At 51.1% G+C, this 50,956-nt stretch carries 61 protein-coding genes, 1 tRNA gene and 1 rRNA gene; 16 read left to right on the top strand and 47 right to left on the bottom strand.

What is annotated here, in order from left to right:
- Nucleotides 1–242, top strand: a 242-nt coding sequence (locus J6J34_RS12115; protein ID WP_301899100.1) for a hypothetical protein, incomplete at its 5' end; no start/stop codon positions are given.
- 130 nt (nucleotides 243–372) lie between these two features.
- Nucleotides 373–1,182, top strand: coding sequence for a hypothetical protein (locus J6J34_RS12110; protein ID WP_301722162.1), 810 nt, complete (start codon nucleotides 373–375; stop codon nucleotides 1,180–1,182).
- A 76-nt stretch (nucleotides 1,183–1,258) separates the two neighbouring features.
- Here the strand turns inward: J6J34_RS12110 and rplQ are convergent, their stop codons facing one another.
- The 17 genes from rplQ to rplN all read right to left on the bottom strand — a co-directional run bounded on the left by rplQ (nucleotide 1,259) and on the right by rplN (nucleotide 9,775).
- Nucleotides 1,259–1,660 (bottom strand): 50S ribosomal protein L17, encoded by a 402-nt coding sequence (rplQ, locus tag J6J34_RS12105; RefSeq protein WP_301722163.1) that lies wholly within the window; start codon nucleotides 1,658–1,660, stop codon nucleotides 1,259–1,261.
- 38 nt (nucleotides 1,661–1,698) lie between these two features.
- On the bottom strand, nucleotides 1,699–2,688 hold the full coding sequence (locus tag J6J34_RS12100) for a DNA-directed RNA polymerase subunit alpha (RefSeq protein ID WP_301722164.1): 990 nt from the start codon (nucleotides 2,686–2,688) through the stop codon (nucleotides 1,699–1,701).
- 25 nt (nucleotides 2,689–2,713) lie between these two features.
- Nucleotides 2,714–3,334, bottom strand: a complete 621-nt coding sequence (gene rpsD / locus J6J34_RS12095) for a 30S ribosomal protein S4 (RefSeq protein WP_301722165.1) — start codon at nucleotides 3,332–3,334, stop codon at nucleotides 2,714–2,716.
- A 30-nt stretch (nucleotides 3,335–3,364) separates the two neighbouring features.
- Nucleotides 3,365–3,754, bottom strand: a complete 390-nt coding sequence (gene rpsK / locus J6J34_RS12090) for a 30S ribosomal protein S11 (protein WP_034734070.1) — start codon at nucleotides 3,752–3,754, stop codon at nucleotides 3,365–3,367.
- 11 nt (nucleotides 3,755–3,765) lie between these two features.
- Nucleotides 3,766–4,122, bottom strand: a complete 357-nt coding sequence (gene rpsM, locus J6J34_RS12085; protein WP_173921348.1) for a 30S ribosomal protein S13 — start codon at nucleotides 4,120–4,122, stop codon at nucleotides 3,766–3,768.
- A 134-nt stretch (nucleotides 4,123–4,256) separates the two neighbouring features.
- Entirely contained in the window at nucleotides 4,257–4,370 is a 114-nt protein-coding gene (gene rpmJ, locus J6J34_RS12080; RefSeq protein ID WP_055439830.1) for a 50S ribosomal protein L36, read from the bottom strand.
- Between the two features lie 25 nt (nucleotides 4,371–4,395).
- The gene (gene secY / locus J6J34_RS12075; protein WP_301722166.1) at nucleotides 4,396–5,724 is read right to left on the bottom strand and encodes a preprotein translocase subunit SecY; all 1,329 of its coding nucleotides are present in this window, start codon (nucleotides 5,722–5,724) and stop codon (nucleotides 4,396–4,398) included.
- Between the two features lie 5 nt (nucleotides 5,725–5,729).
- On the bottom strand, nucleotides 5,730–6,164 hold the full coding sequence (rplO, locus tag J6J34_RS12070) for a 50S ribosomal protein L15 (RefSeq protein WP_301722167.1): 435 nt from the start codon (nucleotides 6,162–6,164) through the stop codon (nucleotides 5,730–5,732).
- Between the two features lie 4 nt (nucleotides 6,165–6,168).
- Nucleotides 6,169–6,351, bottom strand: coding sequence for a 50S ribosomal protein L30 (rpmD, locus tag J6J34_RS12065; RefSeq protein ID WP_126755500.1), 183 nt, complete (start codon nucleotides 6,349–6,351; stop codon nucleotides 6,169–6,171).
- Nucleotides 6,352–6,357: 6 nt separating this feature from the next.
- Complete coding sequence (gene rpsE, locus J6J34_RS12060) at nucleotides 6,358–6,864, bottom strand: 30S ribosomal protein S5 (RefSeq protein ID WP_301722168.1); 507 nt, start codon at nucleotides 6,862–6,864, stop codon at nucleotides 6,358–6,360.
- A gap of 9 nt (nucleotides 6,865–6,873) precedes the next feature.
- Nucleotides 6,874–7,227: a 50S ribosomal protein L18 gene (gene rplR / locus J6J34_RS12055; RefSeq protein ID WP_301722169.1), complete on the bottom strand. Its 354-nt coding sequence runs from the start codon at nucleotides 7,225–7,227 to the stop codon at nucleotides 6,874–6,876.
- 9 nt (nucleotides 7,228–7,236) lie between these two features.
- Complete coding sequence (gene rplF / locus J6J34_RS12050; protein WP_301722170.1) at nucleotides 7,237–7,770, bottom strand: 50S ribosomal protein L6; 534 nt, start codon at nucleotides 7,768–7,770, stop codon at nucleotides 7,237–7,239.
- Nucleotides 7,771–7,784: 14 nt separating this feature from the next.
- Nucleotides 7,785–8,177, bottom strand: coding sequence for a 30S ribosomal protein S8 (gene rpsH, locus J6J34_RS12045; RefSeq protein ID WP_301722171.1), 393 nt, complete (start codon nucleotides 8,175–8,177; stop codon nucleotides 7,785–7,787).
- A gap of 26 nt (nucleotides 8,178–8,203) precedes the next feature.
- On the bottom strand, nucleotides 8,204–8,509 hold the full coding sequence (gene rpsN, locus J6J34_RS12040) for a 30S ribosomal protein S14 (protein ID WP_301722172.1): 306 nt from the start codon (nucleotides 8,507–8,509) through the stop codon (nucleotides 8,204–8,206).
- 11 nt (nucleotides 8,510–8,520) lie between these two features.
- Nucleotides 8,521–9,060: a 50S ribosomal protein L5 gene (gene rplE, locus J6J34_RS12035; RefSeq protein ID WP_126764558.1), complete on the bottom strand. Its 540-nt coding sequence runs from the start codon at nucleotides 9,058–9,060 to the stop codon at nucleotides 8,521–8,523.
- A gap of 21 nt (nucleotides 9,061–9,081) precedes the next feature.
- Nucleotides 9,082–9,396 carry a 50S ribosomal protein L24 gene (gene rplX, locus J6J34_RS12030; protein WP_301722173.1) on the bottom strand — a complete coding sequence of 105 codons (315 nt, stop codon included), beginning with the start codon at nucleotides 9,394–9,396 and terminating at the stop codon, nucleotides 9,082–9,084.
- A 10-nt stretch (nucleotides 9,397–9,406) separates the two neighbouring features.
- Nucleotides 9,407–9,775 carry a 50S ribosomal protein L14 gene (gene rplN / locus J6J34_RS12025; RefSeq protein WP_126764556.1) on the bottom strand — a complete coding sequence of 123 codons (369 nt, stop codon included), beginning with the start codon at nucleotides 9,773–9,775 and terminating at the stop codon, nucleotides 9,407–9,409.
- Between the two features lie 440 nt (nucleotides 9,776–10,215).
- Here rplN and J6J34_RS12020 point away from each other — a divergent pair, with 440 nt between their 5' ends.
- From J6J34_RS12020 to J6J34_RS11995, 6 genes are read left to right on the top strand one after another with little or no spacing between them, the layout of a single operon-like run.
- The gene (locus J6J34_RS12020) at nucleotides 10,216–13,005 is read left to right on the top strand and encodes a monovalent cation/H+ antiporter subunit A (protein WP_301899099.1); all 2,790 of its coding nucleotides are present in this window, start codon (nucleotides 10,216–10,218) and stop codon (nucleotides 13,003–13,005) included.
- On the top strand, nucleotides 13,005–13,349 hold the full coding sequence (locus tag J6J34_RS12015) for a Na+/H+ antiporter subunit C (protein WP_301722175.1): 345 nt from the start codon (nucleotides 13,005–13,007) through the stop codon (nucleotides 13,347–13,349). The genes J6J34_RS12020 and J6J34_RS12015 overlap by 1 nt, the downstream gene beginning before the upstream one ends.
- A complete protein-coding gene (locus J6J34_RS12010) occupies nucleotides 13,349–14,866 on the top strand; it encodes a monovalent cation/H+ antiporter subunit D (protein WP_301722176.1) in 1,518 nt (505 codons plus the stop codon). The genes J6J34_RS12015 and J6J34_RS12010 overlap by 1 nt, the downstream gene beginning before the upstream one ends.
- Nucleotides 14,859–15,347, top strand: a complete 489-nt coding sequence (locus J6J34_RS12005; RefSeq protein ID WP_301722177.1) for a Na+/H+ antiporter subunit E — start codon at nucleotides 14,859–14,861, stop codon at nucleotides 15,345–15,347. The genes J6J34_RS12010 and J6J34_RS12005 overlap by 8 nt, the downstream gene beginning before the upstream one ends.
- Nucleotides 15,341–15,610 (top strand): K+/H+ antiporter subunit F, encoded by a 270-nt coding sequence (locus J6J34_RS12000; RefSeq protein WP_301722178.1) that lies wholly within the window; start codon nucleotides 15,341–15,343, stop codon nucleotides 15,608–15,610. Before J6J34_RS12005 ends, J6J34_RS12000 begins: the two co-directional genes overlap by 7 nt.
- A 13-nt stretch (nucleotides 15,611–15,623) precedes the next feature.
- Nucleotides 15,624–15,986, top strand: a complete 363-nt coding sequence (locus J6J34_RS11995) for a Na+/H+ antiporter subunit G (protein WP_301722179.1) — start codon at nucleotides 15,624–15,626, stop codon at nucleotides 15,984–15,986.
- Here J6J34_RS11995 and J6J34_RS11990 read toward each other — a convergent pair.
- From J6J34_RS11990 to queE, 13 genes are all read right to left on the bottom strand, one after another.
- Complete coding sequence (locus J6J34_RS11990) at nucleotides 15,983–16,726, bottom strand: hypothetical protein (protein ID WP_301899098.1); 744 nt, start codon at nucleotides 16,724–16,726, stop codon at nucleotides 15,983–15,985. The genes J6J34_RS11995 and J6J34_RS11990 overlap by 4 nt on opposite strands.
- Nucleotides 16,723–17,205: a hypothetical protein gene (locus J6J34_RS11985; protein WP_301899097.1), complete on the bottom strand. Its 483-nt coding sequence runs from the start codon at nucleotides 17,203–17,205 to the stop codon at nucleotides 16,723–16,725. Before J6J34_RS11985 ends, J6J34_RS11990 begins: the two co-directional genes overlap by 4 nt.
- On the bottom strand, nucleotides 17,192–17,566 hold the full coding sequence (locus J6J34_RS11980; RefSeq protein WP_301722182.1) for a DUF192 domain-containing protein: 375 nt from the start codon (nucleotides 17,564–17,566) through the stop codon (nucleotides 17,192–17,194). Before J6J34_RS11980 ends, J6J34_RS11985 begins: the two co-directional genes overlap by 14 nt.
- A gap of 9 nt (nucleotides 17,567–17,575) precedes the next feature.
- Nucleotides 17,576–18,367, bottom strand: a complete 792-nt coding sequence (locus J6J34_RS11975; protein ID WP_301899096.1) for a type II secretion system F family protein — start codon at nucleotides 18,365–18,367, stop codon at nucleotides 17,576–17,578.
- The gene (locus J6J34_RS11970; protein ID WP_301722184.1) at nucleotides 18,354–19,217 is read right to left on the bottom strand and encodes a type II secretion system F family protein; all 864 of its coding nucleotides are present in this window, start codon (nucleotides 19,215–19,217) and stop codon (nucleotides 18,354–18,356) included. The genes J6J34_RS11975 and J6J34_RS11970 overlap by 14 nt, the downstream gene beginning before the upstream one ends.
- Nucleotides 19,207–20,394: a TadA family conjugal transfer-associated ATPase gene (locus J6J34_RS11965; protein WP_301722185.1), complete on the bottom strand. Its 1,188-nt coding sequence runs from the start codon at nucleotides 20,392–20,394 to the stop codon at nucleotides 19,207–19,209. Before J6J34_RS11965 ends, J6J34_RS11970 begins: the two co-directional genes overlap by 11 nt.
- Nucleotides 20,391–21,602 carry a type II and III secretion system protein family protein gene (locus tag J6J34_RS11960; RefSeq protein ID WP_301775132.1) on the bottom strand — a complete coding sequence of 404 codons (1,212 nt, stop codon included), beginning with the start codon at nucleotides 21,600–21,602 and terminating at the stop codon, nucleotides 20,391–20,393. Before J6J34_RS11960 ends, J6J34_RS11965 begins: the two co-directional genes overlap by 4 nt.
- Nucleotides 21,599–22,336, bottom strand: a complete 738-nt coding sequence (locus J6J34_RS11955; protein WP_301722187.1) for a CpaB family protein — start codon at nucleotides 22,334–22,336, stop codon at nucleotides 21,599–21,601. Before J6J34_RS11955 ends, J6J34_RS11960 begins: the two co-directional genes overlap by 4 nt.
- 163 nt (nucleotides 22,337–22,499) lie before the next feature.
- Nucleotides 22,500–23,021 (bottom strand): hypothetical protein, encoded by a 522-nt coding sequence (locus J6J34_RS11950; protein ID WP_301722188.1) that lies wholly within the window; start codon nucleotides 23,019–23,021, stop codon nucleotides 22,500–22,502.
- Nucleotides 22,994–23,530 carry a hypothetical protein gene (locus tag J6J34_RS11945; protein WP_301899095.1) on the bottom strand — a complete coding sequence of 179 codons (537 nt, stop codon included), beginning with the start codon at nucleotides 23,528–23,530 and terminating at the stop codon, nucleotides 22,994–22,996. The genes J6J34_RS11950 and J6J34_RS11945 overlap by 28 nt, the downstream gene beginning before the upstream one ends.
- Nucleotides 23,520–24,719: a hypothetical protein gene (locus J6J34_RS11940; RefSeq protein WP_301899094.1), complete on the bottom strand. Its 1,200-nt coding sequence runs from the start codon at nucleotides 24,717–24,719 to the stop codon at nucleotides 23,520–23,522. The genes J6J34_RS11945 and J6J34_RS11940 overlap by 11 nt, the downstream gene beginning before the upstream one ends.
- On the bottom strand, nucleotides 24,719–24,997 hold the full coding sequence (locus J6J34_RS11935) for a Flp family type IVb pilin (protein WP_301722191.1): 279 nt from the start codon (nucleotides 24,995–24,997) through the stop codon (nucleotides 24,719–24,721). Before J6J34_RS11935 ends, J6J34_RS11940 begins: the two co-directional genes overlap by 1 nt.
- 94 nt (nucleotides 24,998–25,091) lie before the next feature.
- Entirely contained in the window at nucleotides 25,092–25,778 is a 687-nt protein-coding gene (gene queE / locus J6J34_RS11930) for a 7-carboxy-7-deazaguanine synthase QueE (protein WP_301899093.1), read from the bottom strand.
- Nucleotides 25,779–25,855: 77 nt separating this feature from the next.
- On the opposite strand from queE, the gene queC reads away from it, so the two are divergent.
- Nucleotides 25,856–26,515 (top strand): 7-cyano-7-deazaguanine synthase QueC, encoded by a 660-nt coding sequence (gene queC / locus J6J34_RS11925; protein WP_301722193.1) that lies wholly within the window; start codon nucleotides 25,856–25,858, stop codon nucleotides 26,513–26,515.
- On the opposite strand, the gene nagZ is transcribed toward queC, so the two are convergent.
- Nucleotides 26,512–27,534: a beta-N-acetylhexosaminidase gene (nagZ, locus tag J6J34_RS11920; RefSeq protein WP_301899092.1), complete on the bottom strand. Its 1,023-nt coding sequence runs from the start codon at nucleotides 27,532–27,534 to the stop codon at nucleotides 26,512–26,514. The genes queC and nagZ overlap by 4 nt on opposite strands.
- 191 nt (nucleotides 27,535–27,725) lie before the next feature.
- Here nagZ and J6J34_RS11915 point away from each other — a divergent pair, with 191 nt between their 5' ends.
- Nucleotides 27,726–29,009, top strand: coding sequence for a S41 family peptidase (locus J6J34_RS11915; protein ID WP_301899091.1), 1,284 nt, complete (start codon nucleotides 27,726–27,728; stop codon nucleotides 29,007–29,009).
- A gap of 36 nt (nucleotides 29,010–29,045) precedes the next feature.
- On the opposite strand, the gene J6J34_RS11910 is transcribed toward J6J34_RS11915, so the two are convergent.
- Genes J6J34_RS11910 through serB form a run of 5 tightly spaced genes read right to left on the bottom strand, consistent with a single transcriptional unit; the run spans nucleotide 29,046 to nucleotide 33,539 of the window.
- Nucleotides 29,046–29,786: an ABC transporter ATP-binding protein gene (locus tag J6J34_RS11910; RefSeq protein ID WP_301899090.1), complete on the bottom strand. Its 741-nt coding sequence runs from the start codon at nucleotides 29,784–29,786 to the stop codon at nucleotides 29,046–29,048.
- Nucleotides 29,783–30,736: a FecCD family ABC transporter permease gene (locus J6J34_RS11905; protein ID WP_301775129.1), complete on the bottom strand. Its 954-nt coding sequence runs from the start codon at nucleotides 30,734–30,736 to the stop codon at nucleotides 29,783–29,785. Before J6J34_RS11905 ends, J6J34_RS11910 begins: the two co-directional genes overlap by 4 nt.
- Entirely contained in the window at nucleotides 30,723–31,505 is a 783-nt protein-coding gene (locus tag J6J34_RS11900) for a substrate-binding domain-containing protein (RefSeq protein ID WP_301899089.1), read from the bottom strand. The genes J6J34_RS11905 and J6J34_RS11900 overlap by 14 nt, the downstream gene beginning before the upstream one ends.
- On the bottom strand, nucleotides 31,505–32,866 hold the full coding sequence (gene radA / locus J6J34_RS11895) for a DNA repair protein RadA (protein ID WP_301722199.1): 1,362 nt from the start codon (nucleotides 32,864–32,866) through the stop codon (nucleotides 31,505–31,507). The genes J6J34_RS11900 and radA overlap by 1 nt, the downstream gene beginning before the upstream one ends.
- 1 nt (nucleotide 32,867) lies before the next feature.
- A complete protein-coding gene (gene serB / locus J6J34_RS11890) occupies nucleotides 32,868–33,539 on the bottom strand; it encodes a phosphoserine phosphatase SerB (RefSeq protein ID WP_301899088.1) in 672 nt (223 codons plus the stop codon).
- 41 nt (nucleotides 33,540–33,580) lie between these two features.
- Here serB and J6J34_RS11885 point away from each other — a divergent pair, with 41 nt between their 5' ends.
- Complete coding sequence (locus J6J34_RS11885) at nucleotides 33,581–34,156, top strand: hypothetical protein (protein WP_301722201.1); 576 nt, start codon at nucleotides 33,581–33,583, stop codon at nucleotides 34,154–34,156.
- Here J6J34_RS11885 and J6J34_RS11880 read toward each other — a convergent pair.
- Together J6J34_RS11880 and prfC are read right to left on the bottom strand one after the other, a co-directional pair.
- Entirely contained in the window at nucleotides 34,116–34,913 is a 798-nt protein-coding gene (locus J6J34_RS11880; protein ID WP_301722202.1) for a TatD family hydrolase, read from the bottom strand. The two genes, J6J34_RS11885 and J6J34_RS11880, sit on opposite strands and share 41 nt — an antisense overlap.
- Before the next feature lie 15 nt (nucleotides 34,914–34,928).
- On the bottom strand, nucleotides 34,929–36,518 hold the full coding sequence (gene prfC, locus J6J34_RS11875) for a peptide chain release factor 3 (protein ID WP_301722203.1): 1,590 nt from the start codon (nucleotides 36,516–36,518) through the stop codon (nucleotides 34,929–34,931).
- A 171-nt stretch (nucleotides 36,519–36,689) separates the two neighbouring features.
- On the opposite strand from prfC, the gene J6J34_RS11870 reads away from it, so the two are divergent.
- Nucleotides 36,690–39,152, top strand: coding sequence for a S8 family serine peptidase (locus J6J34_RS11870; protein WP_301899087.1), 2,463 nt, complete (start codon nucleotides 36,690–36,692; stop codon nucleotides 39,150–39,152).
- A 20-nt stretch (nucleotides 39,153–39,172) separates the two neighbouring features.
- On the opposite strand, the gene deoD is transcribed toward J6J34_RS11870, so the two are convergent.
- The 5 genes from deoD to J6J34_RS11845 are packed head-to-tail and all read right to left on the bottom strand — an operon-like array spanning nucleotide 39,173 to nucleotide 43,669.
- Complete coding sequence (deoD, locus tag J6J34_RS11865) at nucleotides 39,173–39,880, bottom strand: purine-nucleoside phosphorylase (RefSeq protein WP_301722205.1); 708 nt, start codon at nucleotides 39,878–39,880, stop codon at nucleotides 39,173–39,175.
- Between the two features lie 16 nt (nucleotides 39,881–39,896).
- On the bottom strand, nucleotides 39,897–41,123 hold the full coding sequence (locus J6J34_RS11860; protein ID WP_301722206.1) for a phosphopentomutase: 1,227 nt from the start codon (nucleotides 41,121–41,123) through the stop codon (nucleotides 39,897–39,899).
- Nucleotide 41,124: 1 nt separating this feature from the next.
- Nucleotides 41,125–42,465, bottom strand: a complete 1,341-nt coding sequence (deoA, locus tag J6J34_RS11855; RefSeq protein ID WP_301899086.1) for a thymidine phosphorylase — start codon at nucleotides 42,463–42,465, stop codon at nucleotides 41,125–41,127.
- Nucleotides 42,465–43,241, bottom strand: coding sequence for a deoxyribose-phosphate aldolase (deoC, locus tag J6J34_RS11850; RefSeq protein ID WP_301899085.1), 777 nt, complete (start codon nucleotides 43,239–43,241; stop codon nucleotides 42,465–42,467). Before deoC ends, deoA begins: the two co-directional genes overlap by 1 nt.
- A complete protein-coding gene (locus J6J34_RS11845; protein ID WP_301899084.1) occupies nucleotides 43,241–43,669 on the bottom strand; it encodes a cytidine deaminase in 429 nt (142 codons plus the stop codon). Before J6J34_RS11845 ends, deoC begins: the two co-directional genes overlap by 1 nt.
- Before the next feature lie 179 nt (nucleotides 43,670–43,848).
- On the opposite strand from J6J34_RS11845, the gene J6J34_RS11840 reads away from it, so the two are divergent.
- Together J6J34_RS11840 and J6J34_RS11835 are read left to right on the top strand one after the other, a co-directional pair.
- A complete protein-coding gene (locus J6J34_RS11840; protein WP_301722211.1) occupies nucleotides 43,849–44,058 on the top strand; it encodes a YgaP family membrane protein in 210 nt (69 codons plus the stop codon).
- 16 nt (nucleotides 44,059–44,074) lie between these two features.
- Nucleotides 44,075–44,386, top strand: coding sequence for an ArsR/SmtB family transcription factor (locus J6J34_RS11835; protein WP_301722212.1), 312 nt, complete (start codon nucleotides 44,075–44,077; stop codon nucleotides 44,384–44,386).
- A gap of 6 nt (nucleotides 44,387–44,392) precedes the next feature.
- On the opposite strand, the gene rimI is transcribed toward J6J34_RS11835, so the two are convergent.
- From rimI to J6J34_RS11820, 3 genes are all read right to left on the bottom strand, one after another.
- Nucleotides 44,393–44,830, bottom strand: a complete 438-nt coding sequence (gene rimI, locus J6J34_RS11830; RefSeq protein ID WP_301899083.1) for a ribosomal protein S18-alanine N-acetyltransferase — start codon at nucleotides 44,828–44,830, stop codon at nucleotides 44,393–44,395.
- Nucleotides 44,823–45,215 carry a hypothetical protein gene (locus J6J34_RS11825; protein WP_301722214.1) on the bottom strand — a complete coding sequence of 131 codons (393 nt, stop codon included), beginning with the start codon at nucleotides 45,213–45,215 and terminating at the stop codon, nucleotides 44,823–44,825. The genes rimI and J6J34_RS11825 overlap by 8 nt, the downstream gene beginning before the upstream one ends.
- Nucleotides 45,216–45,252: 37 nt before the next feature.
- Nucleotides 45,253–45,329: transfer RNA gene (locus J6J34_RS11820), tRNA-Trp, on the bottom strand.
- 156 nt (nucleotides 45,330–45,485) lie between these two features.
- Here J6J34_RS11820 and J6J34_RS11815 point away from each other — a divergent pair.
- Nucleotides 45,486–47,261 (top strand): autotransporter assembly complex protein TamA, encoded by a 1,776-nt coding sequence (locus tag J6J34_RS11815; RefSeq protein ID WP_301775110.1) that lies wholly within the window; start codon nucleotides 45,486–45,488, stop codon nucleotides 47,259–47,261.
- Nucleotides 47,258–50,752 (top strand): translocation/assembly module TamB domain-containing protein, encoded by a 3,495-nt coding sequence (locus J6J34_RS11810; protein ID WP_301899082.1) that lies wholly within the window; start codon nucleotides 47,258–47,260, stop codon nucleotides 50,750–50,752. Before J6J34_RS11815 ends, J6J34_RS11810 begins: the two co-directional genes overlap by 4 nt.
- A 126-nt stretch (nucleotides 50,753–50,878) precedes the next feature.
- Here the strand turns inward: J6J34_RS11810 and rrf are convergent.
- Nucleotides 50,879–50,956, bottom strand: a 5S ribosomal RNA gene (gene rrf, locus J6J34_RS12535); the annotation flags it as partial.

The following is a 50,956-nucleotide window of genomic DNA, read 5'->3' as shown; positions in this document are numbered from 1 at the left end:
CTTGGTATATTGTTAAAGAGCGACGCTTCAGTCCCTTGGGGAACTCTGAAGCGGGATGCGTATTTTACGCTTTCCGGGGCCAGCGTCAAGATCCTTTCGGATCTTTTTTTTGCAAGCGCTTCGCGCTGCTGGCTCGTGTCACTGCGGCTTATGCCTCGGTGACAACGGCGGCGAATTATAAGGATCATCGCCGCCCGTGCAAGATCTTTTTTCAATTTATTGTTCAATTGCTTTTTTTTTAATCAGATTGAACATTCTTTAACTATCTATTGTCTATAAACATTGCTAATGTTCTAACGCTAGCCGTTTGCAAGAACAACTATAAACATCGGCAATTAGCTAAAAATAAATAATTGAAAAGGTGCGCAACAGATGAGAACCACTACAGCGTTTATTCTCGCTACCAGCTTTATGCTCCCATTTAGCGCTTCAGCTTTGGACTTCGGTGATGGTATTACCCCAACTGAACCTGTTGGATATACGATGACAGAAGACAATAAGCGATTGGTAAATACTTATCTACGAATGTTTCGTTATTACACGAAACGCAACTTCTCGGTCACTCGTACTGTTCGGGTCCTGATGAGTAATTACCCCCAGCATGTTGAACCTATCTTGCACGCCGCCTTTGAACGCTACCCGAAGAAATACGAACACATTATAAAAGCAGCTATTAATGCGGAACCCGGTTTTACCCAGGATATCCTGTCCGTAGCCATGCATTTGAAAATCGCCCCACCAACGGAGCTGGTCCGCATCGCCGTCGAAGCAGAACCTGCTTACGCCGATGAGATCGTTGCTGAAGCAAGCCGTGTCGATCCTACTAATGTAGAAGAACTCGTACGCGTCGCCGTACGGGTTGAACCAGAGATGGCCGATAGCATTATGCAATCAGCCAGTGCGTCGCAACCCGAGCAGGTTGAAGGCATCGTCCATGCAACCCTGAGTGTGCTCCCCGCTTTAGGGGATTATCTGTTGACATCGTTAGACGATCTTATCTCACTGATGCGCGATTCAGATCCTGAAGTCACACCGGTAAAGACCAAGGGTGAAGCAATGTCTGTTATCAAAGGCGCTTACCGCGCCGGCATGAATTATGAAGAGCTGCAAACGCTAGCAGCGACTCACGGTATCAATGATGATGAGTTTGCCGCAGCAATTAAAAAAGCCCCACAAAACTAGATCAGCTATCGAACTTAAAATCGAGACAAAAAAAAGCCGCTCAATCGAGCGGCTTTTTTGATCTCACTAGGAGAACTTACTCTTCTACTGCAACTTCTTCAGCTTCAGTAGCTTCAACTTCTGGACGGTCAACTAGCTCAACATAAGCCATTGGCGCGTTGTCACCGGCGCGGAAGCCACACTTCATGATGCGAGTGTAACCACCTGCGCGTTCTTGATAACGCGGGCCCAATTCATTGAACAATTTACCAACCACATCTTTATCACGAGTGCGCGCGAACGCCAAACGACGGTTCGAAACGCTGTCTTGTTTCGCTAAAGTGATTAGTGGTTCAATCACACGACGAAGTTCTTTTGCTTTCGGAAGTGTCGTTTTGATCACTTCGTGACGGACAAGTGAGCTTGCCATGTTGCTGAACATCGCTTTGCGATGACTGCTGTTGCGGTTGAGTTGACGACCACTCTTACGATGGCGCATACCTATACCCTTCTCAGTAAATCTCTGTAAAAGATGTCTTAGTCGCGATCAGCAAGACTTGCTGGTGGCCAGTTTTCCAGGCGCATGCCCAGAGACAACCCACGTGATGCAAGTACGTCTTTGATCTCGGTCAGCGATTTCTTACCAAGGTTTGGAGTCTTCAATAACTCAACCTCGGTGCGCTGTACTAAGTCACCAATGTACTGAATAGCTTCTGCTTTCAAACAGTTCGCAGAACGCACAGTTAATTCCAAATCGTCTACCGGACGTAATAAAATCGGATCGAATTCCGGTTTCTCTTCTTTCTCTTCCGGTTCGCTCATGTCACGCAATTCAACAAAGGCTTCTAACTGCTCTGCCATAATTGTAGCTGCGCGGCGAATAGCTTCCTCTGGATCCAGAGTACCATTCGTTTCCATGTCGATAACCAGTTTGTCCAGGTCGGTACGTTGCTCAACACGAGCTGAGTCAACGTTGTACGCAATGCGCTCAACCGGACTGAAAGAAGCGTCAACAAGTAGAAGACCGATCGGACGCTCTTCATCGTCAGCAGACTGACGTGCCGAAGCTGGAACATAACCACGACCACGCTCTACTTTGATTGACATCTCAATCTCAGTGTCACCTGTTAAAGTACAGATGAGGTGATCAGAGTTAATGATTTCGATATCCCCATCATGGGTAATATCGCCAGCCTTGACAGGGCCCGCTCCAGATTTTTTCAAGGTCAGAATCGCTTCATCTTTACCTTCCATGGTAACTGCCAGACCTTTGAGGTTCAGCAGGATTTCGATGACATCTTCCTGAACACCCTCTTTGCTGCTGTACTCGTGCTGCACACCTTCGATTTTAACTTCCGTCACTGCCACTCCTGGCATAGAAGAAAGCAAAATACGGCGCAGCGCGTTGCCCAGCGTGTGACCAAAGCCACGCTCAAGAGGCTCCAACGTCACTTTTGCGTGAGTCGGGCTGATTTGTTCAATGTCGACTAGCCTTGGCTTAAGGAATTCGGTAACAGAACCCTGCATTGTGTCCTCTCTTTATGCTTAAGCTTTACTTAGAGTAAAGCTCTACGATCAACTGTTCGTTAATTTCAGCAGACAAGTCTGAACGCTCTGGAAGACGTTTAAATTGTCCTTCCAGTTTGTTCCCGTCTACTTCTACCCACACTGGCTTCTCACGCTGATCTGCGAGATCCAATGCAGCAGCGATGCGCGCCTGCTTTTTCGCTTTTTCGCGAACGGACACAACATCTTCCGGACGAACTTTGAACGACGGAATGTTGACTACCTGGCCATTCACTACCACTGCTTTGTGGCTGACCAACTGACGGGCTTCAGCTCGCGTTGACGCGAATCCCATGCGGTAAACAACGTTATCTAGACGTTGCTCGAGCAATTGCAGCAGGTTCTCACCAGTGTTGCCCTTAATACGGGCAGCTTCTTTGTAATAGTTACGGAATTGCTTTTCTAATACACCGTACATACGACGTACTTTTTGCTTTTCACGTAACTGTAAACCGTAATCAGACAAGCGGCCACGACGTGCACCGTGCTGACCCGGAGCGCTCTCGAGTTTACATTTCGTATCGATCGCGCGTACGCCGCTTTTCAGGAACAAATCAGTTCCTTCGCGACGACTCAGTTTGAGTTTTGGACCCAAATATCTAGCCATGATCTTTCTCCAACTATCGTTTGGCGCCTATTAAACGCGACGTTTCTTAGGCGGACGACAACCGTTGTGAGGAATAGGTGTCACATCAGTAATGTTAGTGATGCGATAACCTACAGCGTTCAATGCACGAATCGATGATTCGCGACCAGGACCGGGGCCCTTAACGAACACTTCTAGGTTTTTCAACCCATATTCCTTCGCCATTTCTCCTGCGCGTTCAGCAGCAACCTGTGCAGCAAACGGAGTTGATTTACGTGAACCACGGAAACCAGAACCACCTGCGGTTGCCCATGCTAACGCATTACCTTGACGGTCAGTAATGGTCACAATGGTGTTATTGAAAGATGCATGGATGTGAGCCATGCCATCTGCGACTTGTTTTTTAACGCGCTTACGAGTACGAGTTGGTTGTTTAGCCATTTCTCAACTCCCTACTTCTTAATTGGTTTACGCGGACCTTTACGGGTGCGCGCATTGGTTTTAGTGCGCTGTCCACGTAGAGGCAAGCCACGACGATGACGAAGGCCACGGAAACATCCGAGATCCATCAAGCGTTTAATATTCATCGATACTTCACGACGAAGGTCGCCTTCAACAGCGAACTTCCCTACTGCTTCGCGAAGTAGATCCAGTTTTTCTTCTGACAAAGAGCCGATTGTAGTATTTTCTTCGATACCAACCGCAGCAAGAATATGCTGTGAACGGGTACGACCAATACCATAGATCGCAGTCAAGGCAATGACTGCATGCTTATTGTCAGGAACGTTAATGCCAGCGATACGGGCCACTAACACGTCTCCTTTAGTTTATGGGTGACCGGATTTGAAAAGCCCGTTAGGATACTCAACCGGTCGCCAGATTGCAAATATATCAAAGCCGCAGCCGAGAATAATTCTTCCAGGCCGCGGACTTCTTCATCGAATTAACCTTGCCGTTGCTTGTGCTTAGGGTCACTGCAAATTACACGCACAACACCGTTGCGCTTAATAACTTTGCAGTTACGGCAGATTTTCTTCACGGAAGCACGAACTTTCATTGCTACACTCCGTAATTATCCAACCTTAACGGCCGAAGCCTTTAAGGTTAGCTTTTTTCAGGACCGAATCATACTGATGAGACATCAGATGGGTCTGGACCTGCGCCATAAAATCCATGATAACAACAACGATAATCAATAGTGATGTACCGCCAAAGTAGAACTGAACGTTCCATGCAATCATCATGAACTCAGGAACCAAACAGACAAAGGTAATGTATAACGCGCCTGCAAGAGTCAAACGGGTCATTACCTTATCGATGTAACGCGAGGTTTGCTCACCTGGACGAATCCCAGGGATAAACGCTCCCGACTTCTTCAAGTTATCAGCTGTCTCGCGTGGGTTAAATACCAACGCGGTATAGAAGAAACAGAAGAAGATAATTGCCGCAGCATAAAGCATTACGTACAAGGGTTGTCCCGGTGACAGCGTCAACGAAACCTCTTGTAAGAAGTTTGCTACCATACCTTCGCCCTGGCCAAACCAGGTTGCAATGGTGCTTGGGAACAAAATAATACTCGATGCAAAAATCGGTGGAATAACACCGGCCATATTAACTTTCAATGGCAAGTGAGTACTCTGCGCTGCAAAAACCTTACGGCCTTGCTGACGTTTTGCGTAGTTTACCACAATGCGGCGTTGGCCGCGCTCGACAAATACAACAAAATACGTCACTGCGAATACGATGACACCGATTAGCAATAACAACAATAAGTGCAAATCACCCTGACGTGCTTGCTCTGCCGTCTGACCAATAGCCGACGGAAGGCCCGCAACAATACCGGTGAAGATAAGAATAGAGATACCGTTACCAATCCCACGCTCAGTGATTTGTTCACCTAGCCACATCAGGAACATAGTTCCTGTGACCAAACTCACAACCGCTGTAAAGTAGAATCCAAAGCTTGGATCGATAACCAATCCAGGCATCAGACTTGGTAAGCCAGTAGCTATACCAATCGATTGGAACGTCGCAAGTACCAAAGTACCCCAACGCGTGTATTGGCTAATCTTACGACGACCAGCTTCACCCTCTTTCTTAAGCTCGGCCAAACGTGGATGAACCACGGAAGCCAGCTGCATAATAATCGAGGCTGTGATGTACGGCATGATACCCAAAGCGAATACCGATGCGCGTTCAAGAGCACCACCGCTGAACATGTTAAACATGGCAACGATGGTATCTTTTTGCTGATCAAACAACTGAGCCAATACAGCGGCATCAATACCAGGAATAGGCACGAAGGAGCCCGCACGGAACACGATTAACGCGCCGAGTACAAAAAGCAAGCGTCGTTTAAGTTCCGAGGTGCCGCCTTGAGCTCTGTTAGATTCCAATCCTGGTTTAGCCATTTGCTCTATCCTTCGATTTTGCCGCCAGCAGCTTCAATAGCTTCGCGGGCGCCTTTGGTGACCTTAATGCCTTGTACTGAAACGGCACGACTGATTTCGCCTGATTTGATCACTTTAACATGCAAGATGTCATTGCGAATCAAGCCAGCTTCTTTCAGGCTCGCCATGTTTACAGTATCGCCAGCAACTTTCGCTATCTCAGCCAGGTTCACTTCTGCAGTCACGAATGACTTACGTGAAGTAAAACCGAACTTCGGCAAGCGACGCTGAATTGGCATTTGACCGCCTTCGAAACCTGGTTTCACTGAGCCGCCTGAACGCGACTTCTGGCCTTTATGACCACGTCCACCAGTTTTTCCTAAGCCTGAGCCAATACCACGTCCAACACGTTTTTTGCTGGTTTTAGCACCAGGTGCAGGGGAGATTGAGTTCAAGAACATCGTATTAGTCCTCCACCTTTACCATGTAAGTGACTTGGTTCACCATGCCGCGGACGGCTGGAGTATCTTCCAGCTCGACCGTGTGACCAATGCGGCGTAGACCAAGACCACGTAGAGTAGCTTTATGCTTCGGTAAACGACCGATTGAGCTACGCGTCTGTGTTACTTTGATTGTCTTATTCGCCATTGTTCACTACCCCAGAATTTCTTCAACGCGCAATCCACGCTTAGCCGCGACTTGCTCAGGCGACTTCATGTCGTGAAGTGCCTTGATTGTGGCACGTACAACGTTGATTGGGTTGGTTGAACCATATGCTTTTGACAGCACGTTGTGCACGCCTGCTACTTCTAGTACTGCACGCATCGCACCACCGGCGATGATACCTGTACCTTCAGAGGCTGGCTGCATGAATACCTGTGAACCTGAGTGACGGCCTTTAACAGGGTGCTGTAAGGTATCGCCTTTCAGCTGCACGGTTACCATGTTGCGACGTGCTTTTTCCATTGCCTTTTGAATAGCAGCTGGAACTTCACGTGCTTTACCATAACCGAAACCCACTTTACCCTGACCATCACCAACCACAGTCAGTGCAGTGAAGCTAAAGATGCGACCACCTTTAACAACCTTCGCTACACGATTTACTGTGATCAGCTTTTCTTGCAGGTCACTTTGTTGAGCTTCTACATTTGCATTTGCCATGTTCGTCTCCTAGAACTGAAGTCCAGCTTCACGAGCAGCGTCGGCCAAAGCGGCGACACGTCCGTGATAACGGAAACCACTGCGATCGAAAGCGACGGTTTTCACGCCTTTTTCAATCGCTCGTTCAGCGATCAGCTTACCAACTGTTTTTGCTGCATCGACGTTGCCGGTTGCTTTAACCGCATCGCGAACAGATTTTTCAACAGTTGATGCTGTTGCCAGTACTTCAGAACCGTTCGGTGCAATGAGCTGTGCGTAAATATGCCGTGGTGTACGGTGAACGACCAGGCGGTTTGCACCCAACTCAAGCATTTTCTTACGTGCGCGAGTAGCGCGGCGTAAGCGAGCTGTTTTCTTGTCCATCGTCTTACCTTACTTTTTCTTGGCTTCTTTACGGCGTACTTGCTCATCGGCGTAACGTACACCCTTACCTTTGTAAGGTTCAGGCTTACGGTACGCGCGAATGTTAGCGGCAACTTGACCCACTAACTGCTTGTCTACACCCTTAACGACTACTTCAGTTTGTGCTGGGACTTCGATAGTAATTCCTTCCGGAATATCGAAGACAACAGGATGAGAGAAGCCCAGTGTTAAGTTGAGTTTAGAACCGGCAGTATTTGCACGGTAACCAACACCAACCAACTGCAGCTTGCGCTCATAACCTTGCGCAACACCAACCACCATGTTTTGTAGTAACGCACGTGCGGTACCGGCTTGGGCGTTGGAATTTGCAACACCTTCGCGAGCGACTGTACGTAAAACGCCGTCTTCTTGAACTAATTCAACAGCGTCGTTAACTACACGGCTCAATGAGCCTTTGGCACCTTTAATTGTCACTTCCTGGCCATTTAGCGTAACTTCAACGCCAGCAGGAATGGCAATCGGTGCTTTAGCAACTCGTGACATTTCCTAACTCCTCGTTACGCTACGTAACCGATAACTTCCCCGCCAAGACCCGCATTGCGAGCGGCACGGTCGGTCATCAGGCCTTTAGAAGTTGAGACGACAGCCACACCTAAACCACCCATTACTTTAGGTAGTTCGTTGCGTTTCTTATAGATACGCAGACCAGGGCGACTTACGCGCTCAATTGATTCGATAACAGGCTTGCCTTCAAAGTATTTCAACGTTACTTCAAGCTCAGCTTTCACTTCGCCAGATACGCCGAAATCCGTGATATAACCTTCTTCTTTAAGAACTTGGGCAATCGCCACTTTCTGTTTAGAAGCAGGCATGCGCACGGCAACTTTGTTAGCACCCTGAGCGTTGCGGATGCGAGTGAACATATCCGCAATTGGATCTTGCATGCTCATATTTGCTTTCTCCCGTGACTCGTGGCTTACCAGCTAGCTTTTTTCAAGCCAGGAATTTCACCGCGCATAGCTTTCTCACGTACTTTAATACGGCTCATGCCGAATTTACGTAAGAAACCGTGTGGGCGGCCCGTAACGCGGCAGCGGTTACGCTGACGGCTTGGGCTCGAATCACGAGGAAGACTTTGCAATTTCAGCACGGCTTCCCAACGCTCTTCGTCCGAAGTACTCGGATCGCTGATCACATTTTTAAGTGCGATGCGTTTCTCTGCGTATTTAGCTGCAAGCTTTTGACGCTTGAGCTCACGCATTTTCATTGCTTCTTTAGCCATAACTCTACACCTTACTTCTTGAACGGGAAGCTAAAGGCAGACAGCAAAGCGTGAGCTTCGTCGTCGGTGCCAGCAGTTGTAGTGATAGTGATATCTAAACCACGTACCCGATCGACTTTGTCATAGTCAATTTCAGGGAAAATGATTTGCTCACGCACACCCATACTATAGTTTCCACGTCCGTCGAATGATTTCGGGTTCAAACCACGGAAGTCACGAACACGCGGGATAGCAATCGTAATTAAACGTTGCAAAAAGTCCCACATACGCTCGCCACGCAGAGTCACTTTACAGCCAATTGGGTAGCCTTCACGGATTTTGAAGCCAGCGACAGATTTACGAGCTACAGTTTTAATCGGACGTTGACCAGAAATTGCTTCCAGGTCTGCCGCTGCGTTGTCGAGAATCTTTTTGTCAGCCAGAGCTTCACCAACACCCATGTTAAGGGTGATTTTTTCAATCCGAGGGACTTGCATGACGCTGTTGTAGCCGAACTGTTTAACCAGTTCAGGAACTACTGATTCTTTGTAAAAATCATGCAGTTTCGCCATCGTAAAACTCCAAATTAAAAATTAAATGATTGCGTTGTTTGATTTGAAGAAACGAACTTTTTTGCCGTCTTCAAATTTGAAACCAACACGATCTGCTTTACCAGTCTCTGGGTTATAAACCGCTACGTTAGAAACGTCGATTGAAGCTTCTTGCTCAATCACACCGCCAGCAACGCCTAAAGCCGGATTTGGCTTCTGGTGTTTCTTAACGATGTTTACGCCTTCAACGAAAACACGACTTTTAGCGGTGTCGACTTTCAGCACTTTACCACGCTTGCCTTTGTCTTTACCTGCCAGGACTACTACTTCGTCATCACGTTTTATTTTTGCCGCCATAACTGACTCCTTACAGTACTTCTGGTGCCAGAGAAACAATCTTCATAAATTGCTCAGAGCGCAATTCACGAGTCACTGGTCCAAAGATACGAGTGCCAATAGGCTGTTGGTTGTTATTCAACAATACAGCCGCGTTGCGGTCAAAACGGATGACTGACCCGTCTTGACGACGGACGCCTTTTCTGGTGCGAACGACCACCGCGTTAACAACATCACCTTTCTTCACTTTACCGCGAGGAATTGCTTCTTTAACAGAAACTTTAATGATGTCGCCGATATTCGCGTAACGGCGGTGCGAGCCACCCAGAACCTTAATACATTGTACGCTGCGAGCGCCCGAGTTATCGGCCACGTCCAGTGTAGTTTGCATTTGGATCATTGCAGTGCTCCGCTTGATTAATTAAACAGACCCTCTCGGGTCGTTGTCCGTCCTTTTATTCGCGACAATTTGCCGAACAAATCATAGAGAATAAAAGATTTTCCCTTATAAAAAGGGCGGCGAATTGTAACAGATAAAAAATGCAGATGATAGTACTAAGTAGGATTTTCTTGTGGGATGTTTCGGGGCCAAAATTTATTGTGGATCAGTCCTGTCCCGAGACGTTGCTACTCTATCAAATAAAGGCATGCACAGCTATTAAATTTTTATCGATTCGCCCTACTTATTTATGAGTTCGAAAAACGCGACCGGCGGGTTGGAAGTACCGTAGGCTGCGACCGATTCAGTTGGCAAGCAGCTGATCGAAGTGGTAAATTCAATCTTATCTGAACGGTCTCAGTGGTAACTGATAACCCCCATTTAGAAGGTAACGAGGTGAAATGAATCTAGCAGCGATCGTTTTCTTGCCATTTATTGGTGCAGTTATTCCACTGCTTTTGGCGGGGCGTGCTCGACTCCATATCACACTGGCTACCGCCGCCGTAACCGTGCTTAGTCTGGCGTTACTGGTGGTAGAGGCGCCGGTGGCCCTGGCTGGCGATACCACACTCTATTTTGCCGAGTGGCTACCAACCCTTGGACTGCATATAGCTTTTCGGCTGGACGGGCTGGCGTTATTGTTTGCGGGTTTGATTCTCATTATCGGTCTACTCGTCATTATCTATGCGCATTACTATTTAAGCCAAAAAGACAGCGCACCACGATTTTTCTCGTGTTTACTGTTATTTATGGGCTCTATGCTTGGCATAGTTACCGCCGATAACCTCATCCTGATGTGGTTCTTCTGGGAATTAACCAGCGTCTCGTCATTTTTATTGATCGGCTACTGGTTCCATCAAAGCACAGCGCGCCGCGGTGCTCGCATGGCATTAGCAATCACCGGCGCCGGCGGTCTCGCGCTTTTGGCAGGGATCCTGTTAATTGGCAGTATCGTGGGCAGTTACCAGCTTGATGCTGTGTTTGCCGCCGCCGACACCATCCGTGAGCATGAGCTTTACTTACCTATATTGATTCTCGTGTTACTCGGTGCATTTACCAAGTCGGCACAGTTTCCGTTCCAATTCTGGCTGCCCCATGCGATGGCGGCACCTACGCCGGTAAGTGCGTACTTACACTCCGCGACCATGGTCAAGGCCGGCATCTTCTTAATGGCTCGCCTGTTACCGGTGCTTGGTGGTACTCCTGAGTGGTTCACTATTGTCACCTTAACCGGTCTGGCTACCCTGCTCTTCGGCGCTTATTTCGCCCTGCTGAAGACCGACTTAAAAGGCTTATTGGCGTTCTCGACCATTAGTCACCTTGGCCTGATCACCATGTTACTTGGTCTGGGCAGCGCCGGCGCAGTCGTCGCTGCGTTATTCCATATTATCAACCACGCGACCTTCAAAGCAGGTCTGTTTATGATTGCCGGCATCATTGACCATGAAACCGGTAGTCGTGATATGCGCAAATTAAGTGGCCTCAGAAAAGCGATGCCGTTCACTATGGTCCTGGCCGTCATTACCTCGGCTGCCATGGCAGGAATTCCATTCTTTAACGGCTTCCTCTCTAAAGAAATGTTTTTTGCCGAAGCCTATCAGCAAGATCTGTTTGGCGCTTTATCCTGGTTCGTCCCGGTGCTAGCGACGCTGGGCGCCATGCTCTCCGTTGCCTACTCGGTTCGCTTTGTGCACGACGTATTTTTCCAGGAGCCGCCACATGATTTACCGAAGAAGCCGCATGAGCCACCACTGATGATGCGCTTCCCCGTCATCGTCTTTGCCGTGCTTTGTATCGGCGTAGGTGTTGCACCAATGCTGCTTGCCGCTGATATCCTCACGCCAGCAGTAAGTGCTGTGACGCTGTCTGAAACCACGCTCGATATCGCAATCTGGCATGGCTTTAATATGCCTCTGTTAATGAGTGCGCTGGCCCTGGTTGGCGGTATAGTTATCTATGTCGGACGCTCAGAGTTGCTGACCTTTAGTCGGCAGTTTGACCCGCACGACGCAAAAGAGATTTTTGCCAAAATTCTCAGCGCTACCACGCGGTTTTGTGATGACATGATGCAGCGCATCGAAAATGGCTCTTTGCAACGCTACATTGCCCTGTTATTAGTCTTTACCCTGGTGCTGGTGGTGCCTGAACTTGCCGCTGTGCGCCAGCTGACAGGCGACCGGCCACAGCTCCCCATAGACGCCATTAGCCTGGTCGGTGCCGTTATATTAATGCTCGCGGCTCTGGCTACGGCAATGCTACACAGGCAACGGCTGACCTCCCTCATGATGCTATCGGTGGTGGGGCTGGTCGTTTCGCTGAGCTTTATTCACTTTTCCGCACCGGATTTAGCCATGACCCAGTTAGTGGTCGAGGTGGTCAGTATTATTCTGATGATTCTGGCGCTTTTCTTCATGCCACAGCGAATCCCCCGCGCTTCAAGTGGCCGGCGGGTCGCTCGCGACGTGCTTCTGGCAGGTTCCATTGGCGGTATCGTGGGCACCCTCAACTACGCACTCATAACCCGGCCGTTTGAGAGTATCTCCGACTTCTTTTTGGCGAACTCAGTGCCAGGCGGTGGCGGTACCAATGTGGTAAACGTCATTCTTGTCGACTTCCGTGGCTTTGATACCCTGGGCGAGATCACTGTGTTAGCGATCGCTGCAGCGGGTATCCACAAGCTACTCAATAATCTGCGGCCCTTTATGCCATCAAGCGATGTTGATGGTCGACCCTGGCATCGTGTCAAGCACCCGCTGATGGTGCAAACCGTTGCCCAGGCGATTTTGCCGTTGGCGCTGATGGTCTCGGTGTACATCTTCCTGCGCGGTCACAACTTACCAGGCGGTGGTTTCATTGCCGGCCTGGTGACGGCAGCCGCAATGATTCTGCAATACATCGCCAACGGTGTCGACTGGGTGAAATCACGCTTTGATTATAACTATCAGACGCTGACCTCAGTGGGGGTAATGATTGCACTCTTTACTGGCGTGGGAAGCTGGTTCTTCGACCATAACTTCCTAACTTCAAGTTTCACCTACGTGCATTGGCCACTGGTTGGGAAGTTTGAACTTGCAACTGCGATTTTATTTGACCTGGGCGTGTACCTTACCGTTATTGGTGCGACCCTAATGATACTGGCCAACTTCGGACAGATGACCACGCGCCATCGTCCGCGTCAGGAGGGCTATTAATGGAAACTTTGTATGCAATTACTGTCGGCACTTTGACTGCGTGTAGTGTGTTTTTGATCTTGCGCGGCCGCTCGTTTCCAATTGTCATCGGGATAACGATGCTGTCCTACGCCGTCAATTTATTTTTGTTTTCCACCGGACGTCTGACCGTAAATGAATTACCTCTTGTGGGCTTAAGCGAGAGTAGCAGCGACCCGCTTCCGCAGGCACTGGTGCTAACAGCGATTGTTATCGGCTTTGCGATGACCGCTTACTCGATTATTTTGGCCGTCCGCGTACGTGGCGAAATAGGTTCAGACGAAGTGAATGACTCTAATTATGCTGAGCAAGAAGGACAGCGTTAATGCTTGCAAACCATCTGGTAATTTTACCTATTCTTATACCTTTGTTTGCTGCGCTATTGCAGTTATTGCCGTGGGGCGATAATCCACAACGGTATCGGCGAATCATCGGCATCACAGCTTCTTCGCTGACGCTGATCACCGCCATCTGGCTGGTAGGCAGTGTTCAGGATGAAGTTCTGGTTTATGCGTTAGGTAGCTGGCAAGCACCTTTTGGTATCGTTCTGGTGGCCGATAAACTAGCCGCATTAATGGTAGCTCTTACCGCTGTTCTTGCGCTGCCTGTACTGATTTTTGCCTGCCATGGAGAGGATAATCTCGGCTCGCATTTTCAGGCCTTATACCAGTTTCAGATCCTGGGTATTATGGGTGCCTTTTTAACCGGCGACCTTTTCAACCTCTTCGTCTTTTTTGAAATTCTGCTCATTTCCAGCTACGCCTTGTTGATGCACGGTGGAGGCAAGCTAAAGTTACGCGCAACATTGCATTATGTGGTGCTTAACCTGACGGGTTCAGCATTATTCCTCATCAGCCTTGGTGTCCTTTACGGGATTACCGGAACGCTAAATATGGCCGATATGGCGGGTAAAGTCGCAGTACTAGAAGGCGACGACGCCGCGCTGGCTCGCGCCGGTGGCATGCTACTCTTTGTTGTATTTGGCTTAAAAGCAGCACTGTTGCCACTCTACTTTTGGCTACCGCAGGCTTACGCAAATACCACAGGGACCGTTGCCGCGCTTTTCGCCATCATGACCAAAGTGGGTATTTACGCCATTATTCGAGTCTTCACGATGATTTTTGGTGCCGACGCTGGTGAGTCTTCAAATCTGGCGCAGGACTGGTTATGGTGGCTGGGCTTATTTACCATCTTCATCGGTGCTTTGGGTGTGCTTGGCAGCCGCGATCTCAGGCTCGTTGTTGCCTATCTGGTGCTGGTCTCTGTTGGGACCATGCTGACCACACTAAGCCTGGGGCACACCGATGCCATCGGTGCACTGCTTTTCTATCTCGTGCATTCCACGTTGGTCACAGCTGCCTTATTCCTGCTGGCTGACTTAATTGCCGAACAAAGAGGCAAAACAGCATCCCGGATTGTCAAAGGCCGTAAGATGGCACAGCACAATCTGCTGGGGGGCCTGTTCTTCCTGGCCGCCATAACCGTTATTGGCATGCCCCCTCTTTCTGGCTTCGTCAGTAAATTATTTATTCTGGAAGCAGCGCGCACAGGCGCTCAGGTAGTATTCCTTTGGCCGCTTATTCTCGGCGCGACTTTCCTGATGATGATCGCTCTCTCTCGCGCTGGCAGTCGCATGTTCTGGCATACCTTTGAAGGTAAGCCCAATGAAACCACACATCCAAAATGGCAACACGCATCGGTAGTTATGCTTTTGCTTAGCGCTGTCGCGTTAACCGTGTTTGCTCAACCTATCTCAAAATACACCGATGCTATTGCGATTCAGTTGACCACGCCGTTTGAATACATTTCTTCGGTTTTACCAACTGGAGGTCCTGATGAGTAAGCTAATTCCTGCTCCATGGTGGAGCCTCTTTTTATTACTGTTCTGGCTGTTGCTGCAGAATACCGTTTCGTTTGGCGTGACCTTGCTGGGGTTAATCCTGGCAGTAATTATTCCTCTGTATACGATGCGAGCGCGTGAGTACCCTACCACCTTGCATCGACCTTTACTGGCGGTGCAATATTTTCTGATTCTGCTGGTCGATATAATTCTGTCAAACTTTAATATTGCAGCTATCATTCTGATGCCAAAGAAACGTATTCAACCTGCGCTTATCGAGTTTCCTCTTGATGTGACAGGCTCTGTACCAATTACGATCTTAGCCAGTACCATTAGTCTGACACCTGGAACAATTTCTGCCGAACTTGCCCGCGATGGCCGTAGCTTGCTTATCCACGCACTAAATGTGCAGGACGCAGATGCTACTGTGCAACAAATTAAACAGCGCTATGAACGCCGGCTGAAGGAGATCTTCCAATGTTAGTCTACGCTCTGCAGTTTGCCTTCGGACTTTTTGGGCTATCACTGTTAATGAACTTCATACGCCTTATTCGGGGTCCAAACCTTCCCGATCGCATTCTGGCCCTCGACACGATTTATATTAATTCGTTGGCATTACTTATATTGTTGGGGGTCTGGCACAATACCGCCTTCTATTTTGAGGCAGCGCTTTTGATCGCAATGCTGGGCTTTATCGGCACCGTTGCAGCGGCAAAATTTCTTTTACGTGGCGATATCATCGAGTAAGGAAGGAGCTAACATGACAGACTTACCACAATGGGCTGATTTACTCATATCCTTCTTTTTGGTGCTGGGGTCCAGCTTTGCCTTTATTGGTTCGCTAGGGCTGCTTCGGCTACCTGACTTTATGGCTCGTCTGCACGCGCCTACCAAAAACACCACGCTTGGTGTTGGCAGTGTGATTATTGCGTCGATGCTGTATTTCTCTGTCACTGATTCACTCAGCCTGCACGAACTGCTCATCGCAATCTTTCTCTTTTTGACGGCTCCCATTAGTGCACATTTGCTGGCCAAGGCCGGTCTTCATCTGGAGTTGGAGATGACTGAAAATACGCGCGACCTACGAAAAAAACCAGAGCAGTACAGCGATAAAGACCACTAATTCAAGCAGCCCCCAGTTGGAGCCAGGCAGGATCGCATGGCCTGCTCCAATTGCTCGAATTGCATCAGGGCGCTACCAAAGTCATGGCCACCCACAAGTGCGCCGCTGGTCTGAATATCCTGAATCAAGACTGTCTCGGCTGTGAGCTCGTTGATAGAGCTTAAGTGCGTCAGGCTCAGCTGTCCAAGTACGCTGTCACCGTTAAGCCTAAAGATCCGGGTTATCCCCTGCTGGTCTAACTCAAGGTCGCTGGCAAATCTGTCTGCATAAACCCTGGCGACCCGGGGCAGTAATCGTTCAGAAAAAAGCCAATCGTCGATGTACAGGACAGGTATATTTAACCGATCGATGGCATCGACACTCACATAAGGTGAATACTCCTCATTGAGTTCCGCCAGGAGTTCGGCAGGCAAGTTGTGTAGTCTCAAATTAAAGCTACCGCTTAGTAATCCGAGTCCGTCCACACTAAAATCCCGATCGCCGCCGCTTTCAGTACTTACCGGCAACTCCAGATCATAGGTATTGGCTAAAATAAAAGCGCTAAGAGGAACCCGATCATATTCGAACGAATAGGCCAGTACTGCTTTTTGCCAAAACAGAATCTCATCCTGATAGCGCTGCATTAACCGCTGATCATCCGTTAGTGGATCTACAGGGGTCGAAGTATGGGCCCAGATCAACGCCATGAAAGTGAGCAGTAGTACGATAATTGGCAGCACAAAGCCGTTGGGCCTATTCATAAAACACTGGCCTCCGCAGTTGCGATGCGCTGCAAGCGCAACAGCGCTTGCAGCAGCTCATTATAATTACGCTCAAGCCCAACAGGTTTGGCACTGGCATCGAGCCGGGCATAACTCTTCCCAGTCAGTAAGAGCTCTGAGGCTAGGCGTAAATGGATTGCCGCGGAATTAAACCAAATTTCAAGTTGTTCCGGTTGCTGCTCCCGACAGCTCTCAAAGCTGTTCAACGCCGCATGATACTCATGCTGGCGAAAGTAAATAGCCCCGAGAAAACAAGCTGCCTGAGGGTCAGCAACGGGATGGGCAGCCAACTTTTGCAGTAACCCCTGGGCAAGATGATAATCCCCCTGACGATAAGCCTGCATCGCAACCTGGCGCTGCTGTTCTAAGTTAGAGTCGAATTGCTGCGCCGCCTTGGGAGTACTCTGGCAGCCAGCCAGCAACAGGACAATCGTTAGCCAAAGCTTACTCCACGGCATAGTCCACCTCATGCTCTTCAAAATGCAGCTGGCGTCCACACCATTGCTCCAGAGGATAAGGAAAACCTGATTCACATTCGATAATCGAGCGCGTTCCTCGTAAACGAATCATCACGCCAGGCTGAACGTTGCGGCGTACCGCAACAATTCGTTGCTGAGCATCAAGTCCGACAATGTCCATGGCAAACTGCATGCCCCAACTATGCACAGCAGTGCAACTCGGAAACCAATAGGCTTGGCCCCGGGGCAGTCCACCTTGCATCAGCATACCGACTAAGCGCTGCGGGAAACTGTTCATCACTTTCACTTCTTGCCACACGCAGAAGCGTTCCGGCTCTAATATAAAACGTCCTTGTTTCATGTTTTATCCTTACTGAGGTTGTAAAAAACCAATAAAAATAGGGCCTAAAATAAGTAAAAAAGTGACCGGAAAAAAGCACGTCACCAGGGGCAACAATAGTTTTACGCCAACCTCCTGTGCCAACCGCTCTGCTTCCAACTGCTGCTCTTTGCGCAACTGCTCCGCCTGCGCAATCAAAGTGTCCGCCAGTGCTCCACCGGTAAACCGTGACTGCAGTACCGCAGCGACAAAAGTGTTGCATGCAGGGTGAGGGATGCGCAGCTTAAATTCCACCAGCGCTTCATCCAGACTAACGCCAGCAAGCAACTGCTGATGGAGTACACGCAGTTGCACCAAAGCCGGTGAACCCCCACTTAATCCCGCAAGTGCATGCAGCGCTGCACGAAACGATAAGCCGGCCTGCAGCAGCATCGCCAACATATCCAGACAGGCAGGCCATTGCCGGCTGAAACGTCCGATTCGGGCGCGGTTCCGGGCGCGAGCTTGCAGATATACGCAAATCGCGCCCAGCAAAATCATCCAGCGAATCTGTTGTGGCAGAGGAAGCAGCAAACAAAAAACCACAACCAGCATTTCCAGCAACTGTCGCAACAAAACCTCTGCGGGCTCATTTAAAGGATCCTGTGACTTGGCATAAGCGGTCAGCCTGCGCTGCCAGGTCGGCGAACATCGGTTTAATAGTCGCTGCAACAGAACAGGCCCCTGACTCCAACAAAGGCGATAAAGTGCCAGGATGCTCACTCCGGCAATAAGCGCGATGAGCCCTAATGCGCTGGCAAAAAGCCAGTCAGGCGTCGTCATTGAAACGCCCCATAATTCTGCGCGTCAAAGCTATACCAATAAGCATCAGGCAGCCGCATAGCAGCAGTAAAACTCGCCCCTCCTGTGTCGTCAGCAGCAGCGCTTTGGACTGCTCTTGCACCTCTCCTATCGCAAAGAATAAGGCGAACGGTAAAACGAACATAACCTTGCCTTGCAATCTCGCCTGAGCTGAAAGACTTAACATCCGCTCCCTGGCATACTGTTGTTGCTGAATGGCGCAAGCCATGCGTGACAGCATCTGCGCTTGCTGCCCGCCATAACGGTGCCCCGTATCAATAGCGAAGGTAAAAAAGCGGACCATCGTCGAAGGCGAACGCCGGTAAAAGTCTTCCAGCGCCAGCATCAAGCTGTCTCCCGTCCGTTGCCGCTGCACCAGTAACCGAAATTCCATTTGCAAAGGTCGTGGCAACTGTTTCGCTACCAGTTCTATCGCCGGCGTAAGACTCAGACCCGCCTGCAGACTACTCGCAAGCAGCTGCAGAGCATTCGGCAGCTGCTTTTCAATTTTCTGCCGGCGGCGCTTAAGTAACGTCGTCCTTAACCATGGGAGCCCGGCGAAACAAAGCAGACATGCAAGAACTGACCAGACACCATTCGCCACCATCAGGCTCATAAAGATGACGACCGGCAGCACTAACACACTTAAGATCAACCAGAATAAACGCGCTGGAATGAAAATTAAGAATGCCGCTAATGAGAGCTCCGCATCACGCTCGAGACGTTGTTTTATTTCCCGTAATGGCTGTTGCGCCAGCAACAGTATTAAGCCAATGGCAGCTAGCACTGCCAGGCTGCCAAGCAGCGCCACCTGCCATAGCTCAATGACCATTATGCTGCCCCCATTCAGAGCCCATGCCAGTGCAACAAAGTTGACTATCGCGCCATTCGAACAGCGGCGTAATCTGGTAAGCGATGGATTCCAGTCCTACGACTTCACTGATCGCCGTAATGACACGGCGGCCATCGCTCAAGCGAGCAATTTGCACGATAACCTGAATAGCGCTGGCGATCTGTTGGCGTACGGCTGTCAGGGGCAGCTCAAAGCCCGCGAGCATCACCATCACCTCCAGCCGTTGTAGTGCTTCTCTGGGGCTATTCGCATGCAAGGTGCTCAGAGAACCTTCATGACCGGTGTTCATAGCTTGCAACATATCCAGAGCTTCAGCACCGCGACACTCTCCAACAACGATGCGATCTGGACGCATCCGCAGGGCATTGATTAATAGTTCTCTGATCGTTACCTGACCCCTTCCCTCAGCATTTGCCGGTCTGGCCTCTAAGGCAATCAGATTGACATGGCGCAACTTCAGTTCCGCAGCGTCTTCGATAGTAATGATGCGCTGATTTTCTGGCACCTCGCTGGCCAGTAAATTCAACAGCGTTGTTTTCCCGGTGCCTGTACCACCGACAATGAGGATATTTTTCCTTATTCGAACCATCTCCTGCAAATACGCTTTGGCGCTGTCAGTAATGGCGTTTAACCGAGTTAAGTCATCAAAATCTATGGTTTTCCTGGCAAATTTGCGGATGGTCAGGCAGGCCCCACGCAAAGCTAAAGGAGCGATGACGGCATTGACCCGAGAGCCGTCAGGCAAACGCGCATCCACCATTGGTTGGGCACTATCAATGCGTCGCCCGAGTGGCAGAACAATGCGTTCGATAACCTGCAACAGCTCTTCTTCACTGCGAAAGCGTATGTCCGTAGGCAATAGCTTACCCTGGCGTTCGATAAAAATAGAGTTGTAGTGATTCACCATGATCTCACTTATGCCCTCATCAGCGATGAGCGCACTGAGCGGCCCCAGCCCCATGCAGCTTTCGACCACTTCATCAATCAACTGCAGCTGCACTGCTGTTACAGCTGTCCCCTGATGCTGGAACAAATGAGCCTTGAGCAGGTCTTCCGCGAACTTGCGCAAATTAGCGGAACTGCCAAGATCGCGGTGCAAGGTGGCGCGTTGAATTTGCGACTTCAACACCTGGGTTAACTCCTCACGCTCAGTCATAACTTGTCCCCCCCGAAAATAAAAGGTTCAAGTAAGCCCGTACAGCCTGCCGCCCGACGAAAATCTTTAATTTGCTGATTTGCAACTGCGCCACGCGATTGGCGTTCGACACTTGCACTGGCAAGCTTTGGCGTGACCATAATGACCAGATCGGTTTCTGCTGTGCGAAACTGCTTGGAGCCGAACAGGGCACCGAGAATGGGAAGCTTATGTAACGCGGGAAAACGATCTGCTTGCTCAGATTGCTCGTGCTGCAGTAATCCCGAGAGAATCATTGTTTCACCCGCAGGGATGACAAGAGTGGAGGCGACCTTTCGGGTCAGCAAGCCGGGAATACCATTGACCGCTGTCGCCGGATCGATAGAACTCATTTCAGCAACCAGCTGAGTCTGGACTTTGCCGCTTTCGAGCAATTGTGGAGCAATAGTCAACTGGATCCCATAAGGGCGAAAGCTGACATCCTGTAGTCCTTGCACCAGCACCTGCGGCACCGGAAACTCACCGCCCACCAGAAACTCAGCAGTCCCGCCGCTGACAGCCGTCAATGTGGGTGTTGCCAAAAGTCTTGCCTGGCCCTGTCGCTCCATGACATCAATGGTCGACTGCGCGCTGATGGGTAAGTGCAGCCACTGTCCCGCATTCTCGACCAAGGGGCCGTTGATGTGCGCTGGCCAGCGTACGCCAAGGTGGCGCGCGAAAGAGCGCTTCACTTCGGCAATCCTGACTTCGATAACTAGCATCGGGGTGCTATCCTGCTGCACAAATTCGACTTGCGACACCAGCTTGCTATGCCGTTCAACGAGTCTTTCTATAGTCTTCTGATCGCCGAGATCCAATTGCCCGGAAATACTTATGAGCTCGTCATGATGATGGACCTGTAGCTGCGGGAACTGCCGCTGTAAAGCAAGCAGCTCAAGTTTGAGCCGTTGATCCAGTGCCGCTTTGACCTCAACAACATGGCGGGCTGACAATTGCGTGTCGGTGAACATAAGCAGCTCCGTCGTACCCGCCTGCTTACCGGTGACGACCAGCACACCACTGTCGAGATGTTGGAAATTCACCACCTGATCGTTGGTGATGACGACTTCATCGACCCCCTCTAACGGGATAATGATCGACTCATCGGCTCTGACTTCAAAAACTTTGGGTTGCGCTTGTACGCTCAGACAGAACAACAACCCAATCACCGCATGTAGATGCTTTGTCATTCGCCAAAACCTCCGTTGTTCATGGTGTATATCTTTATCACCGGCTCAGCTTTTAAGGGTGCATAGTCTGGCTCAGGGTTTTGCAACCAGATCGCATAACCACTTCTGCGAATTTGTTCAAAAGCCGCGGCCTGGGCAGCTGTAAAGCGGAAGGTAAGAGTGCTCGCCAGGCCCTGCTGCCAGTCCGCCTCTGTGACATTATCGATAGCCAGGATTTCAACATTTGCGATACTCATGAGCGTGTTCTCAGAAGCTTCCCCGAAGCTGTCACGCTGCGCCACCAGACTGACTCTGTTGCCGATTGCTAAAAGACCATGATGAACCTGTTCGATGCTGATGGTCGCGGTCACCGCGTACTCATTGTGCGCAAGCACATCGCTGAAGGAGGCGCGCCGCGCTTGCTGCAGAACAGCCAGCATCACAGGCTCGCCACGACTGACAAAGTGCTGCGTCAAGTTGCCAACAATGGCCATCGCATCCTGTGGTCGCAACCAGTCTTCGCTGATGTAGCCTGGTGGGTACTTGCGCTGCTGCAAATCATCAAGAGTCACCATATGGCCTTCCTCTAAGTCCCTTTTGAACACCAACACCCACTCCATGGCTGCATTACGCTGTTGTTCGATCGCTTGTGATTGTTGTTCTACATAGGTTCTCATCAGCTGATAACTGGCAATGACGAGCGCCAGTACGAGCAACACCAACAAAGTCAGTTTCCATTTCAAATTGACCTGCATCAGCTAGCTCGCCCATGGATGCAATAAAAACTGCTGCCACAGGGCGCTATACATCATCATCCAACTCATCACCACGAACTCGAGCCAGACCAATAGTGTCTGTTCGTTCACCGTCACCGGGACAATCACGATAAGTAATAGCGCCAGACTAACGATGATGACTTCAAAACTTGCCTGCCCCGACTGTCCCCGCGGAGACCACCAGGGTTTGTGAGCCCTGCTGGTATAAAAACAGGTCTTCTGTCGGCAATTGCAATGATAAATAAAACCTTCCATGGCTTAACTCCAAAAGCCGTGGTTTACGGCTCTGATAGCGAAACTGTGCAAACTGGAACAACTGCTGTGGATGCTGCTTGCTTAAATGAATCGTAATCTGCTGACCTTCACTGGCCAGCTCTTGCAAAGGCAGTCCTCGCCAGTCCGATGGCGAGGGCTGCGTCTTCGCACGAACTAAACGGGTGAGCCAGTACTGTCCCTGATGCTGTTGTAGCAACCACATCGCCCCCCGGTGCTCACACCAAAAACCCAGGTTGGTGAGCTCAGTCACCTGGCAACCGATAAGGTGCAACTGCGGCGTGTCCGGAGATATTATCCGCCAGGTCTGATGACTGCTTTGCTCGACCAGTAACTCACCCTGCCAATCCAGCGGCAAATCCATCAGCGGCATTCCCGTTTTTGCGCGCACTCCAGCTCCAACGGCGTGGCGTCCGGGTTAACATAGCCCCAGCGCAGCTGACCAGGGGCGAACTCCTCGGTGAAATGCAGCCAACTAAGTAAGCGCTGGATTTGCGGCAGACCCAACTCATTTAAACGCGCCGCGGGCGTTAACAGCGCAGGCCTTGCACTTAGCGCCCCCGGCTCACCGGCTTGCCAGGCATCCAGAATACGAGCCATGGCCACCTGCTCTTCGTTTTTTGTTAGCAAGCGCAGATTATCGCTTGCTAACTTCAGGCCGGTAAGTTGCGCAACAGGCCCTAGTACCTTTTGAGCCTGTCGGGCAAAAGCATAATCCCCAGTGTCGCTGACCTTAGCTGGTGACCCGAACCGCCAGATTTCGGCACGACTCCTGTCAATGCGCTGCTGCTGTTGAATATTCTGGGGTTGTATCACGTCTTTGATAAGCGTCAGCAGCAGCGCCAACAGCAGGAGTATCCAAACACTCTCAATGATCGCCTGTCCGCTTTCAGTTTTCATTTTCTTGGCCTCCCGGGTACAAGCTCGCCAGCAATCCTTTCTCAGCGAGGGTGAGCGATAGCAACTGCGGCTGCCACAAGGAGTTAAATAAGTTTGCCTGCTCACTCGCGGCGTCTATACGGGGAAACAAGCTTTGCGGTCGGGAAAAAAATACACCTGCCTTAGCGGTCACATCGTTGAGTACAACAATGACCTGGGGCCAGTCATCGGGCTCTAGATCCCTGCGGTTAAAGTAGTTAAACCGCCTCGCCGTATCTGTCAGGCTGTGTTGCATGGCTTGCGCCCAGGCAGAAGTTCGCGGGTTGATAGTGGGTGAATTACCAAAGTCATTCGGGCCATATTGACTGACTTTGTGCCCAAGATAACTTAATCCGTCGCCCCAAGGGAGTTCCTCGGAATCAAGCAGCCCCGTAATGTGGATCGCGACGGTATCCATGGATTGCCAGCTCCAGTGTCCGCGAGTGTCACTCTGTAAACGCGCTGCGCCGGCTTTTTTGACGCTCACCTGAAGTGCACTGAACCATTTGTAGCTGCGCTCTCTGGTAAAACCATCCATGCTCGCCAGCATAAGTCGGTGCGCCAGTCCGCTATCATTTCCTGAGTGCTGGGCAGGAACATAACTCCACCACAACCACGGCAACTGAATCAGCCCGGGGGCGTGGAGTACCTGCCAGCTAGGCTGCTCAACATCATGGTGCGCCAGCACCTCAGCCAGAGTTCTTGGAATTTCCAAGCTAAACGTTAAACGTGCAAACCACTGCGTCGCGCGTAGCGCCGTGGTTATTAAATGTTGGAAATAGAGAGTACTTCGAATAATGGCGGTCAGGGGTCGCTCAGCGTGACCAACAGCTACGGCAATCTGCCGCGTTACGGAATTGAGATAGGGGATCCAGGTTGACACAGCGGCATTGCGATCGACGACATCACGCATCATCTGAAACCAGCTATAAAGCCCCGCCAGCTGCGCCAGCGTAAGCTCATTAGCCAGCAACGCACGATTGATTAGCGCCAGCAGATTCAACTCTCTTGCCAATAAAGTCGCAGCAGAGCTTGCCATATTGTCAGCGACATTCTGTTGATACCAGACGCTGCGAATGTTCTGACTGCCCCGCATCACAGCAAGAGTCAGTACCAACAGGGCAGCCAGAATCGGTAACAGCCAGATGCTGGTGAAACCACGGCTGCGCATTAGTTTTCACCCGACTCGGTCGCTTCGTCATAGTTGCCGAGATTGACATCCTGTCGTGCCACAGTGCCTGACCGGCGCGCAGCGGAACGGGCTTGGTTGAGTTGCTGCGAAGAGTTCTGACCACTTACTTCGTGCGCAATACCCGAAACCTGGTTGCGCACGGTTTTGCCGAGCAGTGAGTAAACCCCAATTGCAGCTACGGCAATGAGGGCAACAATGATGATGTACTCGGTCATTCCTTGACCGCGGCTTTTGAAAAGAAAACTTCCCTGTTGCATAACGCCTCCATGCGAAAAAGTAGTAGCAAGCTGATGACTCAGCTCTGAAACTATAACGCAGGGACGCTTAGTGCTTTGGCAGCGAGGAGATGACTTACTCGATATTCAGATACTTGTGCAACTGCACCGACAGACGCCAGTTACGCTTAATACAGGTTGCTATTGCCAGTTGTGTCGCACGGGGACGCTGGGAAATTGGCTGCAACGCGATAATTGCATCGGAGCGCGGTGGACAGCGCTGTAGGAGATTATCCAGCGCATCAATATGCTTTTGCATAGCGACGGGATGTTTGATTTCGTTCGCTCTTTGCATACAGTCCGGCCGCACCAGATAGCCTCCGGGCATATCCAGCTTTGGCGAAACCGTCACCCAGGTGTCCGCAGTCACCTGCAGGGCGAAAGTGCCACTGGTTTCAATTTGCAACTGATAGCCGGCCTTTTCTAAGGTCTCACCCAACTCCTGCAAATCAAACATTGCTGGCTCGCCACCGGTAATGACCACATGCCTGGCACTAAAACCTTGCTCGGTAAAAAGAGCTAACAGCTGAAGTGCAGTTAGCTCTGCCCACTCAGCTGTTGCTGACGTCTTAGTGAGCATCGTTTGCGCGTCAACTTGCTTATCCGCTGATTTTTCCCACGTGTGCTGGGTATCGCACCAGGGACAGCCTACCGGGCAACCTTGCAGGCGCAGAAAAATGGCCGGCGTGCCAGTGAATACGCCTTCACCCTGAATGGTTTCAAATAATTCATTGACTGGATAAAGAGTAGTAATGGGTTTCATCCTGTTTTACGTTAAACTATAGCCACTATTGTACCGTAAGTCGGTCGTTAAAAAAGCAGTAATCATGGAGCTCGGGTATGGCAAAGGTTGTAGTAATTTATTCTGGCGGAATGGACTCGTTCACGGTGCTCAATCGCGCCATTCGTGACGGTCATGAGGTTTACGCTCTGTCATTTAATTACGGTCAGCGCCATGTCAAAGAACTGGAGGTGGCAGCACAAGCCGCTGCAAAACTGGGGGTGCCGCATAAAGTTGTTGATATCACCGCCGTTAATTCACTGTTAGGTGGCAGCTCACTCACCTCTGCCGATGACGCCATACCTGAAGGCCACTATGCCGAAGATTCAATGAAATCAACAGTGGTCCCCAACCGCAATATGATCTTATTATCGCTGGCTATTGGCTATGCCGTATCGCTGGATGCCAGTGCGGTCTATTACGGAGCGCACTCAGGGGATCATGCAATTTATCCGGACTGCCGCCCGGAGTTTGTGAAGCGCATGAATGATGTCAGTCTGATTGCTAACTACGAGCCGATAAGTATTGAAGTTCCCTACCTTGATAACAATAAAGCCGAGATCCTTGCCGATGGCTTAGCTATGGGGCTCGACTATGCCGACACCTGGACCTGTTACAACGGTCGCGAGCTGGCCTGTGGGAAATGCGGAGCTTGTGTCGAGCGGCTCGAAGCTTTTGCTGAAAACAAGGTCACGGATCCGCTTAGTTACGAAAGTTAAGACCCGTCGGCAAAACGCTCCAGCAGCAGCTGAGCCTGATGCCAGCGCGGATGGTTACGTAGCGTCTGCCAGCCCAGGCCAGCGCATTTAGCAAGGTGTTCGTAACAACGATTGGCGCCTTTATGCGCTTCAGTAAAGCGTGGCTCAAGCGCTTCAAGCACTGCTTTGGCTCCAGCTCGATCATTACAGGCCAACACCATATCGCAACCTGCGTCTAATGCGGCTATTGCACGTTCCGGCATAGTTCCAGCGGCAGTGGCCGCCGCCATGGCAAGATCATCACTAAAAATCACGCCCTTAAAACCTAGTTGCGCGCGCAAGACGTGCTGTAACCAACGCGCAGAGAAGCCAGCTGGTTTGTCATCCACTGCCGGATAAATAACATGCGCAGGCATTACCGCATCCATACAGTTGGCCAGTTCGATAAAAGGCGGCAAGTCAGTCCGCAGGATCTCCTCCCAGGACCGCTCATCGACAGGCATCGCAATATGGGAATCAGCCTTCACCGAACCATGCCCGGGAAAATGTTTACCGGTCGCTTTCATGCCGGCCTGATGCATGCCTTTAATGAAGCTGCGTGCTAGCAAAGTTACGTGCTCAGCACCCTTGGCAAAAGCGCGCTCGCCGATGACTTCACTCACACCGTTCATGTCCATAACTGGCGCGAAACTAATATCGATATCCATCGCCAGCACTTCACTGGCCATTAGCCAGCCCAACTCCTGCGCACAATGCTGGGCATCTTCGCGGCTGTTCGCATGCGTAAGGATTGCGCCCATCGCCGGAATTTTCGAAAAACCTTCGCGAAAACGCTGAACCCGACCGCCCTCATGGTCAACCGCCAGGATCAGTGGATTTCTGGCCGCTGCACGTGTTTGACGCACCAATTCATGTAACTGATCAATATCGGTAAAATTACGGGAAAAGTAGATGACTCCCCCCACCGCTGGATGCGCTAATAACTCGCGCTCTTCGCTGGTGATTTCAGTTCCCTGCAAATCGATCATTACTGCCGTCATAAATGCTACTCACGCTACCTGGCTAAAACAAAGATCGCAGTTTGCCAAAAATAACCGGGCGCGTCACTAAGCAATTTTGCCGAACTGGACATCTCTCAAGCGAGCGAATATAACAGTATTTCAGGTCATGTTATTGAGGTTGAAGTATGCGCTCCAGGTCCATAATCCCAGGTTACAGGAATCTATGCTTAGTGTTGTCGACAACATTGTTACTCAGCTGCGGTGGTGGCGGTAGCAGTTCTCCTGCAACCGGTGGTAGTGACGACGGCAGTTTAAGCTGCACTGTTGCGGGACAAAACCGCTACTTCCTCGATTACATGCGCGAAAATTATTTTTGGTACGAAGATATACCGACAACGGTCGACCCTGCAGAATATGCGTCCGTATACGACTTATTAGACGCAATTCGCAGTGATAACGACCGGTTCAGTTACATACTGACAGAACAGGAATATCAGGACCGCTTTGTCAACGCTGAATACATTGGCTTTGGTTTCTCCACACGGTTCAACGGTGACCGGGTGTTTATCAACTATGTTTTCGATGAGTCTCCCGCAGCTCAGGCTGGTCTTCGCCGTGCTGATGAAATCCTGGCAATTGACGGTGTCCCTGTTGGTGATCTTATCGCCAGCGGTGGCTACAACGAAGCCCTTGGTCCGCGTGAGGTCGGCGTAACTGTAACCCTCGACTGGCAGCGTCCTGACGGCACTCTCTTTAATGACATCCTGACTAAAGAACAAGTCGAAACCAATACAGTGCTCGCCACCAAGCGTCAACAGCTTGGCGGCCGCGAAGTTGGCTACTATGTCCTGAATAGCTTTATCGACCGCACCGGTGCAGACTTGAATGAGGCGTATAATGCGCTGGTTGGCGTGGATGATCTGGTCATCGATTTGCGCTACAACGGCGGGGGGCTGATCCGTTATGCAAACCAGGCCGCAACCCAGGCGGCGGGTAACAACGTCATTGGTAATACCTTTGTTTCCCTGCGTTTTAATGACAAAAACAGCGACAACAATGCTACCTCGCTGTTTGAGTTAATTGAGGGCGTTCAGCAACTGGATTTAAACCGGGTATTTGTGCTGACAACCGCCTCAAGCTGTTCCTCATCAGAGCTTATCATCAATGGCTTACAACCTTTTATTGATGTGGTGGTGATTGGCCAGCGCACCTGCGGTAAACCCGTCGGCCAGTCGCCGGACCCCTTCTGTGACAAACGCAGCTTTGTGATTAACTTTGAAACGGTCAATGCCAACGGTGAAGGGCGCTATTTTGATGGGATTCCCGTGCACTGCTCAGCCGACGACCGACTGGTAGGTGACTGGGGTACCAGTGGTGATCCTCTTTTAGCTGAGGCCAAACACTATATCGTTAACGGCAGTTGCAGTAGCTCAGGGACCGCTAGTTTAGCCACCGCCGCACAGCTTACAGCGGATGAGCATCCGCTTTTGCAACAATGGCGCAATGAGTTTTAATACCTAAAGTTAGCAGCGTCGATACAGCCGGCCCACCTAAGATAATAAACTGGGTAGCAGCGTCACGCCCTCGTCCGTACATAGCCAGCGCGCTTTAATCTTATAGGCTTGCGCCAGGTTTGCGTCGGTCAAGACCGCGGCCGGTGTTCCCTCAGCTAGAAGGCGCCCCTTATCAATTAACACCAACCGGTCACAATACCGAGCCGCAAGACCTAGATCATGGAGAGCCAATGTCACCAGTTTGCCACGGTCGGCTTGCGCACGCAGTACCGCCATAACTTGGAGTTGATAATAGAGATCCAGACTGGTCGTAGGTTCATCACAAAGCAGCCAGTTATGATCACCTAATAAAGCCCGCGCAATATGCACCCGACGCTGCTCTCCGCCCGAGAGTTTATCCAGGGTGCGCTCCAGCAATGCATGAATCTGCAAAGTCTCAACGACACGATTCAGCTCTTTGCCAGGACAGCTTAAATGCAAATTCACCAGACCGGCCTGCAGGAAGTGGTCCACTCGTATTCCACCCTCAGCAACCGGTGTCTGGGGTAAATAGCCAAGTAGTTGGCGGCGCTCATAAGCACTGATTTGGGAGAGATCACGTTGCTGGTACGTCAGTTGTCCTGCGTCTGGCTCAAGCACACCGCAAAGTAACTGCAACAAGGTGCTTTTTCCGGCGCCATTGGCGCCCAGGATACCGACAAGCTCACCCGGCTGCGCAGCAAAGCTTACCTCCTGCAGCCGGGTTGAATGGCCTAGACGTTCCACTTTCAAAGTCATGCGCGCGCCTGCCTCATCAACAGATACACTAGCCAGGGAGCGCCAATAAAGGCGGCAACAACACCTAACTGTAACTCTACGGTGGTGGGAACCAGCTTCACCACAGCGTCAATAAGAAGTAATAGAGCACCGCCGCCCAGCCCGCTCAACACCATGAGCTGCGGCGGCCTGTTCTCACCGAGCAGGCGAGCAAGATGTGGTGCCAGTAACCCGACAAAGCTGATCACCCCCGCAGTAACAACGGAAGCAGAAATTAATAAGGTTACGCTGGCTAACACCCACCAGGCCGACCAGTTTTGTCGGAAGCCCAGGCTCGCCAACGTCTGCTGGTCGAAGATGTGGGCATTAATAAAGTTGCGTTGCCAGTACAACAACCCAAAAGCAAGCACCATACTTGGTACCAGCAAATATATTTGCTCCCAGCCACGATTTGCAACTGAGCCCAGCAACCACAGGCTCCACTCCAGATAGGCGAAAGGATTGGGGGCAAGATTCAATACCAGCGCCAGCAGCGCTCCACAAAATGATGCTACCGCTACCCCGGCCAGAATTAAGCGCAAACCGCTGGTATGGCCGCCAGCGATCAGCCACAAGGCGATCAAGCTGAGCAAGCCGCCCAGCATGCCAACCACCGGCAGTAATCCGCTCAGCGGCAAGGTCAAGCCCGAGTACAATACCACGACAATGGTCAGTGCACTGCCACCTGCGATCCCGGTAATACCGGGTTCCGCCAGAGGATTTCGAAACATGACCTGAAGCACCGCGCCTGCGGTACCTAAGGCGATTCCGTTGAGCAGCGCCAGTAGCGCGCGCGGTAAGCGGATATCGAATAAGATTGTCGACGCTGCTGCACCGAGGTAATCGTAGCCCCAGCCACTGCTCCCCATCATCATATGCAGCCCTAACAAGGCAACACAGACTATCGCCAATAACAGGCTAACGCGCAGCATCTTGTAGTCCCTCTGCAGGAGCTGGGTTCGCGTCCTGTTGCCGGCTTAACTGTTGCAAATAATCGAGTGCCCGGGTGGCTGCACAACTTGCAACCTGGCCGTCGACCTCAATGACCCGACGCTGAATCAGCCAGTCTTGTAGCCCGTCGTGCCAGAGCCAATCCTGAGCGCGGGCATACTCCGTTGAAAAGCCCTCGAGAATCACAGTGTCAGGCTCACTTTGCAGCACCTGTTCAAGGTTTAAACGCACTAAATCACCGGAGCCTGAAAGCGGCGATAATTGCAGCTGGTGCTGCTGCAGCAGCTGATAAATCCAGCTTTGTCCGCCCCAGGTAAAACCATTGGGCATCAGGATCAACGTGTTTCCCAAACTGCGTAAATCATAGCTTGCCAATGCTGCTTCCTGGCGTGCAAGCCACTGCTCGGCCTGGTACTTCTGCTCCAGCTCTAACCCCAGCTGCAGCACTGCCTCACGCCAGGCGGACCAGTCGGCGACGTAGGGCACGGTCGTCAGCTGCACCCGCTCCTGTAACGCCAGCCGCAGTTGCCGTCCGACAAAGCTGCCGGCAACAACATAATCGGGTTTCAGCGCCACGATCTGCTCCAGCCGGTTGCCATGCTCCGTCGATGGGACCATCTGCCATGCCGGCGCCAGCCACTGCGGCAACCAGTCGTCAAAGCATGGGTTAATACTCACCACGCGTTGCCCGGCGTGCGCCGAGCCGAACCACATGACTGTAACCGCAAATGTTGCCAGCAAAGTTCGCATTAGATGGCTTCTAATGCTTGCTGTAAGTTTTTAACTGCAGTCACCTGCATGCCCGCAATCGCCTCTTTGGGTTTGTTACCAATAGGCACGATGGCACGGGTAAACCCATGCTTGGCGGCTTCGTTGAGTCGCGCCTGGCCATTTTGCACCGGCCGTATTTCTCCAGCCAGCCCCACTTCACCAAAGACAATCAGTTCCCGCGGCAAAGGCTGCTCGCGAAAGCTGGAGACAATAGCAAGAAGCAGCGCTAAATCAGCGCCCGTTTCTGTGACCCGCACGCCACCAACGACGTTGACGAAGACGTCCTGATCGGACATGTGCAGGCCACCATGGCGATGCAGTACCGCCAGTAACATCGCTAACCGGGTGGCTTCAGTACCTACCGCAACGCGCCGTGGATTCGCCAGCTGGCTGGCATCAACAAGAGCTTGCAGCTCAACCAGTAGCGGTCGTGTTCCTTCCCAAATCACCATCACCACGGAGCCGTTGCCATGCTCCTCACCGCGTTGCAAAAAGATCGCGGACGGGTTGCTAACCTCTTTCAGCCCCTGACCCGTCATGGCAAAGACGCCCAGTTCATTGGCCGGACCAAAGCGATTTTTATTGCCGCGTAGGGTTCGAAAGCGTGAGTCGGCAGTTCCTTCAAGTAGAATCGAGGCATCGATACAGTGCTCAAGCACTTTAGGACCGGCCAGAGAGCCGTCTTTGGTCACATGTCCCACCATAATGATGGCAACACCTTTTTGTTTGGCATACCGCGTCAGGTAGGCAGCCGATTCCCGCACCTGTGCGACGCTGCCAGGAGCTGACTGAATATCGGCAAGATGCATCACCTGAATAGAGTCGATGACCATGACTCTGGGCTGTTCCTTGTCAGCCAGATCACAAATGGTCTCCACCGAAGTTTCTGCAAGCATTCGCAAGCGATCGGTCGGCAACCCTAAGCGCTGAGCCCGCAATGCGACTTGCTGCAATGATTCCTCACCGGTGACGTACAGAGTTTGCATCTGCGCCGCCAGCTGGCACATCGTCTGCAACAACAGCGTACTCTTACCGGCACCAGGAGAGCCGCCAATTAAGATCGCCGAACCTGGCACAATACCACCGCCCAGAACCCGGTCAAATTCTTTGTAGGTGCTGCTAAAGCGTGGTAAATCCTGTAAATCGACTTCACCTAAGGTTTGCACTTGCGCCTGCGTTGAACCGGCAAAGCCACGACGCTCGACGCTCACCGTCTTAGCACTGGCTAAGCGAACTTCAGTCAGTGAATTCCATGCTTTACATTCTGTGCATTGGCCCAGCCAACGCACGAAATCCGCGCCACATTCATTGCATACGTATGCTGTTTTTGCCTTTGCCATTCTAATGGGTCTCGCTCGTACGTGATTTCATTGTTTCCAGATAGTTCGCCAGCTGCATCAGGTCAGGCTCCTGGATGCACCAGTCGGCCACCTCTTGCAAGGCTGGCTTTGCGCAATAAGCTATGCCGAGGCCAGCAGCCTGCAACATGGCTTTATCGTTCGCACCGTCGCCAACAGCAATGGTATTACTCATAGGCAGCTGCCAGCGTTGCGCCAGCGTATGCAAATAATCGGCTTTACTCTGACCATCGACAATCGGCTCAGCCACACTACCAGTCAGACAGTGTTGCTGCCATTGCAGCTGATTCGCTTTATGAGCATCAAGCTTGAGCGCTTCAGCCACTTGTCCGCTGAACCAGGTGAAGCCGCCGGAAACCAGTGCCGTGCGCCAGCCTCGCTGCTGGAACCAGGCAATTAAAGCTTGCGCGCCGACGGAAAACGGAATCGGCTCAAGTAATTGCTGTAACTGCCGCTCATGCACCCCTGCCAGTAACTTCACCCGGGCCCGCAAGCTTTCGGCAAAATCAAGCTCACCCCGCATCGCAGCTTCAGTCACTGCACTGACCTGCTGTTTTTTTCCCACTAATGCGGCAAGTTCATCGATACACTCAATCGTGATGAGTGTAGAATCCATATCAAATAAAACGATGCCGGGGGCGTCAATGTCGACCATTTTTGTTGCTCTTCCAGGGTTGCTCAGCGTATAGTTTTGTTATGACAACAGCACAACATGTTATCAATATCATCAAGCTTGTCTATCGTCGCGGCCGCCGCCTGCTTGCCGCAGTGCTGCTCATTGTCTTGATCGAGAACCTCTGGGGGACGATGCAAGAAACGAGTTTGGCGGAGTTGCAGTCACATAGCCAGCAACTTATCGAGCTTACTGCAACTCAAGCTGCAAATGAGGCGCGTTACTGGCTCATCGAAAATGATCAGACCAAACTACAAAATCTGGTCGACAACCTGACCCGGCATCCGTTGATTGATTACAGCGCTGTTTATGATAGCTATGGCCGGCCTATGGTGCGGGCAGAAGCAAGCAGTGTCCCGCAACCCGAGTCGACACACAATGCCTTTGTGCTGGTTGAAGAAGTCCGCGAAGAAAAGCTTGTTCATGGCTATCTGCACATTGGCATCAATCAACCGATGCTGCTCGCTGAACCGCTGTCGGTTCATCAATACCTCAGCTATTACGGTCAGTTCCTGCTGCTGTTTGCGGTCCTGGCCGGTGTACTTATCACACTCACCTTCAACAAGTGGCGTTATCGTCGTCTGCGTCTAAAGGAATAAGCTCACAGCTTGTTTGCCAAAGCTGTCGAGCAATAACGTCTTTATCCTCATCGCGCAGCTCAGCCAGTGACGCTATCACGTCAGCAACATGGCAGGGCTCGTTGCGCTCCCCCTGATAACCGCAGACAGGCATATCCGGAGCGTCGGTTTCAAGCACCAGCGCATCCAGCGGACTGTCTTTTAACGCGGCTCGGGTTTTCTTCGCTCGCGAGTAGGTGATGGTGCCGCCAACACCTAATTTAAAGCCTTTACTAATCCAATCCTGGGCTTGCTCAGGGCTGCCGCTGAACGCGTGCAAAATACCTTTTTGATCCGGTAAGTCATCCAGATAGGGCTTTAAATAGTGCAGTAAATCACTTTGTGACTTACGGTGGTGGAGGATCACGGGGCGCTGGTACTTAACGGCCAGCTCGACCTGCTGCACGAACAGGTCGCACTGCTGGTCCCAGTCGGGACAGGTTCGATCCAGACCAATTTCACCGACCCAATACCCAGCGTGTTCCTGCAACTGCTGCTCGACCCAGTCGAGATCTTCGTTGTTGTGGTCAGCGATAAAGTAGGGATGTAAACCGACGGCATAGAAGAGCTGGACACCGGCCATCGTCTGCGGTCGAACGCGTGGCGTGTCGCGGCAAGTGCCGGGGATAAATATTGAGCGTACGCCCTGCTCATAGGCGCGTTTGACAACCTCTTCGCGGTCTTCGTCAAAGACCTCAAAATCTAAATGACAGTGCGTGTCGAAGAGGTTGTACGCCATAATGTCCTTCGCTGGTTAATGTTCCCGCGTATGGTGGAAGTCGATATCCGGATAACGTTCCGTTGCCAAGTTTAAATTTACCATGGTCGGTGCGATGTAGGTCAGATTATCCCCGCCATCCAGCGCCAGATTAGCCTCAGCCTTACGCCGGAATTCGTCGAGTTTGCGTTCGCTGTCAGAAGTTACCCAGCGTGCCGTTGCCACATTAATATTTTCATACACTGCATCAACGTTGTATTCAGATCTAAGGCGGTGCACAACCACATCGAACTGCAGTACACCTACAGCACCGACGATCAAATCGTTGTTCGACAAAGGTCGGAAAACCTGCACCGCGCCTTCTTCAGAAAGCTGCACTAAGCCTTTCAGGAGCTGTTTCTGTTTCAGCGGATCTTTTAAGCGGATGCGGCGGAACAGTTCCGGCGCAAAATTTGGAATTCCGCTGAACTTAAATTTCTCGCCGCCGGTAAAGGTGTCGCCGATTTGAATCGTACCGTGGTTATGTAAGCCAATGATATCCCCCGGATAAGCCTCTTCAACATGCTCCCGATCTCCGGCAAGAAAGGTTAAAGCATCAGCAATGCGCACATCTTTGCCAAGTCGTACCTGATGCATTTTCATGCCCTTCTCGTACTTGCCTGAGACGATCCGCATAAAGGCCACACGGTCACGGTGACGTGGGTCCATGTTCGCCTGGATCTTAAAGACAAAACCGGAAAACTCCGGACGTGCCGCAGGAACAGCCTCGCCGGTATCGGTTTCCCGCGCCAGCGGCTTCGGCGCCCACTGCACCAGGCCATCAAGCATGTGATCGACACCAAAATTACCTAAGGCTGTACCAAAATAGACAGGCGTCAACTCACCGGCTAAAAACATTTCCAGATCAAAATCATTTGAAGCGCCCTGTACCAGCTCAATTTGCTCACGCAACTCGGCAGCGTATTCGCCGAGGCGTTTATCCAATTCCGGGTTATCCAGACCTTTTATGACTTCTCGTTCCTGGATGCGGTGTCCCTGCCCGGTTTTGTACAAAATGACTTCGTCATCGAGTAAGTGATAGACACCCTTGAAGCCTTTGCCTGAGCCAATCGGCCAGGTGATCGGCGCGCACATGATATTCAGTACGCTTTCAACTTCATCGAGCAGCTCAAGGGGATCGCGAATATCGCGGTCCAGTTTATTCATAAAGGTAATGATGGGCGTATCGCGCAAACGGGTGACTTCCATCAGCTTAATGGTGCGATCCTCGACACCTTTGGCGCCATCAATCACCATCAGACACGAATCCACCGCCGTTAGAGTACGGTAGGTATCCTCGGAAAAGTCTTCGTGACCTGGGGTATCCAGCAGGTTCACCAACGCCTCACGGTAAGGAAACTGCATGACAGAGGTCGTCACGGAGATTCCCCGCTCTTTTTCCATTTCCATCCAATCCGATTTGGCGTGCTGGCCTGATTTCTTGCCCTTTACGGTACCTGCCTTCTGCAGGCGTTGTCCGTGTAGTAAGACTTTTTCGGTAATGGTAGTTTTACCCGCATCCGGATGCGAGATAATGGCAAAGGTTCGGCGTTTAGCCACTTCTTTTGCGATTGCAGATTGCGACATCAATTCTATCCTTCTGAGCTAACCCGCGCATTGTCGCTGATCCAACCCTAAAACTCCAGTCACCACCTTCGTTAACACTTAAAAATGGGGGGATTACCCCTATATTCTTATGCCACTCGAGCATGCCAGTCTGAAGGAGCAAATTTAATCAACCACTACAGGACTATAACCATGCTAAATAAAACGAAACTTTCTAGTCTTACTCTGGCGCTTGCCGTGTCGCTATCGACCAGCGCTGGCATCGCAAAAACCTTCGATCCTGATTTGCGCACTATCATTAATCAGGCGGATGACGCCACTTTACACTCGGTCATTGTTACCTTTGAACAATCCGAAGCCCCCTCAGCAAGTCAGGTTGCGTTTCTCGAGCAACTTGGTCTGAACGGTTTGGTACTCAAAGAGTTACCCATGGCAGGCGTGTTAGCCACCCGTGCGCAAATTGAGACCATCTACCAACGTGAAGATGTTCGTTCGGTATGGCACAACGACCCGCTTTCACTTGAAAACGGCGATGCAACAGCTATCACTGGCGTGCAGAATCTTCGCGCCGACACAAGTTTACGCAACAACGGCATTCCATTTTCTGGGCGCGGCATTGGTGTCGTCATTAACGATTCTGGCGTAGACGGTACGCACGGTGATTTGATGTACCCCCAGCACGTTGTTCAGAATGTCCTTGCGCAGGTTAACCTGAACAGCTTAAGCGGAATGCTACCCATCACCTATCAGGAAAACGTCGCCAATACCGACATCCTTGGCGGTCATGGAACTCATGTCGCCGGCACCGTTGGCGGCAGTGGTAGTATGAGCAACGGCGAGCATACCGGTGTTGCGCCAGGCGCTTCACTGATTGGCTACGGCTCTGGTGCAGGACTATTCATTCTAGATACCCTTGGTGGCTTTGACTACGCCCTGCATAATCAGTTTACCTACAACATCCGCGTGATTTCGAACTCTTTTGGCAACACGGGCGATGTCGGCACTGACTTTAATCCTGACGACCCGACCAATGTCGCCACCAAGAAACTTGCCGATAATGGTGTCATCACCGTATTTTCTGCTGGTAACTCCGGTCCTGGTGAGTCAACCATCACTGGTAACTTCAAAAAAGCACCTTGGGTCATTACCGTCGCTGCCGGCGACAAAAGCGGTAAACTTGCGGACTTTAGTTCGCGCGGTGTCGATGGCAAATCCGGACAGGTGGAAGTAGATGGGGAAACCTATACTTGGGAAGACCGTCCTACCATTACTGCACCTGGGGTTGATATCATCTCCGCGCGCGCATCACTGTCGAGCTTAGGCGGCTTAAGTGCGCAGCAAGACGCTGAAGAGATTCCACCAGAGCAGTTGGCGTACTATACCATTTCAAGTGGTACCTCCATGGCTGCACCTCATGTTTCTGGTGTTGTTGCATTAATACTCGAAGCGAATCCGAACCTGCAATGGCAGCAGGTGAAAAGTATTATTCAGGATACCGCCACAGTCATGCCAGGCCGCGATTCGTGGGAAGCTGGAGCAGGTTATATCAATGCTCATGCCGCGGTAAAAGCAGCAGTCGCCGGATCTGAAAGTTTCGGTGATACCGTCAAACAAAATCGTTCGTTCAATGCCAATGCTGAACTCTCCGAAGGCGATAGTTTCACGCGTACTGTCGAGTACTTTCCAGTCGGTACCACCGCTTCAGAAACCTTCGTTGTCGATGAAAAAGCTACGCTGGTACTTGCCAGTGCGCAAATTGAATCGGGCACCGCCTTTGTGCTTGAAGACCCGCAAGGTAATCAATACGGTTCAGGCATCGGACTTCCTGTGCTTGGTTCCTCAGTAGGTGTATCGGCACCAGCTATGGCGGGTACCTGGAAGGTCTACGCGCGCGGTATTGGTTCAGTCAGCGGTTTATCACTCGATCCATTAGGCGTGACCAACGGTATTGGTCTGCCGGTACCCACCGAAGTTTCCATCCGCACCGTTGAATCAGCAGGTATTGAAGGTATCGATGACACATTTAATCATCCTGCCCGCGCGTTTATCGAACTGGCGATCAATGAGCGTCTGATGGACGCTCGTTCAGGCGGTTTCTCTCCTGATGCGCCGCTGAGCAAGCTTGAATTTGCTGATGCGTTGTCGCTAAGCGGTCTGCTGCGACAGTCGCAGCAAGGCGCAACGCAACACTATGTTGACACCTTCGGCACCAGTGCAGCCTTTGCCAACGCCGCCAGTGCAACCAATGCAGCTTTACTTGGCGGAGCAGATTCCACAGCAGCACTGGTTGAGGCCAACTCAGAACAATGGTTTGGTGCCGGAGACAACGTCTCACGCGTCGAGGTGGCTTTCGCGCTGGTACAAGCATTAGGCCTGGAGGAACTTGCTGCAAGCTTTGATCCAGAGCAACCGATTCAGGTCACTCGCTTCGACCAAATTATCGAGCTTGAAGATAGCTTCACAATCCCTGCCGACAAGCGCGGACATGTTCAACTTGCACTCAATTTAGGCCTCGCCCAAGTCGAGTTAGATGTCGAACAAGGCGCCTTTGATCTGACGCCACAACTAAGCGCGTCGTTTGGTCCACAACAGGTGGTTACGCGTGCGGAGCTGGCTCGTGATTTAAGTCAGTTGTTACAACGTATCGGTAACTAAGACGATGCAGCGCTGGTGGGTCAGCCCACCAGCGCATTTAAAGTAATTTCAATCATTGTCGAGAAACCAGCCTCACGTTCTTGTGGCGTGAGCTGGGTCTGATGGATGAGGTTATCCGAGACAGTCAGTACGGTTAACGCCTGAGCCCGATGACGAGCTGCCGCAGCATATAATCCCGCTGACTCCATCTCAACAGCAAGAATTCCCATCTGCTGCAGCGTCTTTAGTTGCTCAGGTGCAGAGCCATAAAAATGGTCCGTCGAAAAAACTGAGCCTACCGCAACAGGTAATGCCTGAGTATCGACATAGTTAAGGAGCTTTTGCAGTAACCTTGGTGACGCTGCCGAGCTGTAGTCCATTCCGGCAAACTGCCTGCGATTCATGTTTGAGTCGGTACTGGCACTATGGGCGACAATGACATCATTCAGTTTCAACGACTCATGAATCGCGCCACAACTACCGACCCGAACCAGCCGCTTCACCCCGAAAGACTCCATCAACTCAGTACTGTATAGCACACAAGATGGCATCCCCATGCCGGTACCCATAACTGAAATGGGCTGTCCCTTATAGTGTCCGGTAAACCCTAACATATTCCTGACACTGGTAACGCAGGTGACGTCTTCAAGAAAGGTTTCGGCGATGAACTTGGCCCGCAAAGGATCGCCAGGTAATAGACAGGTCGCAGCAAAAGCATCGCTCGGGGCACTGATATGAGGGGTTGTCAAAATGTTCGTCCTTGCCTCAGAATTTATGGGGAAGCATAGAAGTACCATAATCCATAGCGTCAAGCTCGAGCAGCTCAGCAATACTTTGACCTATGTCAGCAAAGGTTTCTCGTTTGCCTAAATTAACAGCAGGTAAGTTCTTACCGTAGATGAGCACCGGAACAAACTCACGGGTATGCTCGGTTCCGTGCCAGGTTGGGTCACAACCATGGTCCGCAGTCAGGATCAGCACATCATCTTCGTCCAGTGCCGCCAGAATCTTCGGCAACAGTGCATCAAAGGTCTCCAGGGCCCGGGCGTAGCCAGCGACATCACGGCGATGGCCATAAAGGGTGTCAAAGTCGACCAGGTTAGTGAAAATAAGGCTACGTTGCGGCGCGCTGCCGAGTACTTCAATGGTCTTGGCAACCAGCGCTTCTAAACCATCAGCTTTGTGTGCTTCAGTGATGCCCTGCTGCGCGAAAATATCCGCTATTTTGCCAATACTGATCACCTGTCCGCCCGCATCTTTTAGCTTGTCGAGAACCGTCGGTGCAGGCGGCGGAACGGCATAATCACGGCGATTCGCTGTGCGGAAGAAGCCTTGCTCAGCATTACCGGCAAAGGGGCGAGCGATGACCCGGCCAATGTTATAGGGTTCGAGTAACTCGCGCACACACTCACACAAGCGGTACAGTCGCTCTAAGCCAAAGGTCTCTTCATGACAGGCGATCTGAAATACGGAGTCCGCTGAGGTATAGACGATAGGTTTGCCAGAAACGCAATGTTCAGCACCCAACTCTTTAATAATTTCCGTTCCTGAGGCATGACAGTTACCAAGATAACCGGGTAACTCCATGTTGCTGACCATACGCTGAAGCAGATCTTGCGGGAATGAGTCCTGTTTTTCGACAAAGTAGCCCCAGTCAAACAGCACTGGAACGCCGGCCATCTCCCAATGCCCTGATGGTGTATCTTTGCCAGACGAGAGCTCCTGTGCCCAGCCGTGGCGGCCCAGGCAATTAGCATCGGGCTCGATGCCATCCGGGTAGCGCCCGGTTGCTCCGTGACTAACTTCGGCCAGTCCCAGGCGAACTAAATTGGGAACGTGGAGAGGCCCACTGCGTCCTTCTTCAGCAGCACCTGCTGCACAAAGCTCAGCGATGTGACCAAAGGTGTCGGCACCTTCATCGTTAAATTTCTCTGCATCATCTGCCGCGCCGACACCAAACGAATCAAGAACCATCACCACTGCACGCGTCATCTCACGAGTCTCCTATGCGTTCATATACTGCTGGCGGCAACTGCTTAACTTTATCTGCAAAAGTGAAGGCCTCACGGACGGTCTCTGCAGCCTCTTCCCAGCTATTCTGATCAGCTGCGTAAATTCTTGCCAACGGGGTCTGCTCATCGACCTCTGTCCCGAGTCCGATAACCTCATCCAGGCCCACACTATAATCGAGTTCATCTTCGCTGCGACGGCGTCCACCACCGAGTGCGACGACCGCCATACCGACCTGACGAGTATCAATATGGCTGACAATATTGCCCGCAGCACGTTGTTCAGGGGTCGCATAGACCGGTGCTGATACTGCCGCTAAAGGCAGGTGAGTCTGGTAATTTTCAAGCATGTCATGCGGCCCGCCCAATGCAGACACCATTTGTGCAAATTTCTCTGCGGCAGCGCCATTGGCGAGTACCGTCTCGACTTTTTTTTCTGCAGCCACTGTGGTTTGTTCAAGGCCGCCTAATAGAAGCATTTCAGCGGCAAGAGCAACCGTTACCTGGTGCAGCTGGGGCGCACGTAGATCGCCTGTTAAGTAGCGAATGGCTTCCCGTACTTCAACAGCATTACCTGCTGAGTGAGAAAGGACCTGATTCATATCGGTGATCAGGGCACTGGTGGCCAGACCCGCGCCCTGCGACACTTGCACCAAACTGTTTGCCAGCTCCTGCGCCGCACTTACGGTGGGCATAATTGCACCGTTGCCAGCTTTGACATCGAGCACCAGTCCATCAAGCCCGGCGGCAAGTTTTTTCGACAAAATAGAGGCCGTGATCAAAGGTATCGACTCTACGGTGGCTGTGACATCACGGGTCGCATAAAAGCGCTTATCCGCTGGAGCCAGGCTACCGGTCTGGCCAATGATCGCTACGCCCACCTCTTGCACCACCTCCCGGAATTTTTGATCACATGGCAATGCCTGGTAATTTGGGATCGCACTCATTTTATCCAAAGTACCGCCAGTGTGCCCCAGGCCGCGACCTGAGATCATTGGCACATAACCACCGCATGCGGCGATAATAGGTCCCAGCATCAAACTGACGACATCGCCGACACCGCCAGTAGAATGCTTGTCCAGTACCGGTCCGTTAAGGCCTGCGTCCTGCCATTGCAGAACCTGACCGGAGTCGCGCATCGCGGTGGTTAAGAACACCCGCTCTGCCATGCTCATGCCCTGAAAAAAAACCGCCATGGCAAACGCCGAGATTTGGCTTTCGGAAATCGACAGGTCGGTTAAGCCACGTACGAAAAACTCAATTTCCGCCTGACTAAGGGCAATGCCATCGCGCTTCTTGCGAATAATTTCTTGCGGTAAAAACATTAATAACTCGTCCCTGATTGATTGCTCGACGTAGTACCATCAAGCATAGACTGCAGGTTCACCAGTAGTCCACTGGCACCAAATCTGAAGGTGGCAGGCGCGAGGAAATCACGCCCGACAATGTCCTCTGCGAGCTGCAAATAACTTTGCGCGTCGGCCGCGGTGCGCACCCCTCCTGCGGCTTTAAATCCGCAATGCCCACCGGTGTCGGCGATGGCCGTTAACATTTCACGCGCAGCTTCCAGAGTGGCGTTGACGGCAACTTTGCCAGTGGACGTTTTTATAAAATCAGCGCCGGCTTCGATGGCCAGCAGACTGGCCGAGCGAATGACACTGGGTTGCTGCAATACACCGGTTTCAAGGATCACCTTTAAAGTAGCCCGCTGGCCACAGCGCGCTTTACAGCTCTGGATTAACTCGCGGGCAAGCTTTTCGTTACCCGCAAGATACTGCTGATAAGGAAACACCACATCGACTTCGTCAGCACCGGCAAACACAGCTCGCTCGGTCTCATCCGCGGCTCGTTCGGCTGCATCATACCCCCCGGGGAAATTGGTCACTGTAGCAATTTTTACGGTCTTTAAGCCTAGCTGCTGACACTGATACCTGGCCCAGACCACGTGTTCTGGATAAACGCAAAGTGCGGCCGGACTTCCATAAGGCGTCTTTGCGCTTTCGCACAGCTTACGAATATCCTCAGGGGTGTCCTGAAGATTTAAAGAGGTTAAATCCATGAGTTGGATTGCCATTTTGGCTGCTGTTGTTAAATCAATCATCAAACTTTGTTCCGATAAGCACCACTGTCAAATTCAAACGCCTCTGGCAGCAGATCAGCAACGCGCCACTGCCGGAATTGCCGTTCACTTGTCGACGAGACCTGCGTATCGCCACTCAGGAACTCTGCTAGCACCTGGCGACAGGCTCCACAAGGCGCATAAGCTTTCTCGCCAGGAGTGTAGATCACCACAGTTTTCATGTCGGAGGCTTGATAACCCTGAGCAAGGGCACTGAAGATCGCTGTACGCTCAGCACAGTTGGATAAACCATAGGAGACGTTCTCTACATTACAGCCGCGGATGACATCACCATTACGCATCATAATAGCAGCGCCCACGGGAAAGTTACTGTAAGGAGCGTAAGCCTTTTCACTGGCTTGCTTTGCATGTTGTCGAAGTACTTCGACCTGTTCGGTTTGCTTAGTCATACTGTTGCATTCTTGTTCTATGGCAGGATAGCTTACTCTTTTGCCCCCTTTAAGCCAAGTCGAGACGCCACCAGCAAAGGAGTGTAATCTGCCATAGCGCACAGAAAAGTGGACAAATCGCAGCGGCCGATATATATTTTAGATCAACCTAAATTAGATTATTCTTAAAAGGATTCCCTATGAGCGTTGAACGTGCATTAACAGCTTTCGCCGGCTTTATGATACTCTTATCGGTCGCTTTAACTGTATGGGTTCACCCAAATTTTGTTTGGTTGACCGTATTTATCGGCGCTAACCTGTTTCAACAATCATTTACAGGTTTTTGCCCTGCAAGTATTGCTTTACGTAAGCTTTTTGATTTAAAAACTGAGCGAGAGCTTGCGAAATAGGAAACAGGACGCATTAATGACAACGCAAACCATTGAAGAAATGCAACAAGATGAAGCGCAAAATGCCGCTACCTTTTTACGTTCCATTGCCAATGAACACCGACTTCAAATTCTTTGCCACCTTGCCAGTGGCGAGCAAAGTGTTGGTGAGCTCAACCGTCATTTCCCGTTAAGTGCGTCGGCGTTTTCCCAACACCTGGCTGTGTTGCGTCAGCAAGAACTGGTTAAGTTTCGTAAAGAGGCGCAAACCATTTATTACTCTATAAAAGACCAGGACACATTGAAATTCATGCAATTACTTAAGACCAAGTTCTGTCCGGATTACTAACGGCGGTCACGCTCCAGATTGCCAGTTCATAAGAATGGCATCCTCGCGACCACCGTTAAGTGGGTAGTAATTTTTTCGCCGTCCTGCAATGGTGAATCCGCTTCGTGCATACAACCCCAGCGCGGTTTGATTCGACGCACGAACCTCTAACCAGAGTATTGCCTGTCTATTGGATACTAGCGTCTGCAGATGCTGAATCAGTCGGCCACCAATGCCCTGTCCCTGAGCATCAGGATGCACCGCGATGTCCATCAAGGTGATTTCGTCATGAACCCTCTGCAGAATATAAAAGCCTCTTAAGCATTCTTCCCCATCGAACCACCCATAAACCTCATAATTCTCAGTGAAGCTATCGCGCAGCATAGACTCTGTCCAGGGATGCACGTGACTTAGCTGCTCGATTGTGAAGAGTTCAGGTTGATAGCAAGTGAGCGGTTTAATCATGAAGGGCCGAAATACGGGTCCATAAGTCACGCTTTTGGGTGGCGCTTAATTCCGCATTCAGGGTCTCTGGAAGATTCAGCTGCAACAGATCCGCACTATGCTCGACTGTCGATGCCGAGACTTCTGTTGGGCGTTGTTCAACAGTGGGTGCGAGCGTCCGGAAAACGTCCTGCAGCCAAGTAGGAAGCTGCACGGGAAGAGGCTCGGTTGATATCAGTAACCAGTTTTTGAGCTTATAGAAATAGGAAGAACTGTTCTTATCTGCAACAGCGGGTGCTGCTTTGGGCTGCCAAACAGGAATATTTAATGCCGCCAGAGCTTCACACTGAGCTTTTGTCCAGAGTGGAAAATCTGCTTCTGATGATGATGTGGATGCTTCGTTCATGAAGACCAGCTTAATCAATTTCGGACAAACTTGGAAGTGGCAGGGGTGGAGGGATTCGAACCCCCAACCGTCGGTTTTGGAGACCGCTGTTCTACCAATTGGAACTACACCCCTGCAATACAGACCCCGAATTATACTGTCCACTTGCAGGCTGGCAAGTCTTTTATCTAACTTTACTAACCGCTTGCGGTTTTTTTCACCGATTTATCTGGATTGCTTTGATATACTCGAACTAATATTAGTTTTAAACATGGATTAAGGTGGGAAAGGATGACGATAGGCCGATTGGGCTGGCTGCTGGTTGTATTGGCCAGTTGCTGGGTCTGGCAACCTTTAGCCGCTCAGCAGTCACAACGAGACTCAACGACTTTAAAGGTGACCTTTGAAGGCGTTGAGGGAGAGCTTGCGAACAACGTTCGCAGCTATCTCGAGTTGCTTCAGTTTAACGGTAAGCAAACACCGGCATCATTCCGGTTGCGTTACCTTGCCCGCCGCGGCGATACCTCTATCCGTCAAGCTTTAGAGCCCTTCGGTTATTATCACTCTGAGGTCAACCACGACATCACCACCGGGCCAGAACAAACTTATGTACGTTATTCTATTGTACTAGGGCCCCCCACGGTGATCGGTGAGATTGATTTCGAGCTCAGCGGCGCCGCAGCGCAAGACCCCGCTTTTCAACGTGTTCGCAATGAGCTCCCGATTACCGAAGGTGAGGTGTTGCAGCACAGTCAGTACGAGCGCAGTAAAAGTTTATTACGCAGCGCCGCCGCCGAACGTGGTTATTATGACGCACGCTTTACCGAGCAAACCCTAAAGGTCGAGCTTAACGAGAAAAGCGCAATCATCACCTTACATTTTGACAGCGGCCCACGTTATCGTTTTGGCGATGTGTCCATTTGCTGTAACCATCTCAACAGCGATTTCTTAATGCGCTACTTTCAGTTTTCCGAAGGCGATAGCTTCCATACTCGTGATTTACTGGATCTGCAGGTTGCTCTGGCTGGCTCTGATTATTTTGAGAATGTTGAAGTCGCCCCGCTCTGGAACGAAGCTACCGACGAGCAAGTCCCGATCTCGGTCAGGGTTACCCCGAATAAGCGTGATCAATATCAAATAGGCCCCGGTTACGGTACCGACACGGGCGCGCGGCTCACACTTGGCTTCAACCGACGTTGGGTGAATGACCGGGGCCACCGCTTGAATAGCATTGTTCGACTCTCGGAAGTACAGAATACCGGCTTCGTGGATTACATTATTCCCGGTGAGAATCCGGCCCGCGATCAGTACAGTATTACCGGTGAGATTCTTGATAAAAGGTACGAAGATATCGACTCCACACTTTACCGCGCGAGTGTCCGTGATAACCGTCACTACGACAATTGGCAACGTACCTTCGAGCTTGGCTATCAACGGGAAGATTTCCGCTTTGGTACTGGTGAACGGCAAACTTCGAACTTTTTAGTTCCCAGCGCTGAGTTCAGCCTGGTTTCCTCTGAAACCGATGCCGACAATCGCAATCTGGTGGATCAAGGCTATCGCGTCAGCGCTCGGCTCCAGGGAGCCAGTAACGCTGTACTTTCAGATGCAACCTTCCTCTCCCTGACACTTAGTGGAAAAGCGGTGTACTCCTTTAATGAGAAATGGCGATTTTTAGCTCGCGGAGAAGTTGGAGCCATTGCAACATCGGACTTCGAGCGACTGTCACCCTCATTACGGTTCTTTGCCGGTGGCGATCATAGCGTCCGTGGCTACGCCTATCAGCAATTAGGCCCGGCCAATGCTGAGGGCGTTATCACCGGGGGCCAGTATCTTGGCGTGGCCAGCGCAGAAGTGGACTACCTGGTTGCACCTAAGTGGAGAATCGCACTGTTCTCCGACTTTGGTAATACGGGCATGGAATGGTCGATGCCCTGGCGTCAGACCATCGGCATTGGCGGCCGCTGGCTATCACCTATTGGTCCGGTTCGCCTGGATATCGCACAAGCGATAGACGAACCGGGGCGCCCCTGGCGTTTGCATTTAACCATAGGACCTGATTTATGAAGTGGCTGAAAGGTCTGGCAATTACCATTGTTGCACTCTTTGTTATTGTGCCGGCTGGCGTGCTTATTCTTGTAGGCACCACACCCGGCTCGCAGTGGACCACCAAACTGGCCCTTAATTATGTGCTTGGAGAAACCGCTACCGAGGTAAGCTACGAACAATTTGAAGGTCGCCTGCTTGATAATTTAACGCTCCGGGGCGTCCGTCTTGAGAACGACGGCATGCTTCTGGAAATAGAATCCATCGATGTAAGCTGGACGCCACTGTCCTTGCTTGATCAACAGCTTATCATCGATGAGTTGCAGCTAGGTGAACTCCGCATCAGCCAAAAGCCCTCGGCAGCAACAGCTACTTCTGCACCGCTTGTATTACCCGATTTACGCTTCCCTATTAGCGTCAAAGTCAACCGGTTAGCTCTGGATAAAGCCTGGCTAATTGCTTCCAACGCCAACGCGCCGCAACTGTTAGTCAGCCAACTCAACGCCCAAGTGCGCTGGTTGAGCGGCGAGCTGACTATCCGAGAGCTAGAGATTGCCCGGGGCGAATCTTTTGTGCGTGGCTCAGCCGCATTAACTACCGCAGAGGATTATCCCCTTTCTATCGATGCCGGGTACCAGTGGAAGTTTAAGCAGGATACTTTTGCCGGCGAGAAGCTTGCTATCGACAGTATTTCCGGCTCGCTAAACGTCAAGGGTGCACTTGACGGTGAACCGCTACAAATTGTGAGTCAGTTTCAGGCTGAAAACACCCCAACTCAGCATATCAGTGCGACAGTATCTGAGCCTCTTAGGGATTTGAATTGGTCCGCCCAGCTGCGCCTGAATAAGCTTCCCATACGAGTAGTCGGTGGCCTGATCGAGGATGCTTCGCCCCAGCTGCATCAGTTTATTAATCCGGGTAGCCAACTGTCGAGTAAGCTTGACATCAGCACTAGCACCATCGAGGTGGATAACCTTAGACTTACGGATATAGGCCCTGATAGCGGCGAGTTAACTCTAAACGGCCAATGGCAACACAATAACTTTTCCAGCGATTATATAAAGAGTGTGTTTAACGTGGACCTGAGCTATCAGGCCCTTTCTTTACAACCACTGCTTAGTAATCTCGAGCAAAATGTACTCACCATTACCAATGGGAATTTGAGCGTCAAGGGCTCTCCGGTTGATTATGAATTTTCTGCCACCAACCAGCTTCTCTATCGTATTCAGGAAGCAGAGCTGCCTGTGCGCCAATTCAGTAGCGAGTTAACGACCATTGGCTCAGGTAGTCTTGAGCATCTCGCGCTAGAAACCATGAAGGTATCCGGCGATGATCTTAACCTGACTGCCGCAGCAGAAGTCCGGTGGAAACCTGAGTTAGCCGTTCGCGTTGACATCGCTGAGGGAGTTGCAACGCTAAGGAACGAAGCACAATCTACTGCCATCGACCTGTCAGGCGGATTGCGGCTAACCAACGATGTGATAAGCGCTGAGCAACTGGTACTGCAACTTGGTGAGTCGCGATTGCAGCTCAACGGTACGACTGCCGGCCCCAATCAAGTGTCAGGTGAGCTGAGTCTAAATTCTTTACAGCAGCTTCCTGGCATGCCAGCGGCAAGCCAGGAATTAAGAGGGCTTGAACTCGAGTTTGCACTGGCTGCTAACGACCAGCTAAATGAATTCGACCTCTTGGTTAAGCGATTATCCGTCGATACCGAAAGCACCAGTAGCTGGTCAACCAATGCGTCATCCAGCTTTCAGCTTAGCCAACAAGACGGGCTTTGGATGTTAGAGTCAGAATCGCTTTGCCTTCAGCATGATAAGGGGGATTTAGGGACTATCTGCAGCGAATTAGGCTCAGCACCGGACAGCTTTTCCGTTCAGGTTACTGGCGAGCAGCTATCCTTACGGCTTATTAATCGGCTCCGTGATCAGGACGTCGCACAAAGGGTTGCGGGGCATGTTGCCCTTAACGCACAAGCTGAATTAGCGCGTGAGAACTTTAAGCTGATCAGTATCAATGCTTCACTGATAAGCAAAGACACGGTGTTCTTCGCATTAGATCAGGAAACAAGTACTGCACTCGAGAGTTGGGAGATTGATGCCAGCGGTGATGCTGACGCTATCGAGGCAAACCTGACAGGTACCTTGAGTGATGAGCAAGGCGGCTTAATCGGCGACTTCATGATTTCTGATCTTTATAATGAACAGAACGTGGAAGGCTCTTTATTATTCCAGTTAGATGACTTGGCCATGCTTGACTGGGTTATTCCTGGCCTACGCTATGAGGGAGGCAAGGCCACGGCATCGTTATCGCTTGGCGGCACACTGACAAGGCCACAGCTTCAGGGAGACATGGAGGTCTACGCGGAAACTGTTGGTTTTGCGCAGACCAATCTGGTCTTCAATCAGGTACGCCTCGCTTTAATCGATAATCCAGAGACTCAGGGTGAACTTGAAATATTAGGTCAGGCGAAGTCGGGTTCTGAAGGCTGGATCTTGCTGGAAGGTGTTGCCATTCCACTGGAGCAAGAGGCTTATTTAGCCATTGAGGGGCGAAACTTTAGAGCCCTGCAATTGCCGACAGCAACTGTCGATATCAGCCCTGATCTTAAAATCCATTTTAAAGACCAGCTGATTGATATCACTGGCACGGTGGATGTGCCCTATGCGCAAATTACCGCGCCTGAATTTGATAACGCGGTAGGCCGCTCAGCTGATGTAGTCGTCACCCGAAATGGTGAACGCGTTTCTACTGCAGCGAGTAATAACGGTGGAATTCGAGTGCAAGCTGCGGTGCGAGTAAACCTTAGCGACAAGGTCAGCGTTAATGCCTATGGTTTCGAAGGCAAACTTGCGGGCAGCCTGGAACTGATGGAGCAACCGCAGCGTCCAATTACTGCGGTGGGCAGTATCAACGTAACCGAGGGTATTTATACTTTATATGGTCAGGAACTCGTCATCGATCGAGGTTCGTTCATCTATAATGGTGGGGATATCAGCAATCCCGGTCTGAACCTCCGGGTGAAACGGGATATTAATAGTGGTGCGACAGCACGAAACGTAAGCGTCGGAGCGCAGGTCGGAGGCACGCTGGTGCAGCCTGATTTCCGTTTATTTTCAACTCCGGCAATGCCTGACACCGAGATCCTATCCTACCTCCTGGTCGGGAGAAGTATGCAATCGGCGACAGCCAGAACAAGCTCAAGCGATTTGGAACTTCAGGCGTTGCTTATGTTGGGAGCCAAAGGTACCGAGGCGCTAGGCAAGTCCGTGCAGGAAACCTTTGGTTTTGATGAGTTCGGCCTGGACTCTGATTCAGCGACACGCGAAACTTCTTTCTATATCGGCAAATACCTTTCGCCTAAATTGTACGTCAAATATGGCATCGGTTTACTGGATACTACCAATACCTTTCTTATCCGCTACCAGCTTACAGAACGGCTGCTCATCGAGAGCATGACCAGTGCCAGCGCCCAAGGTGGTGACATCTTTTACACCCTTGAGAAATAACCAGTAAGTCGTCGAGATGAGATCAAACTCTTGTCTGATACGAGGGCATGATTAGCATTATTAGCTACCAAATGACAGGCATAAAAAAAGCCCCCAGCGTTAGCTGAGGGCTTTTCGATAATTAAAGCCTGGCGGTGTCCTACTCTCACATGGGGAAGCCCCACACTACCATCGGCGCTGAAGCGTTTCACTACTGAGTTCGGA

It is taken from the genome of Pseudidiomarina terrestris (assembly GCF_030466405.1).
Classification (GTDB): Bacteria; Pseudomonadota; Gammaproteobacteria; order Enterobacterales; family Alteromonadaceae; genus Pseudidiomarina; species Pseudidiomarina terrestris.
The sequence above is the reverse complement of the archived record's forward strand: the minus strand, read 5'-3'. Positions and strand labels throughout refer to the sequence as shown.

Excerpts from the sequence above, each read along its gene's own strand:
- J6J34_RS12000 (WP_301722178.1), top strand. The coding sequence starts at position 15,341 with ATGTTAGTCTACGCTCTGCAGTTTGCCTTCGGACTTTTTGGGCTATCA.
- J6J34_RS12010 (WP_301722176.1), top strand. The coding sequence starts at position 13,349 with ATGCTTGCAAACCATCTGGTAATTTTACCTATTCTTATACCTTTGTTT.
- J6J34_RS11985 (WP_301899097.1), bottom strand. The coding sequence starts at position 17,205 with ATGCCGTGGAGTAAGCTTTGGCTAACGATTGTCCTGTTGCTGGCTGGC.
- rpmD (WP_126755500.1), bottom strand. The coding sequence starts at position 6,351 with ATGGCGAATAAGACAATCAAAGTAACACAGACGCGTAGCTCAATCGGT.
- J6J34_RS11880 (WP_301722202.1), bottom strand. The coding sequence starts at position 34,913 with ATGGCGTACAACCTCTTCGACACGCACTGTCATTTAGATTTTGAGGTC.
- J6J34_RS11990 (WP_301899098.1), bottom strand. The coding sequence starts at position 16,726 with ATGAATAGGCCCAACGGCTTTGTGCTGCCAATTATCGTACTACTGCTC.
- rpsE (WP_301722168.1), bottom strand. The coding sequence starts at position 6,864 with ATGGCAAATGCAAATGTAGAAGCTCAACAAAGTGACCTGCAAGAAAAG.
- J6J34_RS11995 (WP_301722179.1), top strand. The coding sequence starts at position 15,624 with ATGACAGACTTACCACAATGGGCTGATTTACTCATATCCTTCTTTTTG.
- J6J34_RS12100 (WP_301722164.1), bottom strand. The coding sequence starts at position 2,688 with ATGCAGGGTTCTGTTACCGAATTCCTTAAGCCAAGGCTAGTCGACATT.
- J6J34_RS12110 (WP_301722162.1), top strand. The coding sequence starts at position 373 with ATGAGAACCACTACAGCGTTTATTCTCGCTACCAGCTTTATGCTCCCA.
- rplF (WP_301722170.1), bottom strand. The coding sequence starts at position 7,770 with ATGTCACGAGTTGCTAAAGCACCGATTGCCATTCCTGCTGGCGTTGAA.
- rplX (WP_301722173.1), bottom strand. The coding sequence starts at position 9,396 with ATGGCGGCAAAAATAAAACGTGATGACGAAGTAGTAGTCCTGGCAGGT.
- J6J34_RS11815 (WP_301775110.1), top strand. The coding sequence starts at position 45,486 with ATGACGATAGGCCGATTGGGCTGGCTGCTGGTTGTATTGGCCAGTTGC.
- J6J34_RS11960 (WP_301775132.1), bottom strand. The coding sequence starts at position 21,602 with ATGACAAAGCATCTACATGCGGTGATTGGGTTGTTGTTCTGTCTGAGC.
- J6J34_RS11905 (WP_301775129.1), bottom strand. The coding sequence starts at position 30,736 with ATGCTGCGCGTTAGCCTGTTATTGGCGATAGTCTGTGTTGCCTTGTTA.
- radA (WP_301722199.1), bottom strand. The coding sequence starts at position 32,866 with ATGGCAAAGGCAAAAACAGCATACGTATGCAATGAATGTGGCGCGGAT.
- rpsH (WP_301722171.1), bottom strand. The coding sequence starts at position 8,177 with ATGAGCATGCAAGATCCAATTGCGGATATGTTCACTCGCATCCGCAAC.
- J6J34_RS12020 (WP_301899099.1), top strand. The coding sequence starts at position 10,216 with ATGAATCTAGCAGCGATCGTTTTCTTGCCATTTATTGGTGCAGTTATT.
- J6J34_RS11885 (WP_301722201.1), top strand. The coding sequence starts at position 33,581 with ATGACAACAGCACAACATGTTATCAATATCATCAAGCTTGTCTATCGT.
- secY (WP_301722166.1), bottom strand. The coding sequence starts at position 5,724 with ATGGCTAAACCAGGATTGGAATCTAACAGAGCTCAAGGCGGCACCTCG.
- J6J34_RS11955 (WP_301722187.1), bottom strand. The coding sequence starts at position 22,336 with ATGCAGGTCAATTTGAAATGGAAACTGACTTTGTTGGTGTTGCTCGTA.
- queE (WP_301899093.1), bottom strand. The coding sequence starts at position 25,778 with ATGAAACCCATTACTACTCTTTATCCAGTCAATGAATTATTTGAAACC.
- J6J34_RS11845 (WP_301899084.1), bottom strand. The coding sequence starts at position 43,669 with ATGACTAAGCAAACCGAACAGGTCGAAGTACTTCGACAACATGCAAAG.
- rplO (WP_301722167.1), bottom strand. The coding sequence starts at position 6,164 with ATGTTCTTGAACTCAATCTCCCCTGCACCTGGTGCTAAAACCAGCAAA.
- J6J34_RS12015 (WP_301722175.1), top strand. The coding sequence starts at position 13,005 with ATGGAAACTTTGTATGCAATTACTGTCGGCACTTTGACTGCGTGTAGT.
- J6J34_RS11840 (WP_301722211.1), top strand. The coding sequence starts at position 43,849 with ATGAGCGTTGAACGTGCATTAACAGCTTTCGCCGGCTTTATGATACTC.
- J6J34_RS11835 (WP_301722212.1), top strand. The coding sequence starts at position 44,075 with ATGACAACGCAAACCATTGAAGAAATGCAACAAGATGAAGCGCAAAAT.
- J6J34_RS11935 (WP_301722191.1), bottom strand. The coding sequence starts at position 24,997 with ATGCAACAGGGAAGTTTTCTTTTCAAAAGCCGCGGTCAAGGAATGACC.
- J6J34_RS11970 (WP_301722184.1), bottom strand. The coding sequence starts at position 19,217 with ATGGTCATTGAGCTATGGCAGGTGGCGCTGCTTGGCAGCCTGGCAGTG.
- rpsD (WP_301722165.1), bottom strand. The coding sequence starts at position 3,334 with ATGGCTAGATATTTGGGTCCAAAACTCAAACTGAGTCGTCGCGAAGGA.
- J6J34_RS11980 (WP_301722182.1), bottom strand. The coding sequence starts at position 17,566 with ATGAAACAAGGACGTTTTATATTAGAGCCGGAACGCTTCTGCGTGTGG.
- J6J34_RS11900 (WP_301899089.1), bottom strand. The coding sequence starts at position 31,505 with ATGCGAACTTTGCTGGCAACATTTGCGGTTACAGTCATGTGGTTCGGC.
- J6J34_RS11910 (WP_301899090.1), bottom strand. The coding sequence starts at position 29,786 with ATGACTTTGAAAGTGGAACGTCTAGGCCATTCAACCCGGCTGCAGGAG.
- J6J34_RS11870 (WP_301899087.1), top strand. The coding sequence starts at position 36,690 with ATGCTAAATAAAACGAAACTTTCTAGTCTTACTCTGGCGCTTGCCGTG.
- J6J34_RS11940 (WP_301899094.1), bottom strand. The coding sequence starts at position 24,719 with ATGCGCAGCCGTGGTTTCACCAGCATCTGGCTGTTACCGATTCTGGCT.
- J6J34_RS11945 (WP_301899095.1), bottom strand. The coding sequence starts at position 23,530 with ATGAAAACTGAAAGCGGACAGGCGATCATTGAGAGTGTTTGGATACTC.
- rpmJ (WP_055439830.1), bottom strand. The coding sequence starts at position 4,370 with ATGAAAGTTCGTGCTTCCGTGAAGAAAATCTGCCGTAACTGCAAAGTT.
- J6J34_RS11825 (WP_301722214.1), bottom strand. The coding sequence starts at position 45,215 with ATGAACGAAGCATCCACATCATCATCAGAAGCAGATTTTCCACTCTGG.
- J6J34_RS11975 (WP_301899096.1), bottom strand. The coding sequence starts at position 18,367 with ATGACGACGCCTGACTGGCTTTTTGCCAGCGCATTAGGGCTCATCGCG.
- rplN (WP_126764556.1), bottom strand. The coding sequence starts at position 9,775 with ATGATCCAAATGCAAACTACACTGGACGTGGCCGATAACTCGGGCGCT.
- rplE (WP_126764558.1), bottom strand. The coding sequence starts at position 9,060 with ATGGCGAAACTGCATGATTTTTACAAAGAATCAGTAGTTCCTGAACTG.
- queC (WP_301722193.1), top strand. The coding sequence starts at position 25,856 with ATGGCAAAGGTTGTAGTAATTTATTCTGGCGGAATGGACTCGTTCACG.
- rimI (WP_301899083.1), bottom strand. The coding sequence starts at position 44,830 with ATGATTAAACCGCTCACTTGCTATCAACCTGAACTCTTCACAATCGAG.
- deoC (WP_301899085.1), bottom strand. The coding sequence starts at position 43,241 with ATGATTGATTTAACAACAGCAGCCAAAATGGCAATCCAACTCATGGAT.
- J6J34_RS11860 (WP_301722206.1), bottom strand. The coding sequence starts at position 41,123 with ATGACGCGTGCAGTGGTGATGGTTCTTGATTCGTTTGGTGTCGGCGCG.
- serB (WP_301899088.1), bottom strand. The coding sequence starts at position 33,539 with ATGGTCGACATTGACGCCCCCGGCATCGTTTTATTTGATATGGATTCT.
- J6J34_RS11965 (WP_301722185.1), bottom strand. The coding sequence starts at position 20,394 with ATGACTGAGCGTGAGGAGTTAACCCAGGTGTTGAAGTCGCAAATTCAA.
- rpsK (WP_034734070.1), bottom strand. The coding sequence starts at position 3,754 with ATGGCTAAACAACCAACTCGTACTCGTAAGCGCGTTAAAAAACAAGTC.
- rplQ (WP_301722163.1), bottom strand. The coding sequence starts at position 1,660 with ATGCGCCATCGTAAGAGTGGTCGTCAACTCAACCGCAACAGCAGTCAT.
- nagZ (WP_301899092.1), bottom strand. The coding sequence starts at position 27,534 with ATGACGGCAGTAATGATCGATTTGCAGGGAACTGAAATCACCAGCGAA.
- prfC (WP_301722203.1), bottom strand. The coding sequence starts at position 36,518 with ATGTCGCAATCTGCAATCGCAAAAGAAGTGGCTAAACGCCGAACCTTT.
- deoA (WP_301899086.1), bottom strand. The coding sequence starts at position 42,465 with ATGTTTTTACCGCAAGAAATTATTCGCAAGAAGCGCGATGGCATTGCC.
- rpsN (WP_301722172.1), bottom strand. The coding sequence starts at position 8,509 with ATGGCTAAAGAAGCAATGAAAATGCGTGAGCTCAAGCGTCAAAAGCTT.
- J6J34_RS12005 (WP_301722177.1), top strand. The coding sequence starts at position 14,859 with ATGAGTAAGCTAATTCCTGCTCCATGGTGGAGCCTCTTTTTATTACTG.
- rplR (WP_301722169.1), bottom strand. The coding sequence starts at position 7,227 with ATGGACAAGAAAACAGCTCGCTTACGCCGCGCTACTCGCGCACGTAAG.
- J6J34_RS11810 (WP_301899082.1), top strand. The coding sequence starts at position 47,258 with ATGAAGTGGCTGAAAGGTCTGGCAATTACCATTGTTGCACTCTTTGTT.